Here is a 56,966-nt window from a genome sequence, read left to right as displayed (position 1 = left end):
GCGCCGGTGCCGTGGCCGTCGGGCGCACGGTCCCGCGGTGCCCGGCGCGCCGCCGGCACCGCGCCGGACGGCGTCCGGCCCGGAGCCTCGGGCGGGCGCGCGCCGGGCGTCGCGGCGGGGCGGGCGCCGCCCCGCCGCGGCACCGGGGTGTTCCGCAGGTCCTGCGCGGTGCCGCGGGACCTGCGGAACACCCGGGTGCTGTGGCCGGAAGGGTCTGCCGGGCGTCGCGAACCGGTGAACCCTTCCGGCCGCAGCGCTAGCTCCCGGCGTCCTTGCGGCCGGTGGTGACGATCAGCGAGCCGGAGGCGGCGAGTTCGGTGCCCACGCTGGCCCGCACCGTGACCTGCCGCAGACCCCGCAGCCGCTGGCCGAGCTTGGCCTCCAGGCGGAGCTGGTCGCCCGGGACGACGAGCCGGGAGAACTTCATCGAGCTGATGGAACCGAGGTAGCCGACGCTCTGCGACGGGTCGCCCGCCGCCTCGGTCCCGCCGTCCTCCGGGGCGGGGGCCTCGATGATCTCGGCGACGTAGACGACCGCGACGAGCTGCGCCATCGCCTCGACGATCATCACGCCCGGCATGATCGAGTGGTCGGGGTAGTGCCCGGCGAAGAACGGCTCGTTCACCGAGACGCTCTTCACGCCGCGGCCGGAGACGCCGGGGACGACGTCGAAGGCGCGGTCGATCATCAGCATGGGCCAGCGGTGCGGCAGCATCCGCTTGATGTCGTCGGAGGAGTAGCTGAAGGTCCGCTTCGACCGGGCGGACGCCTCGGAGGTGACCGTCATGCTCAGGCCTCGCGCGCTTCGACGAAGTCGACCAGGGCGTTGATGGACCCGAAGGCCTCGAAGTCGTCGTCGCTGATCAGGACGTCGAACTCGTTGTTGACCATGACGACGATCTCCAGGGTGTCCAGCGAGTCCATCTCCAGACCGCGGCCGAACAGCGGCTGGTTGTCGGAGACGACGGCCGGCTCGACGTCCAGGCCGAGACGCTCGATGATCATCGTCTTGATCTTCGTGTTCTTCTCCAGGCGCGCCTCGGCCTGGCTGCGGATGTCCTCGAAGGTGGCGGCGGGCATGACGGGGTCCTCTCGTGCGTGGTGGTAGGGGAACGCGGGGCGAAGGCGCTAGCTGTGGATCATTCCGCCGTCGACGGTGAGCACCTTGCCGGTGACGTAGGAGGCGGCGGGGCTGGCCAGGAACGCGGCGACCTGGGCCACCTCTTCCGCGGTGCCCATCCGGCCCAGCGGGATGGCCTGCAGGGCCTCCTTCATGGCGGCCGGCGGGACCTTCTTGACCATGTCGGTGTCGATGAAGCCGGGCGCGACGACGTTGACGCGGATGCCGCGCGGGGCCGCCTCCTGGGACAGGGTCTTGGCCATCGAGATCACCCCGCCCTTGCTGGCGGCGTAGTTGGCCTGGCCGGCGCGGCCGGCGATGCCGCTGGTGGAGGCGATGAAGACGATCGAACCGCCGCTGGTGTACATCTGCTTGGTGGCCTCGCGGGCGGTGAGGAAGGCACCGGTGAGGTTGGTGCCGATGACCTCCTGCCACTTGCTGCTGCTCATCGCGGCCAGATGGCCGTCGGCGGTGACGCCGGAGTTGAGGACGGCGACGCCGACGCCGCCCCAGGTCGTCCTCAGTTCCCGGTACATGGCGGCGACCTGGGCCTCGTCGCCGACGTCCGCCCTGACCAGGAGCGCCTCGCGGCCCAGCCCGCGGATCCGCTCGGCGACCTCCTCCGCCTTCCCCGCGCTGGAGCGGTAGTTGAGGGCGACGTCGCAGCCGTGCTCGGCGAGGGCGAGCGCGATGGCCGCGCCGATGCCCCGGGAGGCGCCGGTGACGAGGGCCTTGGTGCCCTCCGGGAAGAGCGTGCTCATGCCTTCCCTCCGGTCATGGCCGCGGTGACCCGGTGGCTGCCGGGGTCGAAGCCCTCGGCCTCGGTGCCGAGACCCGCCTCGGTGGCGGCCCTCAGCACGGCCTGCGCGACCGCGAGGTCGAGGACGCCGAGTCCGAAGGGCGAGAAGACGATCGTGCGGTCGGTGGCGGGCGGCTCGGGGGAGGCGAGCACGGAGGCGATCTCGGCGTGCACGAACTCCCGGTGGCCCGTCTTCTGCTCCGCCCTGTGCAGGGAGGTCTGCTCGCGGACGGCGTGCTCGGTGTCGTCGGTGACGTTGTAGGCGTTCAGGATCGAGTCGGTGGCGAGGTCGCGCAGCGACAGGTGCAGGATCACCTGGCCGGCCGGGCGGTCCGGGTGGTCGGCCAGGTCGAGCCAGTACGTCGAGTCGGTGGTCGCGATGCTCACGGTCTCCGCGCCGAGCGCCTCGGCGACGTCGCCGGTGCGGAAGGCGATCCCCGGGTGCTCGGACTCCAGTTCGCCGGCGAAGACCTCCGCGCGGCCCGGGACGACGTCCTGGAGCACGACGGACTCGAGGTCCGGGTGGGTCAGCCGCAGGAAGGACAGGACGCGCTGGTTGATGGTCCCGCAGCCGATGAGGCCGACCTCGCGGACCCGGCGGGTGCCGTGCAGGGCGCCGGCCGCGAGGGCCGCGCTCGCCGCGGTGCGCGACGAGGAGATCTGGCTGCCCTCCAGCACTGCCGTGGGGTAGCCCGTGTCGAGGTCGTTGAGCACCTGCACGGAGGAGGCCCGCTGGAGGCCCTTCTCGACGTTCGCCGGGAACGACGAGATCCACTTCAGGCCCATCACCGGCTCCGGACCGCCGAGGTAGGCGGGAAGCGAGATGATGCGGGACCCGGCGGGCCGGGGCGGGCGCAGGAAGCTGGAGAACGGCAGGTGCGAGTCGCCCCGGCCGTGCAGCAGGTAGGCGTCGCGGACCGCGTCGAGGACTGCGGGTTCCAGTCCCGTCAGGGCGGTCCTCACGTCGTCCCGTCCGAGGATCTTCAAGACTCACTCCTGTCGTGGTCGGTGGGGGTGGGCTCATGGCCCGGCTCCGGCTCGCCGTCGGCGGCGACCGGCCGCTCGGCGTGCGGGACGTCCGGCGCGGACGGGAGCTCCTGGAGGTTCGTCTCGACCCAGGTGTCGGAGTAGATCGTGTCGAGGTAGCGGTCACCGCCGTCCGGGAGCACGGCCACGCAGACGGCGCCCGTCTCCAGCCAGTCGGCGGCGTGCTGGAGCGCGGCGATCACCGCGCCGGACGAGCCGCCGGCGAGGATCGACTCCCGGGCGAGCAGCTGCCGGCAGCCGCGCACGCAGTCGAAGTCGGTGACCTTGACGACCCGGTCGGCGAGGCCCGGCCGCAGCAGCGGCGGGACGACCGCGGCACCGTGCCCGGGGATCGTGCGCCGGTGCCCGCGCTCCCACGGCTCGGGAGGTCCGAAGATCACGCTGTTCACCGCGTCCACGGCGACGACCCGGGTGGCCAGGCCGTTGTCCTGGATGTACTCGGCGCAGCCGCGCAGCGTGCCGGTGGTGCCGGCCGCGACGAACAGGTAGTCGGGGTCGTCCGCCAGGGCCTCGCTGATCTCGCGCATGGTGTGGTGGTGCGCGCGGGCGTTGTACTCGTTGGCGTACTGGTTGGGCCAGTAGGCGTCCGGGACGGTCTCCAGCAGGGTGCGGACCCGGCTGATCCGGGCCGGCAGGTACTCGCCGGTGGCCGGGTCCCGGTCGACGGTCTCGACCTTGGCGCCGTACGCCCGCATGATGGCGGCGTTCTGCGCGGTGGTGCGGGGGTCGACGACGCAGATCAGGGCGAGCCCGTAGAAGTTGCAGAGCTGGGCGAGGGCGATGGCGAGGTTGCCCGAGGAGGACTCCACGACGGTGGAGACCCCGGGGACGAGCTGGCCGGTGCGGATGCCGTGCTCGATCATCGACTTGGCGGCGCGGTCCTTGATGCTGCCGCCCGGGTTGAAGCGCTCGCACTTGGCGTACACCTGGAACCGGGCGGGTGGGAAGAGACGGTCGAGGGCGACGAGCGGGGTCGAGCCGATCGTCGCGACGATGTCGGGATCCCGGGAGCGGAGGGGACGGACCGCGGAGTCCGCGCCGTCGGAGGCGAGGACGGTCATTCCGGCACCTTTCTGCTGATCTGGATCCGCAGTTCGCTGACGTGGCGCTCGCCGTCCGCGTCCGCCACCCAGGAGTCGTCCGGGGCCGGCAGCGGCTCGCTGAGGGTGACGAGGGCGTCCGGGTCGAGGCGACGCGCGGTGCGGACGAGGTTGGCGAAGGACAGCACCAGCGTCGGACTGGTGAGGTCGACGAGGGACGGCTTGGTCTCCTGCGGGAACTTGACGAAGAGCAGGTCCGGCAGGGCGTGTTCGGTGACCCAGCGCCGCACCGCGAGGTAGTCCCGCTCCCGGTCGGCCCGCTCCGGCAGCGGGACCGACGCGACGGGCAGCCGCCAGGTCTCCCGGAACAGCACCAGGTCGTCCAGGGTCACCCGCGGGGCGTGCGTCCGGTCGAGCCCGATCTTGAAGGCGTCCGCGGCGATGATCGCGACGGGCACCGCGAGCAGTTCCTGGATGCTCCACGTCCGCCCGTCGGGGGTGGTCGCGGTGACCGTCCCGTCCGACTCGGCGAGCGGGATCGACGCGGCGGGGTCGACGCGGCCCCGGTCGTCCCAGGGGGCCCTGGTGAAGCCGATCAGCCGGTCCCCGGCGCCGATCGGCGCGGGCACCATGCGGCCGCTGTTGCGCTTCCACTCCACGGGGAGCAGCGGCACCAGGCGCGGCGCGCCGATCGCCGCGTTGACCTTGTCGCGCAGCGAGCCGGCGTCGGTGGTCCAGTCGAGGAAGGGCAGGTCCAGCGTGGCGAGGCAGGCGTGCAGTTCGCCGAGGACGGCGGTGTACCGCCCGGCGTTGACCGCGTCCGCGGACGGGGCCGCCACCTGCAGGTCGGGGCTGTGCACCGCGAGGTGGGGCGAGCGGACCGGGCCGGTCGCGAAGACGGCGCGGGCGCGCTCCTCGACCTCGGCCGTCGACAGCCGGATCCGCTGGGGCACCTCGGCGGCGGGATCGACGTCGAGCACCTCGCGCCACTTCTCGGCGAGTTCACGGGTCGCGGTGTGCACCGGGGTGGCGCCCGCTCCCCAGAACAGCCCCAGCACCTGGGTCCACACGTCGGCGAGCGTGACGTCCGGCCGGCGGGCGGCCGCCTTGCGCACCAGGGCGGCGACCTCCGCCTCCACCAGCTCGGCGAGCCGGTTGCCGAACCAGTCCGCCGCGTCCGCGACCAGGGCCAGCGGGCGCGCGATCCCGTCGAGGAAGTCGCGGCCCAGGTCCATCCGCACGTCCCGCAGGCAGTCCTGGTAGCACAGGGTGCGGCCGGCGTAGGCCCTGCCCTCCTCGCGGGAGGCCGCCTGTCCCGTGATGCCGACGAAGAAGTCGTCCAGCCGGTCCAGTGCCGCGGCGAGTTCCTCGGCGCTGTCCGCGCGTTCCATGCCGTCGCGGAGCCGGTCGAGTTCGCCGAGGACGCCGGTGAAACGGGCGAACAGCTCCGGGTCGCCGACCCGGGCCACCCGCCGGCGCAGGATCTCCTCGGCACGCACGTCCACGGGGATGTTCGTGTCCCAGGTCAGCACCCGCTGCCGGACCAGCCGCTTGAGGGTCTTCTCCACCCGCTCCCGGGCCGTCGCCGGGTCCCAGCCGGAGGCTTCGGCGATGTCCTCGGCGCTCCGGTCGCCGTCGGCCAGTCGCAGCACCCGGACGTCGTCCTCGCGCAGCCGTACGGTGCGGCCGCCCTGCATGACGAGCCGGTCGCCCGCGAGGTGCACGTCGGGCCGCAGCATCGGCGGGAACCACCAGCGGGCCCCCGGCACGGCGATCATCCAGTCGGCCAGCGCGGCCACGGTCCACCGTTCGAGGAAGACGCGTCCGCGGGACGTCAGGGCGGGCCCGTGCTCGATGTCGACGGCCTGCCGGCCCCGGCCGACCGACATCCAGGCCGCCGGGCCGAAGAAGCCGATCGTCTCCGCCTTGGCGCAGTAGCGGAGCCAGTACATGGCCAGGGTGCGCTCACGGCGGCGGCGCTTGGACTCGGGGCCCCTGCCCGCCGCGACGGAGTCGAGCTGGCGGTAGACGGCGCGGTTCTGCCAGGCGATGGCCCGGCGCACCCGGTCGTCGGCGGCGAGGCCGGCCAGCCGAGCGGACTCGGCCTCGGTGTCGGCCCGGTAGGCCGCGGTGAACGCCTCCCGGTCCCCGGTCCCGGCGAGGCGCGCGGCGCGGGCTCCGCCGAGCAGGCCGATCCCGGAGACCGGGAAGCCGGCGCTGCGCAGCAGTCCCACGCCCCACACCCGCCATTCGCTGTCGCCGAGGCGGTACGACGGCCCGAACTCCGCCCAGTCGAACGCCTCGCGGGGCCGGGTCGCCTCCGGCACGCTGGTCATGCCGCCCCTTCCCGGAAAGCGGCCGCGAGCCGGGAGATCCCCTCGGCGATCCGCTTCCTGGGTACGTTGCTGAAGCACAGCCGCAGCGCGTCCGCGTGCTCGCCGTCGATCCCGAAGTGGCTGCCGGGCACGTAGGAGACCCCGTGCTCGGCGGCCGCCTCGGCGAAGCGGCCCGTGTCGGCGCCGTCGCGGTGGCGCAGCCAGATGTAGAACCCGCCGTCGGGCCGCTCCCACGTCCAGGGGCCGTCGGTGCCGAGTTCGTGCTCCAGGGCGTCGGCCATCAGCGCGGCGCGCTCCCGGTAGCTGGTCCGGTAGGCGTCGACCAGGTCTCCCCAGCCGGCGCGGGTGTGGAACGCGGCGAGCGCGGCCTGCGCGAGCGCGGACGGCGACAGGGCCATGACCTCGGTGGTGCGGCGCAGGGTGGCCGCGAGGGGGTCCGGGGCCGCGATCCAGCCGCAGCGCAGGCCGGGTGCGAACACCTTCGAGAAGGTCCCCAGGTACACCACCCGGTCGGGGTCGAGCCCCTGGAGGGTCTGCGTGGTGCGCCCGTCGAAGCCGAGCAGGCCGTAGGGGTTGTCCTCGACCACCAGCAGGTCCAGTTCCCGTGCGGCGGTGAGGAGTTCCTTGCGGCGTTCGACGCCGAGGGTCGCGCCGGTCGGGTTCTGGAACGTGGGGTTGCAGTACAGGATGCGGACGGTGCTGCCGGCGGCGCGCAGCCGTGCCACGGTCTCGCGCAGCGCCGCCGGGTCGAGGCCGTCGCGGTCCGCCGGGGCGGGGTGCAGCGCGAGCCCCGCGGTGCGGAACGCGGCCGTGGCGCCCGGGTAGGCGGGCGTCTGGACCAGGACGGTCTCGCCGGGGGCGGCGATTCCGAGGGCGACGGCCAGCAGGCCCATCTGGGAGCCGTTGGTGGGGACGAGGTTCTCGGCGGTGGCGCCGGCTCCCTCGCGGGCCATCAGGTCGGTGATCGCCGGCACCAGGGCCCCCGCGATGTGCGGGGTCGAGTACTGGAGGGCGACCCGGCCGCCCAGCCTGATGAGCCGGGAGAGCTGGGTGGAGATCGTCTCCAGGGGGAGGACCTCCAGGTCGGGGAGGCCTCCGGAGAAGGAGACCAGGTCCCCGCCCCGCTCGAACAGCTGCGGCATCTCCACCGCGGGTCGGATGTCGGTCCACATGGCGGTCAGTTCCCGGCCTTCGTGGGCGCCGCCCCGGACAGCTTCTCCTGCACCGAGCGCCACAGGCCGGCCGGGGAGGTGAGCGCGGGTTCCGCGAGCACCTCGGGGTCGATCTCGACGTCGAACCGCTCCTCGACGGCCATCAACAGCGCGACCGTGTGGAGGGAGTCCACGCCGAGGTCGACGAGCGGCGCCTCCGGATCGGTGACCGTGACGGCGCAGATCTCCTCGACGAGCTGGTCAAACTGAGACTGATTCATGGGTGGTGGTCCTCGTCTGTGTCGTCGCCTGTCCGGGGGAAGGCTGGGGAGTCCGGGCGGTACGGGAAGCGCTCAGCAGGCGTTCCACGGCCTTGCGGTCGGGCTTGCCGTTCGCGGTCAGGGGCACCTCGTCGATCGGGACGATCAGGTCGGGCAGCCGGGCCGGGTCCAGCAGCCGGGCCAGCCGGGCGCGGAGCTCCTCGGGGGTGAGGGAGGCTTGGACCGCGAGCCGGAGCTGCTCGTCCTCGGTCGCGGGCTTCAGTGCGACGGCGGCCGTCACGCCGGGCACGCTCTCGGCGGCGTCCTCGATCTCGGTGAGGCCGAGGCGGATCCCGCGCCGCTTGATCATGTCGTCGTCGCGGCCGACGAAGTAGAGCCGGCCGTCCTCGTCGAGGCGGCCCTGGTCGCCGGTGTGCAGTTCGAGAGAGCCGTCCGCGCGGCGGACGTACCGGTCCTGCTCCTCGACCGGGATGCCCCAGTAGCCGGCCATCACCGTCTCCCCCCACACCACGATCTCGCCGGTCTCGCCGGGAGGGAGCGTGGCGCCGTCCGCGCCGGCGATGCGGACGTGGTCGCCGGGGATGGGCGGGCCGACCGAGCCGGGGTGGGTCGCGTACTCGGCGGGGTCGAGGATCGAGATGCGCTTGCACTCGGTCATGCCGTACATCGAGGCGAACACCGATCCGGGGAACACTTCCAGCAGTTCGTTCATGACGAGCCGGCCCGGCCGGGCACCGGTGTTGGTGAACAGCCGCACCTTCGTCGGCCGCTTCTTCTTGCGCTGGAGCATCGCCAGTATCTGGGCCAGCGACGGCACGAGGGGCACGACCGTCACGCCGTACCGCTCGATGGTCCTCAGCAGGACGATGTCCGAGCTCCGGTCGGTGAGCACGAGCGTGCCACCGGTCAGGGCGGTGAAGAGCGCCTGGTAGAGGCCGTAGTCGAAGGAGAGCGGGAGCCGGCACAGCACCACGTCGTCGGCGCGGTAGCCGAGGCGGGCGTTGATCGCCTCGACTGCGGCGGACATCTGGCGGTGGGGGCAGACGACGCCCTTCGGGCGGCCCGTGGTGCCGGAGGTGTAGATCAGCAGTGCCACGTCGTCGTCGAGGACCCGGGCGGCGCGGCCGTCGGCGGGCGTCCGCTGGATCTCCTGCCAGGCCTGCGCCACCGGCACGGTGTCGCCGGCCCGCTCCCCCGCCGCGGGCGCGCTGATCGCGAGGTCCGCCGAGCAGTCGTCGACGATGTGGCCGACCTGGTGGTCCGTCAGTTCCGGGTGGACCGGCACGAAGACCGCGCCGATGCGGAGCGTCGCGTAGAAGAGGGCGAGGAAGGCCCGGTCGTTGCCGCCGGTGTGGACGACCCGCGCCCCGGCGGTGACGCCCCGGCCGCGCAGCCAGGCGGCCGCACGGTCGACGGCGGTGCCCAACTCGGCGTAGGTGAGGGCGCCGTCGGAGTCGATCACCGCGGGGTGGTCGGGGCGCTCCGCGCGGCACCGTTCGAAGTGGTCATGCACCGGCATGGGCGGGTTCTCCCTTCCCGGCGGCCGCGTCGATCCGGGCGAGGGCCTTCCCGACGTCGCGCGGCGAGTTGAGCGGGACCACGCCGAGTCCGGGGTGCTGCCGCTTGAGCAGGTTGGCGAGGGTGCGGGCCGGCGGCAGCGACACCGCCACCCCGGGCGCGAGCCGGACCAGGGTGGCCAGGCACCTGTCCCAGCGCACCGGCCGCACGACCTGGTCGACGAACCGCTGCCGGATCAGCTCGGGGTCGGCGACCGCCTCGCCGTCGGCGTTGGAGAGCAGGAGCCCGCGCGGCGGAGTGAAGGGGGTCGCGGCCGCCGCGGCGGCCACCGCCCGCCGCGCGGACTCCATGTACGGGGTGTGGAACGCGCCGGCGACCGGGAGCCGCTTGACCGTCGCGGAGGCGGGCGGCGCGGCGGCGAGTTCGTCGAGCCGCTCGACCAGGCCGGCGGCCACGACCTGGCCGGGACCGTTGAACGTGGCTGCGGTCAGGCCGAGTTCGGATATCCGGGCCAGCACCTCCGGTTCGTCGCCGCCGACGACGGCCGCCATCGAGGTGGGTGCCTCGGCGCAGGCCGCGGCCATCGCACGACCGCGGACCGCGGCCAGCCGCACCGCGTCGACGGGCTCGACGACGCCGGCGTAGGCCGCCGCGGTGAGCTCTCCGACGGAGTGCCCGGCCGCCACCGCGGCCGCTGCGGCCCCGGCCAGCTCCCGGTGGGCCAGCAGGCCCGCGGCGACCAGCAGCGGCTGGGTGTTCTCGGTCCGGGCGATCTCCGCGGCCGAGGCCCTGGTGCCCAGGTGGACGAGGTCGCAGTCCGCTGCCTCGGACCAGGCCCGTACGCGCTCGGCGTGGGCCGGGTCGCGAAGCCACCCGGCCAGCATGCCGGGGGCCTGGGAGCCCTGGCCCGGCGCCATGATTGCGAACATTCGTACAACCCCCTTTTCGGGTTCGCCCCTCGCGTCGGCGCGGGGCACCGGCGGGCGGAGTGTTGAGGTGGGGTGTCGGTGGGGTGTGGTGCCTTGCGGGAAGCGGGCCCGCGCTGCTGCCGGCCCTGCCGGCCCCAGTTCTGCCGGCCCGAGTGCTGCCGGCCTGCGGTACCGCCGGCCGCGGCTACTGCCGGCCGGTGCTCTTGGCGAACCGGCGGACCGCCGCGAAGCCGAAGCCGAGGAACCAGGCCACGATGTTGAAGACGGCCCCGGCGAGACTGGAGTGCTCCCCGCTGAAGCTGTAGCCGTCGGTGAGGGTGTAGCGGGCGAGCGTCGACACCCCCCACATCGGCGTGTAGCGCGAGATCTCCAGCATGGTGCCGCTCAGCGGGATGAACAGGTTGCCGAGGAAGGCGAGCGCGGTCATGGTCAGGCCCGGCATGTGCATCACCACGTCGGGCTTGAGGGCGAGGCCGAGCAGGATGCCGAGCGCGGCGAAGACCGCGGCGCCGAGCCAGGCGACCAGCAGCGAGGTCACCCACACCTGCGCACTGGCCTCCGCGCCGGTGACGTAGCCGAGAACCCCGACGATGGCGACCGGCACCGCGGCCATGACCACCGAGCACACGACCTTGACGAGCAGGTATCCGGGCGGGGCGAGGGGGCTCAGCGCGATCGTGCGCATCCAGCCCGCCGACTTCTCCACCGAGATGGTGGCCGCCGAGCTGGTCGCCGCCATGGCGGCGCCGTACACCGCGATGCCGATCATCATCCAGGCGGCGAAGTTGCCGTGCGGCAGCGTGCCCTCGGACGGGGCGGTGCGGAACAGGGCGAGATACAGGACGGCCGGGAGGAGGAGGGTGAAGATCGTGGTCTGGCGGTTGAAGCGGCGGCGCAGCTCGTAGCGGACGAACGTCGGGTTGACCCCGGCGAACGGCGAGGTGCGGGCGGTGGGAGGCGCGGTCAGGGTGCTCATCGCAGGCCCTCCTGGGCGGTGCGTCCGTCGCTGGTGATGGCCACGAAGGCCTCCTCCAGGCTGCGGGGGGCCACCTCGATCTCGGCGGCCGAGGTCCGGGTGACCACGACGCGCAGCAGGGCGTCGGAATCGGTCGTGTCGAAGAAGTAGCGGTCGCCGCGGGCCACGCAGGACCGCACGCCCGGGGAGGCGGCCACGACCGCGGCGTCGGCCGCGCTGATCAGCGCGGAGACGGTACGGCCGGCGAACGCGGAGCGGATCGACGAGGCCGAGCCGTCGGCGACGACGCGCCCCTGGTCCACCATCACCACACGGTCGGCGAACTGGTCGGCCTCCTCCATGTAGTGCGTGGCGAACAGGACGGTCATGCCCCGCGCGACGTCCTCCCGGACGGTGGCCCAGAACTCGCGGCGGGCCGCGACGTCCATGCCGGCCGTCGGCTCGTCCAGGACCAGGAACTCCGGGTTCGACAGCAGCGCGAGGGCGAACCGCAGCCGCTGCTGCTCGCCCCCGGAGCACTCCGAGACCCGGCGGTGCCGCAGCCGGGTGATACCGGCCCGGCTCATCACGGCCTCCGCGTCGGTGCCCGGGTGCAGCGAACCGAGCATGCGCACCGTGGCCTCGACGGTCAGGTCCGGCAGCAGCCCCCCGCTCTGCAGGACCGCCGCCACACGGCCGGCGCGCACCGCCTGCTGCGGCGGCCCACCGAACAGCTCCACGTGCCCCGAGTCGGGTCGCGCCAACCCCAGCAGCATGTCGATCGCGGTCGTCTTGCCGGCACCGTTCGGCCCGAGGAACGCCACGACCTCACCACGCCGGATCCGCAGATCCAGCCCGTTCACCGCGGCGAACTCCTCGCCCCTCGCGTTGGTGAACCGCTTGACGACCGCGCTGAGCACGGCCGCATCCGAGGACGTCACCTCCCTCGGCGCCGAGCGGGGTTGGGTTTCGGTCATCTTCAGTCCTCGCGATTCGGTGGGGGGCTGCCTTGGCGGAAACCACTCTTGCGCGATCCGCTATCCGCCCGAACCGATGCCGCTATCGGGGCCCTATCCGGGTCTCGGCCCGACCTCCGAACTGCGGCGACGTCCCCCACGCAGGCCGGAACCGGCCACCCGCGGCGGCCTCCCCGGCCAAACACGCACCCACCGAACGACCGGAAACCCCGGTGTGCCCGGTACGAGGGGTTCCCGCCGGATCACCGTGAGCGCCCGCCGGGCCCCCTCCGGTCGTCGACCCGCCACACGCCAGCGGGACGCCGCCGAACGCGAGCGGGACGCCGCCGCACCGGCCTCCGCCCGGCCGCCCGCCCCCCGGGTCGAGGCCACCTGCCGCGACCGCTCCGGTATCCGAGCCGGGGTTGCGCCGCACCCGCGTGCGAGCACGCCGGCCGCCCCGGAGTCGTCGGCGCCGGGTTCCGGCCGGGGGTACGGGACTGCCGCCGGGCGGATCCGGGCGGCAGTACGACGGCGCCCCCGGAGGAACCTGCGTTCCTCCGGGGGCGCCGTCGGGGGGCGGGCCGGGTCGCTCAGCCGGTGTTGCGCAGTCCGGCGGCCACGCCGTTGACGGTCAGCAGCAGGGCGCGGGACAGCAGCGGGTCGGGCTCGACGCCCTCGGCGGCCTCGTCGCGCTGCCGCTTGAGCAGGGCGACCTGGAGGTAGGAGATCGGGTCCAGGTAGGCGTCGCGGATGGTGAAGGTCTGCTTCAGGACCGGCTGGTGGTCCAGGAGCGCCTTCTCACCGGTGATCCGCAGCACCTCGCGCACGGTCAGCTCGTGCTCGGCGCGGATGGTGTCGAAGACGTGCTTGAGCCCGTCGGGCACCAGCGTGTCGACGTAGTGCTGGGCGATCCGCAGGTCGGTCTTGGACAGGGTCATCTCGACGTTGGAGATGAAGTTGCGGAAGAAGTGCCACTGCTCGTGCATCTCGTCGAGCACGCTGTCCAGGCCGGCCTCGCGCAGCGCCTTCAGTCCGGAGCCGACGCCGAACCAGCCGGGGACGATCTGCCGGGACTGGGTCCAGCCGAACACCCACGGGATGGCGCGCAGCCCGTCCAGTCCGGCACCGGAGTCCGGCCGCCGCGACGGCCGGGAGCCCAGGTGCAGCTCGGCGAGCTGGTCCACCGGGGTGGAGGCGAAGAAGTAGGCGGGCAGGTCCGGGTCCTCGACCAGGCGCCGGTATGCGGAGTGGGCGGCCTCGCTGGCGACGTCCATGGCGGCGTCCCAGCGGGTGAGCGCCTCCACCGACTGGCGGGGCGCGGTGTGCAGCGCGGAGGCCTGGAGGGTGGCCGCCACGGTGAGCTCGAGGTTCTCCCGGGCCAGGGACGGGATGAGGTACTTGTCGGAGATGACCTCGCCCTGCTCGGTGACCTTGATCTCGCCTTCCAGGGTGCCCCACGGCTGGGCGAGGATCGCGTCGTGCGAGGGGCCGCCGCCGCGGCCGACGGTGCCGCCGCGGCCGTGGAAGAGGCGTAGCCGGACCCCGTAGCGGTGGGCGACGTCGCGCAGCCTGCGCTGGGCGCGGTGGATCTCCCACTGGGAGGTGGTGATGCCGCCGAACTTCGAGGAGTCGGAGTAGCCGAGCATGACCTCCTGCACGTCGCCGCGGAGTGCGACCAGGCGCCGGTAGGAGGGGTCGGAGAGCATGTCCTCCAGGATGGTGTCGGCGGCCTTGAGCTCGTCGGTGGTCTCCAGCAGCGGCACGATGCCGATCTCGGCCCAGCCGGCGTGCAGGTCGATCAGTCCGGCCTCGCGGGCGAGGACGGCGGCGGCGAAGACGTCGTCGGCGCCCTGGCACATGGAGATGATGTAGGACTCGATGACCTCGGGTCCGAAGATCTCCAGGGCCCGCTTGACGGTGCGGAAGACCCCGAGGGTCTTGGCGCCCGCCGCGTCGACCGGGGCGGGCGAGGGGGCCAGCGGCCGGCGCGACCTGAGCTCCTTGGCGAGCAGCTTGCCGCGGTACTCGCGGGGCATGTCGGCGTAGCGCCAGGACTCCTCGCCGAGCCGGTCGAAGAGCTGGCCGAGGGCGTGGTGGTGGGCGTCGGCGTGCTCGCGGACGTCCATGGTGGCGAGCTGGAGGCCGAAGGCGGCCAGGGTGCGGATGGTGCGGTTGAGCCGGCCGTCCGCGAAGAGGGCGCCGCGGTGCTCGCGCAGCGAGGTCTGGATGATCCGCAGGTCGGCGAGGAGTTCGCTGGTGCCCAGGTAGTCGCGGCCCGCCTCGTGCGGGGTGCCCTTGGCGAGGCGCTGCTTGGTGTTCTCCAGCTTCTGCCGGATGCAGGTGGCCTTGAGCCGGTAGGGCTCCTCGGCGTTGAGCCGCTTGTAGCGGGGGCTGATCTCCGGCAGTACGTCCAGGTCGGCCTGGAGGGAGGCGAGGAGTTCCTCGGTGGCGCCGGTGTAGCGGATGGAGTTCGACAGGAAGCCGCGCAGCTCGTCGACGGTCTCCAGGGCGTCGTTGATGCCGTGCTCGTGCTGGAGGATGAGCACGTCCCAGGTGACCTCGGGGGTCACGTTGGGGTTGCCGTCGCGGTCGCCGCCGATCCAGGTGCCGAAGGTGACGGGGCGGGTGCCCTCGGGGAGGGTGACGCCGACCCGCTCCAGTTCGGCGGTCAGGTCCTCCAGCACGTCGCCGACGGCGCCGGCGTGGAGTTCGTCCAGGTAGTAGATGGCGTTGCGGGCCTCGTCGGCCGGCTCCGGGCGGACGACCCGCAGCTCGTCGGTCTGCCACACGAGGTCGATGTTCTCGGCGAGGCGGACGTCGTGGCGCCTGCGGTCGGATTCGAGGACCGGCTCGTCCAGCAGCGCGGCGACGCGGCGGAGCTTGTTGAGCACGGACCGGCGCGCGGCCTCGGTCGGGTGGGCCGTGAAGACCGGGCGGACGTTGAGGTGGGCGACGGTGCTGCGCAGGTGGTCGGGGTCGGCGTCCTTGAGGCGGTCGGCCGTGCGGGCGATGAGCCCGCCCTCCGCGGCGCGCCGGGCGCGCAGCTCGCGGCCGCGGTGGACCTGCTCGGTGACGTTGGCGAGGTGGAAGTACGTGGAGAAGGCGCGGACCAGCTTGGCCGCGGTCTCCAGTTCGGTGCCGCGCAGCAGCTCGGCGGCGGCCTCGCCGTCCTCGCGGGTGAGGCGGCGGACCTTCTCCACCAGTTCCAGCAGCTCCGGCCCTTCCTGCCGGACCAGGGTCTCGCCGAGGAGATCGCCCAGCCGGCGAATGTCGGCACGCAGCGCACTGTTCGTCGTCGTGGTGCGCGTGGTCAGATCGTCGGCACTGCTCACAGGTGCGGCTCCTTGCAGTGTTGAGCTCGTCTGGGAGGGGGAACCCGGACGGCGTCCCGCGCGGCGGCTGCCGCATACGGTCCGGGCATCCGGGAAGAAATCAGAGCGGACCGCGCTGTCCGACCGACTCCAAGAATAGGTCTCGGGCGGGACGCGCTGACTGACGGGCCATTGCCGCCGGCCGATGCGCTGCCATACTTACGATGCCGTAGGTTACGGAACCGTAGGAAAATGGAACACCCGCACGGTTCCCGCTACCCCCCGGCGACCTCCTCAACCCTCGACCCTCGACCCCACAGGGGACGCCCATGACCACAAGCTCCGACGTGATCGAAGACGCCCCGAAGGCGCCCGGCGACGCTCCCGCGCCCCTGGCGACGCTGGGGGGCGAGAAGAAGCGCTCGATCGAGCAGCTCGCGCTGCTGATGTTCATCATCGTTCCGTTCCTGGCACTGCTGGCGGCGGTGCCGCTGGCCTGGGGCTGGGGAGTCAGCTGGCTGGACCTCGGCCTGCTCGTCTTCTTCTACTACCTGGGCTGCCACGGCATCACGATCGGCTTCCACCGGCACTTCACCCACGGCTCCTTCAAGGCGAAGCGCCCGCTGAAGATCGCCCTGGCGGTCATGGGCTCGATGGCGGTCGAAGGTCCGCTGGTCCGCTGGGTGGCGGATCACCGCAGGCACCACAAGTTCTCCGACGCGGAGGGCGACCCGCACTCCCCGTGGCGGTACGGGGAGACGGTACCGGCGCTGCTGAAGGGCCTGTGGTGGGCGCACGTCGGCTGGATGTTCGACGAGGAGCAGACCTCGCAGGACAAGTACGCACCCGACCTGATCAAGGACCCGGCGCTGCGGGCGGTGTCCCGGCAGTTCGTGCTGTGGACGGCGCTGTCCCTGCTGCTGCCCCCGCTGATCGGCGGGCTGGCCACCATGTCCTGGTGGGGGGCGTTCACCGCGTTCTTCTGGGGTTCACTCGTCCGGGTGGCGCTGTTGCACCATGTGACGTGGTCGATCAACTCGATCTGCCATGCGGTGGGCAAACGCCCGTTCAAGTCGCGGGACCGTTCGGGCAACGTCTGGTGGCTGGCGGTGCTGTCGTGCGGCGAGTCCTGGCACAACTTGCACCACGCCGACCCGACCTCGGCCAGGCACGGTGTGGAGCGCGGCCAGCTGGACTCCTCGGCGCGGCTGATCCGCTGGTTCGAGCAGCTCGGCTGGGCGTACGACGTGCGCTGGCCGTCCCGTTCCCGGATCGACTCCCGCCGCAGTGACGGCGAGGACGGCGCCCGGCGCCGGAAGGTGAGTGCCGAGGCGGCATGATTGACGCCGTGGCCTCCGACTCCAGCAGCACCCCGAGCAACGACAAACCGCGGCGTGCCCGGCGCACCCGTATGACCGGTGCGGAGCGGCGCCAGCAACTTCTGGAGATCGGCCGCACCCTGTTCGCGGCGCGGGGGTTCGAGGGCACGTCGGTGGAGGAGATCGCGGCGAAGGCCGGGGTCTCCAAGCCGGTGGTCTACGAGCACTTCGGCGGCAAGGAGGGCCTGTACGCGGTGGTGGTCGACCGTGAGATGCGGCGGCTGCTGGACATGGTGACCGGTTCGCTCACCGCGGGTCACCCCCGTGAGCTCCTGGAGCAGGCAGCCTTCGCACTGCTGGACTACATCGAGGAGTACACCGACGGCTTCCGCATCCTGGTCCGGGACTCCCCCATCCCGCAGTCGACGGGCTCGTTCGCCTCGCTGATCTCCGACATCGCCACGCAGGTGGAGGACATCCTCGGCAAGGAGTTCAAGTCCCGCGGCTTCGACGCCAAGCTGGCCCCCCTGTACGCGCAGGCGCTGGTGGGCATGGTGGCGCTGACCGGCCAGTGGTGGCTGGACGTGCGCCGGCCGAAGAAGGCCGAGGTCGCGGCACATCTGGTGAACCTGGCGTGGCACGGGCTGGACGGGCTGGAGCCGAAGCCGCGGCTGATAGGGCACCGCAAGAGCTAGGGCGACACTCGCCCCGTCACGACGCCGCCCGCCGGACACGGGGTCTTGGCTGGACCCCGCCGGTCCGGCAGCCTCATGGCGCCTTCAGCGCAGGGGGCGCCCCTTGACGACGACCCCGATGATGCCCAGCACGATCGCCGCGATGACCAGGAGCAGGAAGAGCGTCACGGGATACCTCCTGGCGGGTTACCGGCGGGCGAGCTGCCGCTCACCGCTCGCGCCGGGCTGGTAGGGCAGGCCGTGGTGCGCGAACACGGCCGCCTCGTGCTCGGCGGGCAGAACGTCGTCCGTGCCGATCGGCGGGGACTTCTTCACCAGCGACCGATCGTGGTCGACCTCCACGTAGCCCGGACCGACGGTCGCGCCGTTCAGCGGGACGAAGACCAGGTAGCGGCCGGTGGGCAGCCCGACCTGGACGGTGGCCATGGCCGGCTCGTCGCTGCTGGTGTCCATTTAGCCGGCCTCCAGCGTGCCGATCTTGTGGCCGCCGGCGTCGAGGACGTCGTCGGTCCACCACTCACGTATCCGCGGTTCTGATCATCCCGGGCTCCTTTCGCACGGCGGCGCGCACGCCGGTCACTTCCCAACCTGCCCGCTACAGCCCGCCCGCACCAGTCACCGCCCCGCGGCGGACCGACGGCCGGTCACGACCGTGAGACCTGCCGAGGCACGGGCGAGGACGAACCCGGACAGCGCGTCGGTCTCGAACCTCCAGTTCGTCTGCTGACGCGGGCGCCCAGCGCTCACGCAGGTCCCGTACGACTCCCGAAGCCGCCCACCCGAGCCTCGCCGTCTTCGGCCCGACTGCAGATCGGTCGGACGCGGTGAGCACGCTTCAAGAATCCCGACGTCACGTCACAAGGCAGCAGGGCACACGACGGAAGATGAACCCACTGGTCATGAGGCCGGGGACGTATCAGCGCCCAGGGGAACCCGCGGGATGTCGCACCGTCGGCAACTCCGGCACTCCGCCTGTTTCTGTCTGTTTACCTGCCCGTATCTGTTTACTTCTCGATGACGGGCGCGTACCATCCCCGAAAACCACAGACTCGGTCATGGAAACGGATGTAAAACCACATGTTCGCAGCGGAGCGTCAGCAGGAGATCATGCGCCTGGCCCGCGACAGCGGTCGGGTGGATGTGCTGTCCCTCGCCGAGGAGTTCCAAGTCACCGCGGAAACCGTACGGCGCGACCTCAAGGCCCTCGACCGCGCGGGCCTGGTACGACGTGTGCACGGCGGCGCCATTCCGGTCGGCCGCCTCGACTTCGAGCCCGACCTGGCGGAGCGTGACGCGGTCGCCGCCGACGAGAAGGAGCGCATCGCGCACGCCGCGCTCGCCGAGCTCCCCGCCGACGGCAGCGTCATCCTGGACGCCGGCACCACGGCCGCCCGGCTGGCCGCAGCCCTCCCGGTGGATTCCGCGCTGACGGTCGTGACACATGCGCTGCCCGTCGCCGCCCGGCTCGCCGACCACCCGGGCATCGCCCTCCACCTCGTCGGAGGCCGGGTGAGGCACCGTACGCGTGCCGCCGTCGACGCCTGGGCCCTGCGGGCGTACGCGGAGATCAAGGCCGACGTCGTCTTCCTCGCCACCAACGGATTCACCTCCGACGGCGGCCTGACCACTCCCGACCTGGCGGAGGCGGCGGTCAAACGGGCCGTCATCGGCGCCGCCCGCAGGGTCGTCCTGCTGGCCGACTCTGCCAAGTTCGGGCAGCAGCACTTCGCCCGCTTCGGCGATCTCGCGGACGTGGACCTGCTGATCACCGACACGGGCCTCGCGCCCGACGACGCCCGCGCCATCGAGGCGCGGGGCACGGAGGTCGTCCGCGCATGATCCTCACCATCACCCCGAATCCGAGCCTGGACCGCACCTACGAACTGCCGTCCCTGGACCGCGGAGCGGTACTGCGCGCCGCCAGGGATCGCGTCGATCCCGGCGGCAAGGGCGTCAACGTGTCCCGTGCGGTCGCGGCCGCCGGCCACCGCACCGTGGCCGTCGTACCGCTCGGCGGCCCCGAGGGCGCCCTGCTCGACCGGCTGCTCGGGGAACACGGCATCGAGGCCGCCGGCGTCCCCGTGGCCGGCTCCACCCGCGTCAACATCACACTCGTCGAACCCGACGGCACCCTCACCAAGGTGAACGCGGCCGGCCCCGACCTCACGGCCGCGGAGGCCGAGGCGCTGCTGGAGGCGGTACGGACCCGCTCCGCGGACGCGGACTGGATCGCCTGCTGCGGCAGCCTGCCGCGCGGCCTTCGCCCCGAGTGGTACGCCGAACTGGTGGCACGCCTCCACCGGGCCGGCGCCCGGGTCGCCCTCGACACCTCGGGCGCAGCCCTGACCGCCGCGCTGCGGCAACGACCCGATGTGGTCAAACCCAACGCGGAGGAACTCGCCGAAGCCGTCGGACGCCCCCTCGCCACCGTCGGCGACGCCGTCAAGGCGGCTGAGGAACTGCGCGAACGGGGCGCCTCGGCGGTCCTGGCCAGTCTGGGAGCCGACGGGCAACTACTCGTCGACGACACCGGCACCTGGTTCGGCCACGCGCCCGCCGAGACGGTCCGCAGCAACGTCGGCGCCGGGGACGCCTCCCTGGCGGGTTTCCTCACCGCCGGCGGAAGCGGCCCCGCCGCTCTCGCCGCCGCCGTCGCCCATGGAACCGCCGCCGTCCAAATGCCGGGGAGCGTGATGCCGTCACCTGCCCAGCTGGCCCCGGAGGCGGTGACGGTCACCCGGTCTGCCCCTCTGGACCACGTACTCGGGGGAGCAGACGTCATGACCTCCCTGTGAGGCCGGGCCAACCGTCCCCCTGGTAGCGGAGCGCGGCAGCACCGCACCGACTCGGGCAGGGCCTGCCCGGCGGATGCCGCACCACCATGTCCCCCCACCGCCCCCGCGGTGGTTCGCGAGCAAGGAGCCGCGTGATGAGTGAGTTGATCACCTCAGGACTGGTCGACGTCGACCTGTCCGCCGAGACCAAGCAGGCCGCCGCACGGTCCCTCGCCGAGCGGATGGTGGCCGCAGGGCGCGTCACCGACATCGACGGTTTCCTCGCCGACGTGTCGGCGCGCGAGGCCCGGATGCCCACCGGACTCGACGGCGGCATCGGCATTCCGCACTGCCGCAGTGAGTACGTCACCGCTCCGACCCTCGCCTTCGGCCGCAGCGCCTCCGGCATCGACTTCGGTGCCCCGGACGGGCCGGCCGACCTGATCTTCCTGATAGCCGCGCCGGCCTGCGCGGACGACGACCACCTGACGATCCTGTCGTCGCTGGCCCGGCGGCTCATGGACCCCGAGTTCACCGCCGCACTCCGCGCGGAGCACGACCCGGCGGCGGTCGCGGCCCTGATCCGCGGGGACGAGGCTCCGGCCCCGCCGGCGGACGACCCGGCGCCCGACGAGTCCCGGGCGGGCACCCCTGCGCCCCCGGCCGCGCCGTTCCGGATCGTGGCCGTCACCTCCTGCCCCACCGGGATCGCACACACCTACATGGCCGCCGAGTCGCTCCAGAAGGCCGGCGAGGCAGCGGGAGTCGAACTCGTCGTCGAGACACAGGGCTCGGCCGGATTCACCCGCCTCGACGCCGGTGCGATCGCGGCAGCCGACGGCGTGATCCTGGCCCACGACGTCGGGGTGAGGGAGAAGGAACGATTCGCCGGCAAGCCCACCGTCGACGTCGGGGTCAAGGCCGCGATCAACCGGCCCGCCGAACTCATCGCGGACGTACGGGCCAGAGCCGAACGCGGCGAGACCACCGCCGCGGCAACCGGCCCTGCACCCATGGACACCGGCTCCGCCGGCGACCACTTCGGCACCCGGCTGCGCAAGTGGCTGATGACCGGCGTCAGCTACATGGTCCCGTTCGTCGCCGCGGGCGGCCTGCTCATCGCCCTCGCCTTCGCCGTCGGCGGCTACGAGATCAACAGCGCCCCGTCCGTCACCGAGCACTTCGTGTGGACGGAGGCAGCGAGCTGGGCCGCGCTGATGTTCCAGATCGGCGGCGCCGCGTTCGGCTTCCTGGTCCCCGTACTCGCCGGATACATCGCCTACGGCATGGCCGACCGGCCCGGCCTCGTACCGGGCTTCGTCGGCGGTGCGCTCGCGGTCACCATCGGGGCTGGCTTCCTCGGCGGACTCGCCGCCGGTCTCCTCGCGGGCGCTGTGGTGAAGGCCATTCAGCGCGTCCACGTCCCGCCCGTGCTGCGCGGCGTGATGCCTGTGGTCGTGATGCCGCTGCTCTCGTCCGCCGTCGTCGGATTCCTGATGTTCGTCGTCGTCGGCAAGCCCATCACCTCCCTGCAGCAGGCCATGACCGACTGGCTGAGCGGCCTGTCCGGCGGCAATGCCGTCCTGCTCGGGGTCCTGCTCGGACTCATGATGTGCTTCGACCTCGGTGGCCCGGTCAACAAGGTGGCCTATGCCTTCGCCGTCGGCGGCCTCGCCGACCCCACCGACGGCAGCCTCAAGGTCATGGCCGCGGTCATGGCGGCGGGCATGGTCCCGCCGCTGGGCATGGCCCTGGCGACGACCGTGCGCGGGAAGCTGTTCACGAAGACGGAGAGGAACAACGGCAAGGCGGCCTGGGTCCTCGGCGCCTCCTTCATCAGCGAGGGCGCCATCCCGTTCGCGGCGGCGGACCCGCTGCGCGTGATCCCGTCGGCGATGGCCGGCGGAGCTGTCACCGGCGCCCTGGCGATGGCGTTCAACACCACGCTGCGCGCTCCGCACGGCGGCATCTTCGTCGTCCCGCTGATCGGGGAGCCTCTGCGCTTCCTGCTGGCCGTCGCGGCCGGCACGGCGGTCACCGCCGCGCTGGTGGTGCTCTTCAAGAGCCGACGCAAGCCGGAGCCCGCGGCCGGGACCACCACCCCGGCCACCGACGCGGCCGCGGACGCCAAGGTCTCCGCCGCCGCATGACCGTGTGGCGCCCGGGGCCGGTCCCGCCCCGGGTACCTCCCGGGTGCCGTCCGGGAGGTACCCGGCAGGCCGGGCCACGTGGCGCCCACCCGTCGCCGTGCCACCAGCGGCGGACCCACCTCCCCACCAGCAGCCCTCGCCCCATCCCCGAAGGAGTGTCATCCCCATGCCCCAGCGCACTGTCGTCGTCGGTTCCCGTTCCGGACTGCACGCCCGGCCCGCCGCCGTCTTCGTCCAGGCCGCGGCCCGCCAGCCGGTCAGGGTCACCGTAGCCCGCGACGGAGGGACCCCGGTCGACGCCCGGAGCCTGCTGTCCGTGCTCGCCCTCGGCGCCAAGCACGGCGACCCGCTGGTGCTGTCCGCCGAGGGCGACGGCGCGGAGACCGCCCTCGAGGAACTGGCCACGCTGGCCGCCACCGACCTCGACGCCCAGGAGCAGCGGTGACGACCGGCACGACCACGACAGCAGGGAGCGCTCCCGTGCTGCACGGCATCGGCACCGGGGGCGGCAGCGCCGCCGGGCCCGTCGCCCGTATGGCGCCCCCGGCCGCCCTGCCGCCGTCGCGCACTGTGGCTCCGGCCGACGTGCCCGCGGAGGAGGCGGCGGCGCGCGGGGCGCTGGCACACGTCGCCGCCGATCTCGGGGAACGCGCGGCAGCCGCCGACGGTGAAGCGGCCGCGGTCCTGTCCGCCCAGGCCATGATGGCCGCCGACCCGGCCCTCGCCGACGAGGTCGGAGAGCTCGTGCTCGGCGGAGCCGACGCGGCCCACGCCCTGGACGCGGCGTTCCGCGGCTTCCGCTCGTCCCTCATCGCCGCCGGCGGTTACTTCGCCGAGCGCGTCGCCGACCTCGACGACCTTCGCAACCGCGCCGTGGCGTGTGTCCTCGGCCTCCCGACGCCCGGACTGCCCGACCCCGGCCGGCCGTACGTCCTCGTCGCGGACGACCTCGCGCCCGCGGACACCGCACTCCTCGCCCCGGCCAAGGTCCTCGCCCTGATCACCGAGCGCGGCGGACCTACCAGCCACACCGCGATCCTCGCGAAGATCCTCGGCCTACCCGCCGTCGTCGGCTGCGCCGGTGCGGCCGCGCTCACGGACGGCACGCCGGTCCTCGTCGACGGCGCCGCCGGTACGGTCGTTCCCGAACCCGAGCCCGAGACCGTGGCGGCCGCCGCCGCACGCGAAGAACAGCGGCGCCGGCTCTCGGCGCAGGCCGTCGGCCCGGGGCGGACGGCCGACGGGCATCCGGTCAAACTGCTGGTCAACCTGGGCGCGCTGCAGGAGCTGCCCGCCGCGGCGGCAGCCGACAGCGAGGGCGTCGGGCTGTTCCGTACGGAGTTTCTCTACCTCGACCGTGAACAGGCACCCACGCGCGACGAGCAGACGGCCGCCTACCGCGAGGTGTTCACCGCCTTCGCGGGCCGCCGGGTCGTCGTACGCACCCTGGATGCCGGAGCCGACAAGCCCCTGCCGTTCGCCACCGCGGCCGACGAGCAGAACCCCGCGCTCGGTGTGCGCGGCCTGCGCACGGCGCGCCGGGACCCGCAGCTTCTCGAGACGCAGCTGGCCGCCATCGCCGCGGCGGCGCGGGGTGGTGACGCCGACGTATGGGTCATGGCGCCGATGGTCTCGGTACCCGCCGAGGCGGCCGACTTCGCCGAACGGGCGAAGGCCCACGGGCTGCGGACCGTGGGCGCCATGGTGGAGGTGCCCGCCGCGGCACTGCGCGCCGGGGAACTCGCGCCGCGGTGTGACTTCCTCAGCGTCGGGACCAACGATCTGGCCCAGTACGCGTTCGCAGCCGACCGCACCCTGGGAGCTCTGGCCGGACTCCTCGACCCGTGGCAGCCGGCCCTCCTCGAACTCGTGCGGACGACCGCGGAGGCGGGAGCCGACCAGGGCAGGCCGGTCGGTGTGTGCGGCGAGGCCGCGGCGGACGCTCTGCTCGCTCTGGTACTCGTCGGCCTGGGCGTCACCAGCCTGTCGGTCGCGCCCGGATGTCTCGGCGACGTCCGGGCGTCGCTGGCCTCGCACACGCTGGACCACTGCCACCGGGTCGCCGACCTGGCACTCGCCGCCCCGGACGCGGCGACGGCCCGCGAGGCCGTACACGGGGCGTCGGCCTGAGCGCCGACGAGCTGCTGCCCGGAGCCTGGGCGGTGCGAGGGAGTGCGGTCCAGCGCGACGATCACCGTGCCTCCTTCCGGGCCACGGCGAACAGGCGGCGGAACGGCAGGACGGTGCCGTGCGGGGTGCGGGGGTAGGCGGCGCGGAGCAGGGTCCGGTACTCGTCGAGGAAGGCGTCGCGGGCGGCGGGGTCGTCGCCGAGGACGGTGAGGACGGGGCGCAGGCCCGTGCCCCTGACCCAGTCGAGCACGGCATCCTCGCCGTGGAGGACGTGCTGGTACGTGGTCTGCCACACGTCGGTCGTGCAGCCGAGCGCGGTGAGCGCGCCGAGGTAGGCGCCGGGGGCGTGCACGGAGTCGGGGCGGCGCGGGACGTCGCCGAGCCGGTCCCGCCAGCGGGCGCTCCGGGCCAGTTCGCGCAGCAGGGTGTGCAGGGGCGCGTCCGCGTTGTCGGGGACCTGGAAGGCGAGGGTGCCGCCGGGCGCGAGGGCGGCGATCCAGCCGGGGAGGAGGCCGAGGTGCCCGTCGACCCACTGCAGCGCCGCGTTGCTGACGATGAGGTCGTGGGTCTCCGCGGGTTCCCAGGTCCGGGCGTCGGCGAGGACGAAGTCGAGGCGGCCGCCGCCGGGCGTGGGCCCCTCCTGTTCGGTGGCGGCCCGGTCGAGCATCGCGGGCGCGTTGTCGTAGCCGGTGATGTGCGCCTCGGGCCAGCGGTCGGCGAGGGTGGCGGTGGCGTTGCCGGGGCCGCAGCCGATGTCGGCGATGCGCGGCGGGCTGCCGGGGAGCGCGGGCACACGGGCGAGGAGGTCGGCGAAGGGGCGGGCTCGGTGGTCGGCGTGGCGGAGGTACTGGACGGGGTCCCAGGTGGGTGCGGGCATGGGGGCTCCTCGGCTGCGGGGCCGACGGCGGGCGGCGTCGGGCCTGCCGGTCCCGCCGGGTCGGGCGGTCGTTTCCAGGCTGCCCCCGAAGATATCTCGATGTCAAGAGACTTCATGTCGACACAACCACTACACTGATCTCCATGGAGGACGAGGTCGATCGGCTGGTCGCGGCGTGGCGCCGGGAGCGCCCGGACCTCGACGTGGAACCGCTCGAGGTGCTCAGCCGGGTGAGCAGGCTGGCCAGGCACCTGGACCGGGCACGCCGGCTGGCGTTCGCCGAGCACAGCCTGGAGCCGTGGGAGTTCGACGTGCTGACGGCGCTGCGGCGCGCGGGAGCCCCGTACCAGCTCTCACCCGGGCAACTCCTCACCCAGACCCTGGTGACATCCGGCACGATGACCAACCGCATCGACCGCCTCGCCAAGAAGGGGCTGGTGGAGCGGCTGCCCGATCCCAGCGACCGGCGCGGGGTGCTGGTGCGGCTCACCGGGGAGGGCCGCGACCGGGCCGACCAGGCGCTGGCGGGGCTGCTGCAGCAGGAGCGCGCCATCCTGGCCGAGCTGTCCCGGGCGCAGCGCGCCGAGCTGGCCGGGCTGCTACGCCAGCTGACCGCCCCGTTCGACAACATCCCCGGCTAGGTCGACCGGGCCGACCCCGGCCCGGCGGGCCAGGGCGACGGCCGCGAGCGTGGAGTGCACCCCGAGCTTCCCGAGCACGTTCTGCATATGGGTGCGCACGGTGTGCGGGGAGAGGTAGAGCCGCTCGGCCACCGCCTTGCGGCCCAGGCCGGCGACCATGCAGCGCAGCACCTCGCGCTCCCGCGGGGTCAGCGACTCCACCAGCCGCTCGCTCTCGCTGCGGTGCCTGCGGGCGGCCGTCAGCTCCCGCAGCACGCCGGTGAGCAGCGCCGGCGGCAGATGCGTCTCGTCGCGCAGCACCCCGCGTACGACGGTCAGCAGCCGGGACAGCGAGCAGTCCTTGGCGACCCAGCCGCAGGCGCCCGCCTGCAGGGCGAGCGCCGCCCGGCGCGGGTCGTCCCGCTCGGCCAGCACCACGGTGCGCACCCCGGGCTGCGCCGCGCGCACACCGCCGACGAGGGAGATGCCGTCGACGAGGCCGTCCTCGTCGCCCACCCGCACGGGCACGGCGGGCCGGCCTCCGGGCACGTTGCCGCCGAGGTCGGCGTCGACGAGCAGCACGTCGAACCGGCGGCCGTCCGCCGCCGCCCGCTCCAGGCAGCGCAGGGCCGCCGGGCCGCTGCCGGCCGCGGACACCTCCACGTCCGGCTCGGCGGCCAGCGCCGCGGCCAGCGACTCGGCGAAGATGCGGTGGTCGTCGACGACCAGGACTCGGATGCGAACCACTGAACTACCCCCACTGGTTCGGAGAACGACAGGCGCGGGTACGACGCCCGGGGCCGAACGCCCGAACGGCCGCCGCCGTACCGGAACTGCTACCCCCGCTTCGGGTGTCGTACCCGACCGACCGGCCCCCTGATCAGCACCGGCCCCCACCGGCACTGCTCACAGAGTAGGGCTGCGGGCGGACAGCGGAAGGCTATTTGCAGAACTGCCCGTCCAGCGCGTTTATGGTGTGCCGCATGTTTCGTATCGAGGCTGAAGTGGACAACGAACGGCGCGATCACCTCCGTTCACGCCTCCGCGACACCAACTCCGCCGCCTCCCCGGTGCTGAGCGCGCTGCGCGGCACCCCCGCCGAGCGCAACCTGCCGCTGCACGTCTGGGCCCTGGACGAGTCCGGCGGCCTCGCGGCCGGACTGGTCGGGCACACCTGGGCGACCTGGCTGCACGTCACCTACCTGTGGGTCGACGCCCCCCACCGGGGAGCCGGCCTCGGCTCCCGCCTGCTGGCCCGGGCCGAGCGGTTGGCCCGCGAGGACCGCGGCTGCGCCGCCGCCCGGCTGGAGACCTGGGACTTCCAGGCACCCGGCTTCTACCGGAAACAGGGGTACGAGGTGGTGGGGACGGTGCCGGGCTACCCACCGGGCGTCACGGAGTACACGCTCACCAAGCGGCTGGGGTGACCGCGTTCTCAGCGCAGCCGGACCGCCCCCGCCGAGGGGACCGCTTCGCACACCCGCGGCGCTCGGAAGGAGGCGGCCGTGAAGGCCTCCTCGACCGCCCGCGTGACGGCGGCGACGTCGCCGACCTCGACCAGCACGATCGCCGAGCCGCCGAAGCCGCCGCCGGTCATGCGGGCGCCGAGCGCCCCGGCCGCCAGGGCCGTGTCGACGACCAGGTCCAACTCCGCGCAGGAGATGCGGAAGTCGTCCCGCAGGGAGGCGTGCCCCTCGACCAGGACGGGACCGATCGCACGGGTGCCGCCGGAGTCCAGCAGCTCGGCGACCTGCTCCACCCGGTGGTTCTCGGTGACCACGTGGCGCACCAGGCGGCGCAGCTCCTCCTCCCCGCCCAACCGGTCCAGGGCCACGTCCAGTTCACCGTGGGCGACGTCGCGGAGCGCGTCGACGCCGAGCAGCGCCGCGGCCCGCTCGCAGCCCGCCCGGCGCTTGCCGTACTCACCGCCGCTGTGGGAGTGCTGGACCCGGGTGTCGACGACCAGCAGGCGCAGGCCCTCGGCGGCGAGATCGAACGGGATCTGCTGCCGGGACAGGTCGCGGGTGTCGAGGAACAGGGCGTGCCCGGCCCGGCAGCAGGCGGACGCCGTCTGGTCCATGATGCCGACGGGCGCGCCGACGTAGGCGTTCTCGGCGTGCCGGCAGAGCCGGGCGAGCCCGCTGCCGGACAGGCCCAGGCCGAACAGGTCGTTCAGGGCCAGGGCCACGACGACCTCCAGCGCCGCGGAGGACGACAGGCCCGCGCCCGCCGGGACGGTGGACTCCAGGTGGACGTCGGCGCCGGTCACGTCGTGGCCGGCCGCGCGCAGCGCCCAGGCCACTCCCGCCGGGTAGGCCGTCCAGTCGCGGTCGGACTCCGGTACCGCCTCGTCCAGGCGGATCCGGGCCACACCGCCCTCGACGTCGGCCGAGTGCAGCCGCAGCAGGCCGTCCTTCCGCCGGGAGACCGCGGCGACCGCGGTGTGCGGCAGCGCGAACGGCATGACGAAGCCGTCGTTGTAGTCGGTGTGCTCCCCGATCAGGTTCACCCGGCCGGGCGCCGCCCAGACTCCCTCGGGCCCGGACCCGTACAGTTCCCCGAACCGTTCGGCCACTGCGCCGGCGACGGTCTCGCTCATGCCCTGCCCCTCACCTTCGTTCCTCTGCCGGCCCTGCCGGATCCGTCTCGTTCCTCTGCCGGCCCTGCCGGATCCGTCTCGTTCCTCTGCCGGCCCTGCCGGATCCGTCTCGTTCCTCTGCCGGCCCTGCCGGATCCGTCCGCTCCGTTGGCGCCGCCGACGGCCCGCCGGGGCGCACGTGGCCCCGCCGGGGCGCCCGCGGCCTGCCGCGGCCCTAGCCGCGGTCCCGCACGAAGTCCCACGCGTCCGCGACGATTCCGGCGAGGTCCGTCCGCGACGGCTTCCAGCCCAGCTTCTCGCGGGCGGTGGCGGCCGACGCGACCAGGACCGCCGGGTCGCCGTCCCGGCGCCGGGCGACGACCTCGGGGATCGGGTGCCCGGTGACCTGCCGTGCCGTCTCGACGACCTCGCGGACGGAGAAGCCGTTGCCGTTGCCGAGGTTGCAGATCAGGTGCTCCCCGGACCGGGCTGCGGCCAGCGCCAGCAGGTGGGCCTCGGCCAGGTCCGCGACGTGGATGTAGTCGCGGACGCAGGTGCCGTCCGGGGTCGGGTAGTCGTCCCCGAAGACCGAGATGGACTCGCGCCTGCCCTGCGCGACCTGGAGGACCAGCGGGATCAGGTGGGACTCGGGGTCGTGGCGTTCGCCGCAGGTCCCGTAGGCGCCGGCGACGTTGAAGTAGCGCAGGGACACCGCGCCCAGTCCGTGCGCCGCCGCCTCCCCGGTGATCATGTGGTCGACGGCGAGTTTCGAGGCACCGTACGGCGAGGTCGGCGCCGTCGGGTCGGTCTCGGTGATCGGCGTGCCCGCCGGCTCGCCGTAGGTCGCGGCGGTGGAGGAGAACACCAGGGTGCGCACGTCGGCCTGGCGCATGGCGCCGAGCAGGGCCATGGTCCCGCCGACGTTGTTGTCCCAGTACTTCTCCGGCTTCCGTACGGACTCGCCGACCTGGGAGAAGGCGGCGAAGTGCAGCACGGCGTCGTAGGACGGGTCGAGCCAGTCGGCGGCGTCGCGGATGTCGCCCTCGACGAACGCGGCGCCCGCCGGCACGCCCTCGCGGAAGCCGGTCGACAGGTTGTCGAGGACGACGACCTCGTGGCCCGCCTCCAGCAGGTGCTGGGCCACCACGCTGCCGACGTAACCGGCTCCGCCGGTCACCAGGTACTTACCGCTCATGAACTCGCTACCTCTCGCAGTCGCCGGGCCGCGCGCTCCGGCGGCACGTCGTTGATGAACACGCCCATGCCGGACTCGGAGCCCGCGAGGTACTTCAGCTTGCCGGATGTCCTGCGGATGGTGAAAAGCTCCAGGTGGACGGCGAAGTCGTCGCGGCTCACGCCCTCGGACGCCGCCCTCGGGCCGAACGGTGCCTGGTGCCAGGCGGAGATGTACGGCGTGGGCGACTCCCCGGCGCCGCTCCCTCCGTCCTCCTCCTCGAAGATCCGGTCGAAGCGCCTCAAGAGTTCCAGGTAAACCTTGGGAAACTCTGAGCGCGCCGCCTCGTCGAGCCCGAGCAGGTCCGGCACCCGGCGGCGCGGGTACAGGTGCACCTCGTACGGCCAGTGCGCCGCGTACGGCACGAACGCCACCCAGTGATCGGCTTCCAGGACCACCCGCTCACCGGCGAGTTCCCGTTCCAGCACGTCGTCGAAGAGGTTCCGGCCGCCGGTGGCCTGCTTGTGTGCCGACAGTTGGCGCAGCATCGCGGCGGTGCGGGGCGTGGTGAAGGGGTACGCGTAGATCTGCCCGTGCGGGTGCTGGAGCGTCACACCGATCTCGGCGCCCCGGTTCTCGAAGCAGAAGACCTGCTCGACGGAGGCCAGATGGGACAGTTCGGAGGTGCGGTCGGTCCAGGCGTCCAGCACCAGGCGCGCCTGCTGCTCGCCCAGGTCGGCGAAGGAGGCGCCGTGGTCGGAGGTGAAGCAGACCACCTCGCACCGTCCGGAGACCCCGGCCAGCGAGGGGAAACGATTCTCGAAGACCACGACGTCGTAGGAGGAGTCCGGGACCTCGCTCAGCCGCTCCCCCGCGGAGGGGCACAGCGGGCACTCGTCGGCGGGCGGATGGTAGGTGCGCCCCTGCCGGTGCGAGGCGATCGCCACCCGGTCGCCGAGGAGGTCGTCGCGGCGCACCTCGGAGGTGGTGACGGTCCGCTCCAGGGGACGGCGGTCCACCGCCTCGCGCACGCTGTCGTCCCGCAGGTCGTAGTAGATCAGCTCACGACCGTCGGCCAGCCGGGTGGAGGTCTTCTTCACATCGGACTCCTCGTCGCCCGCGCCCAATCACTCAACACAATCGAACATAACACACCACAATCAAACCCGCACACGGCCCCCCGCAACCGAACAGGAGAGGGCAAGGAAATTGTTCATTTTCTGAACACCGAGGCGCGCTTTCCCTTCCAGAACGCTTCACGCGACGAAGCGAATTCTCTGCGCATACCCTCATGAAAGCCGCATACCCGGTAGTGGAGGTGCGGCCGCCCACGCACCGGCCCGGCTCGACTACGCGATCCCCGGCATCTGCTTCGCGGCGGTCCCGGGCATCGGGCTCGCCGCCGGCCGCCCGGTCGGGGCCAGCCGGGACTCCTTCCCGTCCGGGCGCTCACCGCCCGCCCGGGCGCTCACCGCCCGTCCGGGTCACGGGCCCGGCCTTCGTCGCCGCCGACCCGGATGCCACCGGCCACCCGCCACCGGCCACCGGCCACCGGCCACCGGCCACCGGGATCCTGGGCACGGCCGCCGACAGCGCCCGGCATGGCGGGTGCACGACCCACCGGTACCGGATCGGGCCTGTCCCGGCGACGGTCTTCCCCGGCCTGGTGACGGTGCCGTTTCACGACGGCTCCGGGTCAGTTCGGTGCCCGAATCGGTGCCGCTGCGATACGGCAGGTGGGCACATCTGCCGAGTTCGATCCTGTTCGGCTTTGCTTCGATCGTGATCGCCGACGTCAGGCTCCACGCCCTCGCCACCGTCGTCCGGGCGCTGCCGGGCCGGCCCCGGTGGGTGGCCGTCGCGGTGGCCGGCTCCCTCGTGCCGGCATGCATCACCCCGGGCGGGCCGTCCGCCGCGCCCGGCGGACCCTCCGGACGGCCCGCTCCGCTCGGGCGGGGGCCGGCCGAACTCCGCCGGGCGGCGGACCGCGCCTCAGTCGGCCGGCGGCACCGCCGGTGCCACCGGGCCCGCCCGGTCCAGCAGTCCCGTCCGGGCGGCCAGGGCCGCCGCCTCCAGACGGGACCCCACCCCCAACTTCATCAGGACCCGCTGGACATGGGTCCGGGCGGTGGACGGCGCGATACCCATACCGGCCGCGATCAGCCGGGTGTCCTCGCCCTCGGCGACCCTGACCAGTACCTCCACCTCGCGCGGCGTGAGCATCTCCAGCAGCCGCTGCCCCTCGTCGTCGGGCTGGGCCGCAGGATCCAGCAGCTCGCCGAACGCCCCCTGCAGCAACTGGGGCGCCACCGCGGCGTCCCCCGCACGCGCCTTCATGATCGCCCGCTCGACGCCCTCGATGCGTTCGTCGTGCCGCACGTAACCGGAGGCTCCCGCGGCGAACGCCGCCGCGATACCGCGCGGGCTGGGCACCGGGCCCAGCACCAGCACCGCCACCTGCGGCCGTTCCCGCTTGATCCGCACCACCGGGTCGAAGATGCCCGGCTCGGCCGGTACCGACGTGCCCAGCAGGCACACCTCCGGCGCGCGGGCGATCACCAGTTCCGCCGCCCCGGCGGCGGGCGCCGCCGCGGCGAGGACCCGGTGCCCCCGCAGCTTCAGCGCCGAGGCCAGCGCCTCGGCGAGCAGTCGGTGGTCGTCGACCACCATCAGCCGCACTCCCACAGAGAACCCCCCAGTCCCCCCATCGGATGTCCACTATGGATGTCCACGGGCCTCGTGCACAGAGGGCCACCGGCGCCTCCGTCCTTCATGCCCGGAAGCTACACGCTCGCTCGACCTCGCGCTCCCCCTAACACCGAGAACCGCCCCGGATCGACGGAGACTTCCGGCATTCCCCGCATCCGGCGACGGGGAGCGCTATAGGCGCACCGCACGGGCGCGGCTCTCCGCTCCCCGAACCGGAACGTCCGGGAACCGGAGCCGCGAGTCCGCCGGCCGGCCCGCCGGCCCCAGGCGGCCGGCCCCGGGCGGCCGGCCCCGGGCGGCCGGCCCCGGGCGGCTACTCCGCGCCGAAGCCGAGGGCCGTGTACTCCTTCTCGTCCGCCGAGTAGGGCTTGCTGACCAGGTCCTGGCTCATGAACAGCCGACCGCCCGCGTACCACAGCTGGGCCCGGTCGGGTCCGATCGCGCTCACGGCGTCCTGCACGGACTCGTCGGCCGGCAGTTCCAGCAGCGTGGTCTCCTCGCCGGTCGCGCCGTCCGCGGAGACGATCCGGTCGCCCTTGCCGTACGGGGCCTCCTTGTAGGCGATGACGTTCCCGCCGTCCATGCGCACCGGGAAGATCGTCCAGTCGTCGCCCGCGTCGATGCGCACACCGGTCGTCTTGCCGGTGGTCAGGGAGAAGGCCACGATCTCGTTGGTGCGGCCGCCGTCGCCCGAGCCGTCGTGCTCGCTGGTCGGAACGTACAGGCTGCCGTTGCCCACGACGACGCCCCGGCAGCCGTCGTACTGCGCGATCTCGCAGCGGTGGGCGTAGCGGCCGTCCTCCAGACCGATCTTGTAGAGCAGCTTGCCCCGGTCGTCCAGGGAGAAGATGTCCGTGGCACCCGAGGAGGTGACGTCGGCGGAGTCGACGCCCACGACGACCGGGTCGGTGGAGATCACCTTGGCGTTGTCGATACCCGCCGGCAGGCGGTACTTCCAGCGCACGGCGCCGGTCTCGGCGTTCAGCAGCTGGATCTCGTACCGTCCGTCGTAGCCGCCGCACCTGCGGACCGCGACGAGCTGCGCCCCGCCCGCGTACCCGGCGTCCTCGCACCGGCCGGGCTCGGGCTGCCAGAGGCTCTTCCCCGAGGTCAGGTCGAAGGCCGCGCCGCCGTCCAAGCCGCCGCCGACGGCGACCGTGGTGCCGGAGATGCTGACCTCGCCGAAGGCGAGCTTGTTGCCGCTGCCGGTGACGCTCCTGGTCCACAGCTTCCTGCCGGTGTTCACGTCGAAAGCGGTGATCTCCGTGCAGGGCTCGTGTTCGCCCTCGCCGTTGCGCTCGGCCTGCTCCGCCAGGACGACGGCGATCCCGTCGGAGGTGACCTGGTCGGAGCCGGCGCAGGTCTGGCCGCTGAGCGGCAGCGTCCACTTCTCGGCGCCGCTGCCGGAGTCGTAGCCGACGATCTCGTCGACGCCGCTCTTGGCGTACACCCGGCCGGTCAGCCAGGAGCCTTCAACGCTGTCCACCTGCCGGTCCTTGACCGCCGGCGCGGGGATCTCGAGGAACATCCGGGCGGAGGTGTCGGAGGGCACCTTCTCGGAGCCCTGCGTCCCGCCGTCGTCCTTGCCGTCCCCGCCGCCGCCCGTACCGCCGCTGGAACCGGCGGTGTCGTCCTTGCCGCCGCCGGCCGAGGAGTGCGCGTACCAGACACCGCCGACGACGATCAGCGCGATCGCCACCACCGCCGCGATGATGATCGCCGCCTGGGCGTTGATCCGCCGTCCGCCGCGGTCCGGCGTTCCCGACTGCGGCCGGGGCGGCCGGCCCGGCTGCGGGTAGCCGTAGCCGGGCCCGGACGGCTGACCGGGATAGCCGTAACCGGACGGCTGGCCCGGATAGCCGGGCCCGGGCGGCCGGCCCGGATAGCCGTAACCGGCCTGCGGTTGCTGCGCGGGCTGGGGCGTGCTGTACGGGCCGGGCTGCTGTGCCGGGGACGGTGCCGAGGGCTGCTGCTCCGGCGGGCCGAAGCCCCCTTGCTGCGGGGGCTGGTTCGGCGGCGGGGGCGGTGGCTGGGTCATCGCGGGGTACCTCGGGGACGGGCGGGAGGAGGCGGGCGTTCGGGTCGGGCGGCGGGCGGCGGGCCCGGGGCAGCGGGCTCGCGCCCCGGCTCAGTTGCCGAACGCGAGCATCAGCTTCTCCTTCGCGTCGTCGCTTCCACCGAGCCGGGTGCTGGAGAGGTAGAAGCGGCCGTCGACCCAGTCGGCCGTCCAGCGGTAGAAGCCGTCCTCGATCCTCGCGGTGCCCTCGGGGTTCTGCAGCAGCTTCGCCGGGGTGTGGGTGGTTCCGGACGTCGGGATCGCCACGACCTGGCCGCCGGCGTCGTAGGAGGGCTGGACGTAGGCGATGAGCTTCCCGCCCTCGACCTTCAGCGGCAGCATCGACTCGTCGGCGGGCGACTTCACCCGCCACTTCTCCTTGCCCGTGGCCAGGCTGATCGCGACGATCTCGTTCGGGCCGCCGGTCGCGTCGGTCGGCAGGTACAGCGTGTCGGCGTCGGCGGCCGTGCCCAGGCAGCCCTCCAGATCGCGTTCGAAGATCGCCCAGGTGCACAGCGGGGCGAAGTCGCCGTCGGCGGAGACCTGGGAGCGCACGCTACCGTCCGACTTGACGGTGGAGATGTTCCACTGCTTCTTGTCCTTGTTGACGCTGTAGACCACCAGCGGATCGATGGAGTACGTCCGCTGGACCGACCAGCCCTTGCCGAGCTTGCGGGTCCACCGCACCTTGCCGGTCCCCGGGTCGAGCCCCTGGATCTCCTCGTGCTCGGTGGCGCGGCCGGCGTCGCAGCTCGCGACGGAGACCAGGAGGTGCTCGTCTCCGGTGAACGCGGAGGGGAAGCAGGCGGTGCCGTACTTCTTCTTCTCGTACAGCTTCTTGCCGCTGTGCACGTCGTACGCCGTGCCGGACTGCGAGCGGCCGACCATCAGCGTGTCGCCGGCCAGGGAGAGTTCGACGTTGAGCGCGCTGTCGAAGAGCCCGCCGTCGTCCGCCTTGGCACTCCAGCCCTTCTTCCCGGTGGCGAGGTCGATCTGCTGGAGCCGGTTGCACTTGGCGCGGTCGGTTGTCCCGCTCATGTACGCCACGACGACCTTGCCGTCGGACGACTGCCGCCGGGTGACCGAGCAGATCTTCTCCGGGAAGGTGACGGGGGCCCAGGTGGGCCGGCCGTCGGCCGCGTCGTAGGCGACGACCTCCTTGTAGGCGGCCTTCGCGACCGTACTGCCGTTGATCCACATGCCGGGGGCGTCGGCGCCGGACTTGGGCACGTCGGGTGCCGTCTTGTACCAGAGCACCTTCGCCTCGCCCGGCTTGCGGCCCGCGTTGAGGTCTTCCGGGTCGCCGCCGCCGTCGCCGCTGCCGTCGCCGGGGTCGACGGGGGCGGTGGGCGAGCCGGACGCCTTGGCGTCGTCGCTCTGCCCGGCCACGGGCCCGGTGTTCGGCGCGTCGCCGCCCCCGCCCCGGGTGACGGCGAACACGGTGGCTCCGACGACCGCCAGTGCCACCACCGCGCCGCCGACGGCGAGCGCGGGCCTGCCCTTGAACGGGTTGCGGGAACCGGAACCACCGCCCGCGGGCGTACCTGGGGCACCGGGAGCACCGGGCGTACCGGGAGCACCGGGGAACTGCGGCTGCTGCGGGTAGCCGTAGCCCGGCTGCGGTCCGTAGGGACCCGGCGCTTGCGGATACCCGTAGCCGGGCTGCGGTCCGTAGGGGCCCGCCTGCTGCGGCTGACCGTAGGGGCCGCCGGGAGCGGTGTACGGGCCCGGGGCGCCCGGGGTTCCCGCGGTGCCGTACGGGCCCGGGGTCCCCGGGGCGCCGTACGGCCCGGCGGCGCCCGGGGTTCCCCGGGTGCCGTACGGGCCGGCGGCGTGCGGCGGGGCGGCGGTACCGGGTTGCTGCGGGTGGCCGTAGCCGGGCTGCGGAGATCCCGCGGGCGGCGCCTGCGGGGGCGGCGGAGCCTCCGGCGAGCCCGCCGGCGGCGGCGCCTGCGGGGGCGGGCCCTGCGGGGGCGGCGGGGCCGTCCGGGCCGCGTCGGAGGACGCGGGCGGACCGAAGCCACCGCCCTGCTCCGGCTGCTCCGGCTGCTCCGGTTGCCCCGACGGCTTCGGTTGCCCCGACGGCTTCGGCGGCTGCTCCGGATTCGCTCCGGGTTCGCTCCGCTGCTGCGGCTGGTCGGGCGGCTGAGTCATCAGCGGCTCCCCCTCGTTCACTGATTCTTAGCCATGCCCTGAGGTACCGGGTGCCCCCGGAGTCGTCTCTCGCGGTGGCGACGGTTCTCGGACGGCTCTTTCTATCACCGGGCACCGGCAGACCGACGGGCCGCTCTCTCCCCTGTTCCCAAGGGAGGACCGGCCCGTGATGGTGCCGTTACGCGCCCTCACGCCCCCTCCGCGCCACCTGCGCCGGACGCGTCCGCGGCCCGTTCCGCCGACGGACGGTCAGGCGTCCTCGGCGAGTTCCAGCCAGCGCATCTCCAACTCCTCGCGTCGGCCGACGAGTTCGCGCAGTTCGGCGTCGAGTTCGGCGACCTTGGCGAAGTCGGTGGCGTGCTCCGCGATCCGTGTGTGCAGCTTGGCCTCCGTCTCCGAGACCTTGTCCAACTGCCGCTCGATCTTCTGGAGTTCCTTCTTGGCGGCCCGCTGGTCGGCGGCGCTCCGCTCGGCGGCCGGGCGCTCCTCCTGCTTCCGGGCCGCGGGCGCGGCTGCCGCCGCCTCCTCCATCCGCTGCCGCCGCTCCAGGTACTCGTCGATGCCGCGCGGCAGCATCCGCAGGGTGCCGTCGCCCAGCAGCGCCTGGACGCGGTCGGTGGTGCGCTCGACGAAGAACCGGTCGTGCGAGATGACGATCATCGAGCCGGGCCAGCCGTCCAGCACGTCCTCGAGCTGGGTCAGCGTCTCGATGTCGAGGTCGTTGGTGGGCTCGTCGAGGAAGAGCACGTTGGGCTCGTCCATGAGCAGGCGCAGCAGTTGCAGCCGGCGCCGCTCACCGCCGGACAGGTCGCCCACGGGCGTCCACTGCTTCTCCTTGGAGAAGCCGAACGTCTCGCAGAGCTGACCGGCCGTCATCTCGCGCCCCTTGCCGAGGTCGACGCGTTCCCGAACCTGCTGCACGGCCTCCAGCACCCGCCAGCCGGGGTCGAGTTCGGCGACCTCCTGCGAGAGGTAGGCCAGCCTGACGGTCCTGCCGACGGTGATCCGGCCGCCGGCGGGCTGCACCTCGCCCTGGGTGCGCGCCGCCTCGGCCATCGCGCGCAGGAGCGAGGTCTTGCCGGCGCCGTTGACCCCCACGAGGCCGATGCGGTCGCCCGGACCGAGCTGCCAGGTGACGTGTTCCAGCAGCACCTTGGGGCCGGCCTGGACGGTGACGTCCTCCAGGTCGAACACGGTCTTGCCGAGCCGGGTCGAGGCGAACTTCATCAGCTCGCCGCTGTCCCGGGGCGGCGGCACGTCCTTGATCAGCTCGTTGGCCGCCTCCACCCGGAAACGCGGCTTCGACGTGCGGGCGGGGGCGCCGCGCCGCAGCCAGGCCAGCTCCTTGCGGACCAGGTTCTGCCGCTTGGCCTCCTCGGAGGCGGCGATCCGCTCCCGCTCGGCACGGGCGAAGACGTAGTCCGAGTAGCCGCCCTCGTACTCGTGGACGGTGCCGCGCTGCACGTCCCACATGCGGGTGCAGACCTGGTCGAGGAACCAGCGGTCGTGGGTGACGCAGACCAGCGCGGACCGCCGCGCCCGCAGGTGCCGGGCCAGCCAGGCGATGCCCTCCACGTCGAGGTGGTTGGTGGGCTCGTCCAGCACGACCAGGTCCTGCTCGGCGATGAGCAGTTTGGCGAGCGCGATGCGGCGCCGCTCACCGCCGGACAGCGGCCCGATGACGGTGTCCAGGCCCTTCGGGAAACCCGGCAGGTCCAGGCCGCCGAACAGCCCGGTCAGCACGTCCCTGATCCTGGCGTCGCCCGCCCACTCGTGGTCGGCCATGTCGCGGATGACCTCGTGCCGGACGGTGGCCTCGGGGTCCAGGGAGTCGTGCTGGGTGAGCACCTCCATGCGCAGGCCGCCGGAGTGGGTGACCCGCCCGGAGTCGGCCTCCTCCAGCTTGGCCAGCATCCGGATCAGGGTGGTCTTGCCGTCGCCGTTGCGGCCCACGACACCGATCCGGTCCCCTTCGGACACGCCGAGCGACACGCCGTCGAGGAGGGCACGGGTGCCGTACACCTTGCTGACGTTCTCGACATTGACCAGGTTGACGGCCATCTCACTCCTGCCCGGGGGATCGATCAGCCTTCAAGGGTAGGCCCTTCCGGGTGTACGCCGGCCCGGGAGGGGCGGGCAGCCGCCGGGCCGGTCGGCCCTCAGACCACCGTCGCCCCCGGCACCGGCCCCGCCGCCACCCGCACCGAACGGCAGGTGCCCGAGGCGCGCAGCCCCTCCGCCACCTCCCGCGCGGACGCCGCGTCGCGGGCGAGGAACGCCGTGGTCGGGCCCGAGCCGGAGACCAGCGCGGCCAGGGCCCCCGCGCCGCGGCCGGCGGCGAGGGTGCCGGCGAGCTCGGGGAAGAGCGACAGCGCGGCCGGCTGGAGATCGTTGGAGAGAGCGGCGGCGAGGCCGTCCGGGTCGCCCTTGGCGAGCGCGTCCAGGACGTCCTGGGAGGCGGCGGGCTCCGGCACGGCCCTGCCCTCGGCCAGCCGGTCGAACTCCCGGAAGACGGCCGGTGTGGACAGCCCGCGCGACGCCCTCGCGAACACCCAGTGGAAGGTGCCGCCCACGTCCAGCGGGGTCAGCACCTCGCCCCGCCCGGTGCCCAACGCCGCCCCGCCGACCAGGCTGAACGGCACGTCGCTGCCCAGCTCGGCGCAGATGCCGAGCAGTTCGTCGCGTCCGGCGCCGGTGCCCCACAGCGCGTCGCACGCCAGCAGGGCGGCGGCGCCGTCCGCGCTGCCGCCCGCCATCCCGCCGGCGACCGGGATGTCCTTGGCGATGTGCAGGTGCACGGCGGGCTCCCGGCCGTACCGCGCGGCCAGTGCCTCGGCCGCGCGGGCGGCCAGGTTCGTCCGGTCCAGCGGAACCTGGTCGGCGTCCGGTCCGGCGCAGGTGACGCGGAGTTCCGCGGCCAGGGCGGCGGTGACCTCGTCGTGGAGGCCGACCGCCAGGAAGACGTTGGCCAGGTCGTGGAAGCCGTCGGGGCGGGCGGCGCCGACCGCGAGCTGGACGTTGACCTTGGCGGGCACCCGTACGGTGACGCTCACTCGGCCTCCCCGTGCACGGCGTTCTCGGCGATCCGGGCGAACTCCTCGACGGTGAGCGCCTCCCCGCGCGCCTGCGGGGAGACCCCGGCGGCGACCAGGGCGGCCTCGGCGGCCGCCGCGGAGCCCGCCCACCCGGCGAGCGCGGCGCGCAGCGTCTTGCGGCGCTGGGCGAACGCCGCGTCGACGACGGCGAACACCTCCTTCTTCGACGCCGTGGTCCGCAGCGGTTCGGTCCGGCGGACCAGTGACACCAGCCCGCTGTCGACGTTCGGTGCGGGCCAGAAGACGCTGCGGCCGATGGCGCCGGCGCGGCTGACCTCGGCGTACCAGTTGGCCTTCACGGACGGGACTCCGTACACCTTGGAGCCGGGCGCGGCGGCCAGCCGGTCGGCGACCTCTGCCTGCACCATCACGAGGGTGCGTTCGATGCTCGGGAAGGTGTCGAGCATGTGCAGCAGCACCGGGACGGCGACGTTGTACGGCAGGTTCGCGACCAGCGCGGTGGGCGCCGGGCCGGGCAGCTCGGTGACGTGCATCGCGTCGGAGTGGACCAGCGCGAACCGGTCGGCCCGGTGCGGCATCCGGGCGGCGATCGTCGCGGGCAGGGCGGCGGCCAGCACGTCGTCGATCTCGACGGCCGTGACCCGGTCGGCGGCCTGGAGCAGGGCGAGGGTGAGGGATCCGAGCCCCGGGCCGACCTCGACGACCGCGTCGTCGGGGCGTACCTCGGCGGTGCGGACGATACGGCGGACCGTGTTCGCGTCGATGACGAAGTTCTGGCCGCGCTGCTTGGTGGGGCGCACGCCGAGCGCGGCCGCCATCTCTCGGACGTCGGCGGGGCCGAGCAGGGCGTCGGGGGCGGGGCTGGTGCTCACGGGACAAGACTACGGGGGTGCACGGGCCGCACCGGACCGCGCCCGACGGCGCCGGGACCCGCTGGACCGGCCGCACGGCGGGGCGCCCGGGCCGGTCACCCCCGCCGGGGTGCGGCCGCGGAGCCGCGCCGACCGGGGAGCCGCGCAGCCGGGTCCCCTGGGTCAGCCACCCAGCCGCCCAGCAGCCGAGCCACCCAGCCGCCCAGCCGCTCAGGCGCTCAGTCGGGCACCTGGAGTCAGCCGCTCAGGTGGGCACCCGGGGTCAGCGCTCAGGTGGACTGCCGGGGTCAGCCGCTCAGGCGGGCGCCGCAGTGCGGCCACGGGCTCGCGCCGCGGCGGACGTAGAGCTTCTTCGCACGGTAGGTCTGCTCCGCCGCCGGCGCGTCCTGCGGTCGCCCGCGCCCGCCGAGGGCGTGCCAGGTGCGTGTGTCGAGCTGGTACAGCCCGCCGTAGGTTCCCGACGGGTCGACCGCGCGGGGCCGCCCGCCCGACTCGCATTCCGCCAGCCCCCGCCAGTCCAGGTGGTCGGCCCCCCGAACGGTGGTCGGCAGCGGCTTGGTGCCCACCCTGACCACCTGCGGCCGCGGCTCGCGCACCAGCTCGCTGCGGACCCGGCGCGGCTTCTGCCGGACCCCGTTGACGGTCCTGAGGTGGTACGTCACCTTCCGCAGCCCCTCTCGCCCCGCCTGGTCGACGACTTCGGTGCCCCGGAACAGGGTGGGGTCGGTGCTGCGCCGCACGGCGAACGGGATGGTCTCCTCCCGCACCTCCCTGCTGCCGGTGATGCGCAGGACCGTGACGGTCTGCCCGTCGCGGGGGAAGCCGCCGAGCGGTACGGACGTGGTGTCCTGGCCGTGCAGCTCGACACCGGCCTGCTCCACCGCCTCGCGCACGGTGGCGGCGTTGGTGCGCAGCGTGCGGGCGCGGCCGTCGGCGAGGACCGTCACCGAGCGCTCGGTGCGCACGTCGAGGGAGAGCCCGGCGCGGCCGATCGGCTGGGAGCGCGCCGCGGAGAGATACGCGCCCTGGGCGCGCACCCCGAGCTCTTCGAGGGCCTCCTCGACGGTGCGTGCCGTGGTCCACACCTCGTGCCGGTGCCCGTCGATGGTGAGCCGAAGCGGGCGGCCGTGGCGCACCTCGACCTCCTCGCCGCTGGTGAGGGGCGTGCCGGGGGCGGGCGTCACCACGCCGTGCGCTCCGAGGTGGACGCCTTCCCGCTCCAGCAGCTCCGACACGTCGCCGGCGAAGGTGTGCAGGGTGCGCGGGGCGCCACCGTCGACGCTCAGTTCCACCGCCTTGTCGTTGGCGGCGAAGGCGGTGGTGCCGCCGGCGAGGAAGGCGACGACCAGTGCACGGGGCAGCAGGCGGCGCACGGAGTCGTCCGCACGTGCGATGTACCGCGCCCTGCGTCGGCGTGCGGAACGGCGGTTCACACCGGAGCGCGCAACGGGCGTGGGCGCGGACGGTCGGGCCTGCGCGGCTTCGGTGTGGTGCGCCCCGCCGGCGACCGCCGCGCCGCCCGCCTGGCGCGGCAGCGCCGCCCCGTCCACCACGGGCTGCGGGTACCCCTCGTAGGCGGCCCGGTGGGCGTCCCGGGGTGCGGGCTGCGCGGCCGGGACGTAGGCCTGGCCCGCGCCCACCGTGGGCGCGGAGTGCGGGTCGAACGCGGAGTGCGGGTCGAACGCGGAGTGCGGGTCGAACGCGGGGTGCGGCGACCGGTGGGCGCCGACGGGGTGCGGGGAGTGCGGGTGCGGCGGGCCGTCCGGGTACAGGGGGACGTCCGGGGCATGCGTGCGCTGCGCCTCGCGCGGGTTCGGAGGATGGCTCACGGCGACGTGCTCCAGGTCGTCCAGGGGTCCGGAGGGTCCAGGGGTCCGGATCGGGCCCACAGAACCTAGCCGAGCCGCGGTGACTCTCCAAAGCGGCACGACCACGGAACGTGGCGCCGGATGCCCGGCGATCCGTCACGGACGCGCACCGGTCGGATCCGGGCGCGGTCCGGTCAGTAACCGAACGCGCGGGCCGTGTTGGCCGCGAGGGCCGACGCCAGGGTGTCCTCGTCGACACCGCGTACGGCGGCCATGGCGCGCACCGTGACCGGGACGAGGTACGGGGCGTTGGGCCGCCCCCGGTACGGCACCGGCGTCAGGAAGGGGGCGTCGGTCTCCACCAGGACCAGCTCGGCGGGCGCCACGGCGAGGGCGTCGCGCAGGTTCCCGGCGTTCTTGAAGGTGACGTTGCCGGCGAAGGACATGAAGTAGCCGGCGCGGGCGCACGCCTCGGCCATCGCCGCGTCGCCGGAGTAGCAGTGGAAGACGGTGCGCTCCGGCGCCCCCTCCTCCTTGAGGATGCGCAGCACGTCGGCGTGGGCGTCGCGGTCGTGGATGACGAGTGCCTTGCCGTGCCGTTTGGCGATCTCGATGTGGGCGCGGAAGGAGCGCTCCTGCGCCGCCTTGCCGTCCTCGCCGGTGCGGAAGTAGTCGAGGCCGGTCTCGCCGACGCCCTTCACCCGGGGAAGCGCGGCCAGCCGGTCGATCTCGGCGAGCGCCTCGTCGAGTGCGGTGTCGCCGCCGGCCTCGCGGGCGCCCTGCCGGGACCAGCCGTCGGGGTCGCCGTGCACGATGCGCGGCGCCTCGTTCGGGTGCAGGGCGACGGCCGCGTGGACGCTGTCGAAGGCGGCGGCCGTCTCGGCGGCCCACCGCGAGCCCGCGACGTCGCAGCCGACCTGCACGACCGTCGACACTCCCACGGAAGCGGCCTTCGCCAGGGCCTCCTCGACGGTCGAGGACTGCATGTCGAGGTGGGTGTGGGAGTCGGCCACCGGCACCCGGAGAGGTTCCGGCAGGGGCGGCGCCGCGTTCTTGTCGGAGGGGCCGGAGGCTTTCGAAGGCATGCCCCGATCCTACGTAGGGGGTCCGACACTCCCCGACGGCGCTCGACCGTCGACCAGACGGCGACCGGACGGGGCGGGACCGTCGACCGGACGGGGCGGGACCGCGCGGGGTCCGCACACCGGCCGGAGCGGCCTGCCGCGGACGGACGGGCCCGCCTCGCCGTGGCGAGGCGGGCCCGAAGCGCGGTGGAGGTGTCAGCCCGCCTTGCGGTGGAAGGGGTGCAGGAGATCGGAGAGGTGCCAGTGGTGGCGGTCGCCGTCCTGTCCGGGCAGCTCACCCTCCGGTGCCGGGGCCTCGGCCGGCCCGGCGGGAGGCGCGTCCCGGTGGCTGTGCGCCGCGCTGTGCGCCGACGACACCCGTCCCGGCCGCATGATGCGGATCACCTGGCTGTCGCAGTTGCGGCACGCGGGCCGCTGCAACGGGGACGGCACGAACTCCCCGTCGGCCACGTACCTCACGTACTCGTGGCCCTCGGCGTCGGTGTGGTGCTCTATCTTGTACGACTGCTCCCAGCCGTGCCCGCAGCGCATGCAGGCGAAGGAGTAGGACTCGTGCACGACGGCCATCGCTGCGCTGCGAAGCTCGTGCTGCTCTGCGATCTCGCTCATGCCAGCTCCCGTTGTCCGCTGGACAAGCGCCCCCGGCGCGTCGGGTCCCCCCGAGGAACCCCGGTGGAGGCGCAGGGGCGTGTGCCCCTGCAACAAGTGGACGCCTCTTCGGGCGAGGATGCGACGGTCCTGCCGAGTATTGGACCCGATTTGGGCGTTCCTTGCCGAAACGGTCCGGGTGACCGGTACGGGCTTTGCTTTCCGCCACGCCGCTTTGCCCACCCATGGGGCGCCCGCTCGACAGAGATGCGACCTGCTCAGAAGGGGTTTTCCGCCCCACTACGGGGCGTGCACGGCGGGCTCGGGCGCCTCACTGCGCAGCCCCCGCGCCCGTGTCGCACCCCGGCGCAGGAGGCGTGCAGCCACGCCCCGCGCCCCTCCCCCGGAGCCTCCCCGGAGCCTTCCCCCGAGGCAGGCCTCACCCCGCGTCCCGCACCCGCGTCCCGCGCCTGCGCCCGCGCCCGTCGTCCGGCGCCGTCATCCGGCGTTCCCGGCCTTCTTCGCCGCCACCACCGCGTCGAACACCTCCCGCTTCGGCACCCCCGCCGCCACGGCCACCGCCGCGATCGCCTCCTTGCGGCGCTCCCCCGCTTCCTCACGCACCCGCACCCGGCGGACGAGCTCCTCGGCGTCGAGCTCCTCCGGGCCCGGCTCCGGGGCACCCTCGACCACCACCGTGATCTCCCCGCGCACCCCCTCGGCGGCCCAGTCGGCCAGCTCCCGCAGGGGGCCGCGCCGCACCTCCTCGTACGTCTTGGTCAGCTCGCGGCACACCGCGGCGCGCCGCTCCGCGCCGAACACCTCGGCCATCGCGGCGAGGGTGTCGTCCAGCCGGTGCGGGGCCTCGAAGTAGACCAGGGTGCGGCGTTCCCCGGAGACCTCCCGCAGCCTGGACCGCCGCTCGCCGGCCTTCCTCGGCAGGAACCCCTCGAAGCAGAAGCGGTCGACGGGCAGTCCGGACAGGGCGAGCGCGGTGAGCACGGCGGACGGTCCGGGCACCGCGGTGACGCGGACGTCCTTCTCGACGGCCGCGGCGACCAGCCGGTAGCCGGGGTCGGACACCGACGGCATGCCCGCGTCGGTCACCAGCAGCACGCGCGCGCCGCCCAGCAGCTCCTCGACGAGTTCCGGCGTCCGGGCCGACTCGTTGCCCTCGAAGTAGGACACGACGCGCCCCCGGGTCGTCACGCCCAGCGCCTGGGTCAGCCGGCGCAGCCTGCGCGTGTCCTCGGCGGCGACCACGTCGGCACCGGCCAGTTCCTCGGCCAGCCGGGGCGGGGCGTCCTGGACGTCGCCGATCGGGGTGCCCGCCAAAACAAGGGTTCCAGTCACGCCGCCCATCCTCGCAGGGTGGTGCCAAAGCAGGCGCATCCGGACCAGTACCGCCCGGGCGCGGGACTCACACAGCACCGTTCCCTACGATGGCGCGGTGACCAGTACCGCGTCCTCCACGGACACCCGGCAGGGCCAGGCACCGCGCGACGCGCTGCCGCCGTGGCAGCAGCGGCTGCGCCGCTTCGGCCACCAGGCGCAGCCCGAGAGCGATCTCCGGGACCGGCTCGTGCCGCCGTACACCGAGCCGTCCGCACGCCTGTGGCAGACGCTGGGCTTCCCGCCCGCGCTGTCCGAGCTGATCCGGCGCTGGTCCGGCTGGGGCGGCCCGCTGCTGGTGACGCTGATGGCGGGTGTGCTGCGGTTCTGGAACCTGGGCCGCCCGCACGCGGTCATATTCGACGAGACCTACTACGCCAAGGACGCCTGGGGCCTCGTCCACCGGGGCTACGAGGTCAGCTGGGGCAAGAACGCCGACGACCTGATCCTCAGCTCCGGCGGGCACATCCCCATCCCCACCGACGCCTCGTACGTCGTGCACCCGCCGGTCGGCAAGTACGTGATCGGGCTCGGCGAGCTGCTGTTCGGCTTCGACCCGTTCGGCTGGCGGTTCATGACCGCACTGCTCGGCACCCTGTCCGTACTGCTGCTGTGCCGCATCGGGCGCCGCATGTTCCGCTCGACCTTCCTGGGCTGCCTGGCCGGCGCGCTGATGGCGGTGGACGGCCTGCACTTCGTGATGAGCCGCACCTCGCTGCTCGACGGCGTGCTGATGTTCTTCGTGGTGGCCGCCTTCGGCTGCCTGGTGATCGACCGGGACCGGGCGCGCGAACGGCTGGCCGCCGCGCTGCCGGTGGACGCGGACGGCCGGCTGCGGCCGTCCGCCGAGGTCGCCGACCACACCTCGCTGGGCTGGCGGCCGTGGCGGTGGACGGCGGGCCTGATGCTGGGCCTGGCCATCGGGACCAAGTGGAACGGCCTGTACATCATGGCCGCGTTCCTCCTCATGACCGTGCTCTGGGACGTCGGTTCGCGCAGGCTCGCCGGCGCCCACCACCCCTACCAGGCCGTGCTGAAGCACGACCTGGGGCTGGCCTTCGTGGCCGTGGTCCCGGTGGCGATCGCCACCTACGTCGTCTCCTGGATCGGCTGGATCCTGTCCCCGGCCGACGGCACCGGCGGCTACTACCGCAACTGGGCCGCCACCGACGGCAGGGGCGGAAGCTGGACGTGGCTGTTCCCGGACTGGTGGCGCAGCCTGTGGCACTACGAGCACGAGGTGTACAAGTTCCACGTCGGCCTGTCCTCGCCGCACACCTACCAGTCGAACCCGTGGAGCTGGCTCGTCCTGGGCCGCCCGGTGTCGTACTACTACCAGTCGCCGGCGCCCGGCAAGGACGGCTGCCCGGCCGACGCGGGCGGCAAGTGCGCGCGCGAGGTCCTCGCGATCGGGACGCCGCTGCTGTGGTGGGTCGCCTGCTTCGCGCTGCTGTACGTGCTGTGGCGGTGGTTCTTCCGCCGCGACTGGCGGGCGGGCGCGATCGCCTGCGGAGTGGCGGCCGGCTACCTGCCGTGGTTCCACTACCAGGAGCGGACGATCTTCCTGTTCTACGCGGTCGTCTTCGTGCCGTTCCTGTGCCTGGCGGTGGCCATGCTGGTCGGCGCTCTCCTCGGCCCACCGGGTTCGAGCGACACCAGACGGGTCGCGGGGGCGACGGGCGCGGGTGTGCTGGTGCTGCTGATCGCCTGGAACTTCATCTACTTCTGGCCCCTCTACACCGGCACGTCCATCCCCCTGGACGACTGGAGATCCCGCATGTGGCTCGACACCTGGGTCTAGCTGCGCGGAAACCAAGAGGGGGGCGGCCTTCGTGCCGCCCCCCTCTTGGTCGTTGTCGGTCGTTGGCGGTTGCCGTCGGACGGCCCCGAGTCGGCCCGACGGGACCGTCGGCCGCCTCAACACGTCAGGAGCGCCGCGTACCGAAGTACTCCCGCAATGCGAGGACACCGACAGGAACGCCGGCGTAGAAGGCGCACCACGGCAGGCTCGGTGAGTGGATCGCAAATCGTCCTACCAGCCACCACAACAACGTCACGACAGCCCAACACACAATCCAGAATCCGATGCCCGCGCTCCGCCTACGCCTGTCATGCACAGCTTGAGCGTAGTTCGGACGGCGGCGTGTGACCGACCTGAGCCGTGGCTGTGGTGTGCCCGAGTCGAGACGGCACTCCGTCCGACATGCATCCGAGGGTCCGATGCCCGTGATCGTGCTGCGACTGAAGGGGCGTGCCGAGCCGGAGAACGCGGAGCGATCGAAGCGATTCTGTCGCTTTCCAGCGCTTTGTGGATTTTTCCGGCTTCCCACGATCTCTGTTCGGACACCATCCGGCCCCCTCCCCGGCAGTCGTCCCGCGAGCCACTTACAGTGCAAAGGACTGGCCAAGGGGGAGACACGGGGAACCGGGGAGGGATCCGCGCGATGCGCAAGGGGGCCAAGGCCGCGGTAGTCGGCACGGTGTTCGCGGTGATGGTGGGCGGTGCAGGCTACGGCGCCTACAACATCGTGTCCGCGCTGGACGGCAGCGGCGGCGGAAACGGGAGCAGCGGTACGGGGGTGAAGGCGGCGCCGGCCAGGACGGGGCCGCCGAGCAGCGACGAGGTGCAGGAGACCGCGAAGAAGTTCTTCGCGGCCTGGGAGCACGCACAGCCGCAGGAGGCGGCGTCGTACACGAACAACGCGGCGAAGGCCGAGCCGCTGCTGTCGTCGTACGGCGAGGACGCCCACATCACGGACGTGCACATCACACCGGACGCGGCGAACGGCGACATGGTGCCGTTCTCGGTGCGGGCCACGGTGTCGTTCGAGGGGAAGAGCAAGCCGCTCTCCTACCGTTCCAGCCTGCGCGTGGTGCGCGGGATCACCACCGGGCGGGCGCTGGTCGACTGGCAGCCCTCGCTGGTGCACCCGGCGCTGACCGGGATGGACGACACCCTCGTCACGGGTGAGTCGTCGGCGCCGGCGATCGAGGCCGTGGACCGCAACGGCAAGGTGCTGACCAAGGAGAAGTACCCCTCGCTCGGGCCGATCCTGGACCAGCTGCGGAAGAAGTACGGCCAGAGCGCGGGCGGTACGCCGGGGATCGAGCTGTCGATCCAGCACGCGGATCCCGACAGCGCCGACACCACGCTGCTCACCCTCGCCGCGGGCAAGGCGGGCAAGCTGCGCACGACGCTGAGCGCGGGCGTGCAGGCGGCGGCCGAGCGGGCGGTGCAGAAGTACGGCGAGTCCTCGGTGGTGGCCGTGAAGGCGAGCACCGGCGAGGTGCTGGCGGTCGCCAACCACCGTGCGGACGGCTTCAACGCGGCGTTCTCCGGCTCGGTGGCCCCGGGCTCCACGATGAAGATCATCAGCGCGGCCACGCTCATCGACAACGGGGTGACCAACGCGAACGGGCCCGCGCCGTGCACCGAGGACGCCCTGTGGGAGGGCCAGACCTTCCACAACTACCGGGAGATGACGGACGAGGGCGCCACGCTCGCGCAGAGCTTCGCCCGCTCCTGCAACACGGCCTTCATCAAGTACGTGGACGACCTGGACGACGACTCGCTGACCAGGGAGGCTCAGGACCGCTTCGGGCTGGGCCGGAACAACTGGCACACCGGTATCGCGTCCTTCGACGGCAAGGTTCCGGCCGTCAACGGGCCGGACAAGGCGGCCGCGCTGATCGGGCAGGGGCAGGTGCAGATGAGCCCGCTCAACATGGCCTCGGTGACGGCGACCGCGAAGACGGGCACGTTCCGGCAGCCGGTGATCGTGCCGCAGAGCCTCGACGGCCGGCAGCTCGCCCACGCGCGCGGGCTGTCCTCGGGCACCGCTCGGCAGTTGCGCACCATGATGCACCGGACCGCGACGAGCGGTACCGCGGCCGGCGTGATGTCCGGGATGAGCGGGGTCATCGGCGCGAAGACCGGCTCCGCGGAGGTCGGCGGTCAGGCGAAGACCGACAGCTGGTTCGCCGGATACCGCAACGACGTCGCCGCCGCGGCCATGGTCCAGCACGGCGGCCACGGCACCGACGCCGCCGGGCCGATCGTCGCGGCCGTGCTGCGGGCCGGGGGCTGATGTCGCGTCACCCGCCCAGGACACGACCACCGGTCGGTGGACGTCGTTGGGTGGGTGAGGGCGGGCGGGGACGGGCGGTGGCAGTCGGGCGCGCGGCGCCCTGGTGATCTCGGAGGATCGAGGGCAGTGGGCAAGAGAAGACGCGTCAAGGAACGGCGGCGGAGACCGGCCGTGCTCGGCGGGCTGCTCGCCGTGGCGGTCGCCGGGGCGGGCTTCGGCGCGTACGCGCTGTACGGCGGCGCGGCGGGCGGGGGCCGGACGGTGGCGACGGCCGCGTCCGCGGGGAAGGACAGGGCGCCGGCCAGGACCGGCCCGCTGTCCGCGGCGGAGGTCGCCACCGCCGCCCGGACGTTCCTGTCGGCCTGGCAGCAGGGCCGGGTGGCCGACGCTGCGGCCTCGACCGACGACGCGAGCGCGGCCCGGGCGCTGCTGACCGGGTACGCCGAGGACGCCCATGTCGGACAGCTCACCCTGACCGCGGGCGCCCCCGCGGGCGACTCGGTGCCGTTCGCCGTCGCCGGCACGGTGGCCTACCCGGGCGCGGGCAGCAAGCCGCTCGCCTACCGCAGCAGCCTGACCGTCGTGCGGCGCTCCGGCGACGGAGCGCCGGTGGTCGACTGGCACGCCTCCGTCGTCCACCCCGACCTCCGGGACGGCGACACCCTGGCGACCGGCGAGTCCGGCATCCCGCCCGTCAAGGCCCTGGACCGGCACGGCGGGGAGATCACGGCGGCGAAGTACCCGTCGCTGGGCACCGTCCTGGACGGGCTGCGCGAGAAGTACGGCAAGAAGGCGGGCGGCCGGGCCGGGGTGGAGCTGCGGGTGGTCCGCGGTCCGGCGTCGAAGGCGAAGAAGCTCTCCGACAAGACGCTGCTGGAACTGAGCAAGGGCACTCCGGGCACGGTGCGGACCACGCTGAGCCCGGTCTACCAGGCGGCCGCGGAGCAGCAGGTCGCCAAGTGGTCGAAGGCGTCGGTGGTGATGGTGCGCGCGTCGACGGGTGAGATCCTCGCCGTGGCGAACAGCGGCCACGGCTTCAACGTGGGCTTCCAGGGGATGCTGGCACCCGGCTCCACCATGAAGATCGTCACCTCGTCGATGCTGATCGAGAAGAACCTGGGGTCGGCGGACAGGCGGCATCCCTGCCCGAAGACGTTCACCTACGGCGGGTGGAAGTTCCACAACGACGACTACTTCGAGATCAGGCACGGCACGCTCAAGGCGAGCTTCGCACGCTCCTGCAACACGGCCTTCATCAGCCAGGCACCGAAGCTCGGCAACGGCGACCTGACGCGCCAGGCCCAGCAGGTGTTCGGCCTGTCGATGAACAACTGGTCGGTGGGCGTGCCCACCTTCGACGGCTCGGTGCCGGTGCAGTCGGCCGCCCAGATGGCGGCCTCGCTGATCGGCCAGGGCGGAGTGCGGATGAACCCGCTGAACATGGCGTCGGTCTCGGCGACGGTGCAGTCGGGCGTCTTCCACCAGCCGTACCTGGTCCCGCCGAGCGTGGACGGCCGCAAGCTGGCGACCGCCTCGCGCACCATGTCGGCGGCCACGGTGGGGCAGTTGCGCGAGATGATGCGGTTCACGGCGGCCTACGGCACGGCGGCCGTGGCGATGCGCGGGCTCGGGCCGCGTGCCGGCGCGAAGACCGGTTCGGCGGAGGTCGGCGGGCAGGAGAAGCCCGACGGCTGGTTCACGGCGTTCCGGGGCGACCTCGCGGCGGCGGGCGTGGTCCAGGCGGGCGGCCACGGCGGCGACACGGCGGGCCCGATCGTGGCCTCGCTGCTGCGGATGGGCGGCTGAGGCGGCCCACCCGGGACGGGCGGCTGAGGCGGCCCGCCCGCACTCGTGGAGAACCCCTGGCGGGCGCGGCCTGCCGACCCACCGGGGCCCGTGGGGAACGCCGGAGCCCGTGGGGCCCGTGGGGCCCGTGGGGAACGCGGGAGCCCGTGGGGCCCGTGGGGCCACCGGGGCCCGTGGGGCCCGTGGGAGCCCGTGGGGCCCGCCGGGGCGCCGGCGGTGGGCCGGCTATGCCGTCAGGTGGGTGCGGCGCAGGAAGCTCGTCAGCGCCTTCGACTCGAACTCCACGACGGAGACGCCCTGCGCGGAGTGGAACTCGACGACCGCCTGGACGCGCCCGCACGGCCACACGCGCACCTGGCCGGTCCCGGCCGGGGTGCGCAGGCCCTGTTCCAGCAGGGTGCGGGAGACGGTCCACTCGTGCGTGCCGGGCAGTCCGACGCGGACCGAGCGCGGGTCGTCGGGATCGAATCTCAGGACGACCGGGACCGCTCCCGCGTCCTCCTCCGGGTCCGCGTCGGTGACGATGCGGGCTCGTGCGTACTGCTCGACCACAGACATCGGCAAACCCCTTACGCTGAGTGACCGACAGGGAAGCCGTGCATCCGCTTCCTTCCCAATGTCGCACATTTTCCGCAGTACGCCTCCCGGACCGGCACGCCTCGCAGCGCCCCCGCAGCGACCCTCCGCAGCCGCCCCCCGCCGTCGCCGCACCACCTACGTGACGACCTGCTCGCTCTTGCAAGTCGTTCGCATTAAGGCACTATCATCGTCCCGTGCACGTACCCGACGGATTCATCAACGCCCCCGTGTCCGCGGCGACCGGAGTCCTCGCCGCGGGCGCCGTAGCCGTGAGCCTGCGCGGCGCCCGCCGCGAACTGGACGAGCGGACGGCGCCGCTGGCCGGGCTGGTGGCGGCGTTCATCTTCGCCGTCCAGATGCTCAACTTCCCGGTCGCCGCCGGAACCAGCGGACATCTCCTCGGCGGCGCGTTGGCAGCGATCCTCGTCGGCCCGTTCACCGGGGTGCTCTGCGTGTCCGTGGTCCTGCTCATGCAGGGCATCCTCTTCGCCGACGGCGGTCTGACCGCGCTCGGCGTGAACATCACCGACATGGCGCTCACCACGACGGTCGTCTCGTACGCCGTCTTCCGCCTGCTGGTGAAGGTGCTGCCGCGCCGCCGGCGCTCGGTCACCCTGGCGTCCTTCGCCGCCGCTCTGGTCTCCGTCCCGGCAGCCGCCGTCACCTTCACGCTGATCTACGCCGTCGGCGGCACCACGGACGTGTCCCCCGGCAAGGTGGCCACCGCGATGATCGGCGTGCACGTGCTGATCGGCATCGGTGAGGCCGCGATCACCGGCCTGACGGTGAGCGCCGTGATCGCGGTACGCCCCGACCTCGTGTACGGGGCACGCGACCTGCAGCAGCGCCTGAAACTCCGGGTGAACGGCACCCTGGTCGACGCACCGGCGCCCGAGGCGGCGCGCCCGGCCCCCGCCACCGCGCGCACCTCCCGGCGCCGGCTGTGGCTCGGCGGCCTCGCCGCCTCCCTCGTCCTCGCCGGCTTCGTCAGCTTCTACGCCTCGTCCAGCCCCGACGGCCTGGAGAAGGTCGCCCACGACCAGGGCATCGACCAGAAGGCCCGGCAGCACGCGGCCGCCGACTCCCCGCTCGCCGGCTACGGCGTCAAGGACGTGTCGGACGCCCGCCTGTCCGGCGGGCTGGCGGGCGTGATCGGCGTCGGCGCCACGATCACCGCGGGCAGCGGCGTGTTCTGGGTGGTACGCCGACGGCGCACCCGGGACGTGTCCCCCGCGTCCACGACCCCTGCCACGGAGAACATCTGACATGGGCGCCGGACACGCGCACAAGCTCTACCGGCACGGCCACTCCCCCGTGCACGCCCTGCCGCCGCACACCAAGCTGGCCGCCGCCTTCGCCTTCGTGGTCGTCGTGGTGTCCACCCCCCGGGAGGCGATGTGGGCGTTCGCGCTGTACGCCGTCCTGCTGGGCGCCGTCGCCCGCCGCGCCCGGGTACCGGCCGGCTTCCTGCTCAAGCGGCTGCTGATCGAGGTGCCGTTCGTCGCGTTCGCGGTGCTGATGCCCTTCGTGGCGGAGGGCGAGCGGGTGGACGTCCTGGGGCTGTCGCTGAGCGTCAACGGACTGTGGGGGGCCTGGAACGTGCTCGCCAAGGGCACGCTGGGCGTCGCCGCCTCCGTGCTGCTGGCCGCGACCACGGAGCTGCGCGAACTCCTGCTGGGCCTGCAGCGGCTGAAACTGCCGCCGCTGCTCGTGCAGATAGCCTCCTTCATGATCCGCTACGGCGACGTCATCACCGACGAGATGCGGCGGATGCGGATCGCCCGCGAGGCGCGCGGTTTCGAGGCGCGGGGCGTGCGGCACTGGGGGGTGCTCGCCAAGAGCGCGGGTGCCCTGTTCATCCGCTCCTACGAGCGCGGGGAGCGCGTGCACCTGGCCATGGTCAGCCGCGGTTACGCCGGCACGATGCCGGTGATCGACGAGGTGACCGCCACCCGCGCCCAGTGGTCGTCCGCGCTGACCCTCCCGTTCACGGCCCTGCTCGTCTGTCTGCTGGGATGGACCCTGTGACCTCTTCTGCACACCCCTCACTGGACGTGGCCGGACTGGCCTTCGCCTACCCCGACGGCCACCAGGCCCTGTTCGGCGTGGACTTCACCCTCGCCCGCGGGGAGCGGGTCGCGCTGCTCGGACCGAACGGCGCCGGCAAGACGACGCTGGTGCTCCACCTCAACGGCATCCTGGCCGGCGGCGCGGGGACCGTGCGGGTGGCCGGGCTGCCCGTGGACAGGCGGCACATGGCCGAGATCCGGCGCAAGGTCGGCATCGTCTTCCAGGACCCCGACGACCAGCTGTTCATGCCGACCGTCCGCGAGGACGTCGCCTTCGGCCCGGCCGCGGCCGGGCTGCGGGGCGCCGAGCTGGAGGAGCGGGTGGACCGGGCGCTCGCCCGGGTCGGCATGGCGGAGTTCAAGGACCGCCCGCCGCACCACCTGTCCTTCGGCCAGCGGCGCCGGGTGGCGGTGGCGACGGTGCTCGCGATGGAACCCGAGATCCTCGTCCTGGACGAGCCGTCCTCGAACCTGGACCCGGCCTCCCGCCGCGAACTCGCCGACATCCTGCGCTCCCTGGACGTGACGGTTCTCATGGTCACCCACGATCTGCCCTACGCCCTGGAGCTGTGCCCCCGGTCGCTGATCCTGAGCGAGGGCGTGATCGCGGCGGACGGCCGGACCGCGGACCTGCTCGCCGACGAGGACCTGATGCGCGCCCACCGCCTGGAGCTGCCCTTCGGCTTCGATCCGCGTTCGGTGGCCACCGGCGCCTGACCGCGCCCGTCCGGACACCGGCGCCCGACCCCACCGTCCGGACACCGGCATCCCACCCCACCGTCCGGGCACCGGCATCCCACCCCACCGTCCTGGCACCGGCGCCTGACCTCGCCGTTCCGGGCGTCGGCGGCCGAGGAATCACAGGCGGCCCCCCGTTGTTGCACCCACTGTCGCAGGCGAACGAAAGAGAAGAGGGCGTGGACGTGGGTGCGGACGTGCACGGAACGGTGGCCGAGGGCTTCGAGCCGGTCAGGGACGCCTTCCTCCGCAACTTCGCGGCACTCGGCGAACGGGGCGCCGCCGTCGCCGTCTACCGGGACGGGCGCAGGGTCGTCGACCTGTGGGGCGGCACCAGGGACTTCGACGGTTCCGCTCCCTGGGAGCGCGGCACGGCCCAGGTCGTGCGGTCGGCCACGAAGGGCGTCGCCGCCGCCGTACCGCTGATGCTGCACCAGCGCGGCGCGCTCGACCTGGACGCCCCGGTCGGCTCGTACTGGCCGGAGTTCAAGGCGCACGGCAAGGAACGGCTGACCGTGCGGCACCTCCTGAACCACCGGGCGGGGCTGCCGGTCCTGGACCGCCCGCTCACCCCGGCCGAGGCCCTGGACCCCGCCCGCGGGGCGGAAGCCGTGGCCGCGCAGACCCCCGTCTGGGAACCGGGCACCGACCACGGCTACCACGCGCTGACCTACGGCTGGCTGCTGGACGAGACGGTGCGGCGGGTGACCGGCCGCGGTGCCGGCGAGTGGATCGCGGCGGAGATCGCCGGACCGCTGGACGCCGAACTGTGGCTGGGGCTGCCGGAGTCGGAGGCGGTCCGGGTCGGCCGTTCCGGGTCCGTGGAGGGACCGGAGCCGACCGGCGCCCTGCGCGCGCGCCCGAAGCGTTCCGTCACCGACGCCTACGCCGATCCGGCCTCGCTCACCCGCCGTGCCTTCGCCGCGATCACGCCGTTCCCCGACCACAACGACCCCGTGCAGCGTGCCGTGGCCCAGCCCGCCGCGAACGGCATCGCCACGGCGGACGGGCTCGCCCGCTTCTACGCCGCGCTCCTCGCCCCCGTGGACGGCACGCGGCTGTTCGCCCCGGACACGGTGGAGCGGGCACGCGCCGAGGAGTCCGCGGGCCCGGACCGGGTGCTGGTGGTGAACACCCGCTTCGGCCTCGGCTACATGCTGCACGGCCCCGCGTCCCCGCTGCTCGGCACGGGCTCCTTCGGGCACCCCGGGCGCGGCGGCTCCCTCGGGTTCGCCGACCCGGAGACCGGGGTGGCCTTCGGCTACGTCACCAACGGCTTCCGCAGGACCGTGACCGCCGACCCGCGTGCGCAGGCACTGGTCCGGGCGGTGCGCACCTCGCTCGGGGGCCTCACACGTTGATCGGGTGCGACCGGTGCCCGGAGGCCGTGTCGATCTCGTCGTGCGCCTTGGTCAGCAGTTGCATCGCGAGTTCGTTGAGCGCCCGGGCTCCCGCGATCTCCTCTCCCACCCGAGGCTGATTGCTGTCGGTGCGGTGCCGGGTGGCGTGCCCGTGCCCCCGTACCTCCGTGCCGTCGGGCAACCTCACGAGCGCCGCCGCGCGCGTGTGCTGCTCGTCCTCCTGGAACTCCAGCTCGACATGCCAACCCACAGTGGTGTGCATCATGACGATCACCTCCGGAACACCTTCCTCCAGGGTGCCCCCGGCCACGCGCGCCCGCACCACGCCGCACCACACCGGATCCCACCCCGCCGGCCCCCGCAGAACCCGCAGTCCCGCAGTCCCGCAGTCCCGCAGTCCCGCAGTCCCGCAGTCCCGCAGTCCGGCAGTCCGGCAGTCCGGCAGTCCGGCAGTCCGGCAGTCCGGCAGTCCGGCAGTCCGGACCACGGATATCGTGCCGTCCGGGTCCGGGTCCGGGTCCGGGTCCGGGCCCGGGTCCGGACGGCACGGTGCCGGTGAGGGCGCCCCGTCCCCACGGAGCCCTCACCGGCGGTCTGTGTCGAAGCGGTGCGTCAGGCGCGCACCAGCTCCTTGTCCTCGTCCCCGTCCCGGACGTGGCCGTCGGACACGGTCCGCAGGCCCTCTCCCTCGACGTCCACGTTGGGCAGCACGCGGTCCAGCCACTTCGGCAGCCACCAGGCCCGCTTGCCCAGCAGGGCGAGGACCGCGGGGACGATCGCCATCCGGACGACGAACGCGTCGAAGAAGACGGCGATCGCGAGACCGAAGCCGATCATCTTGA

At 73.4% G+C, this 56,966-nt stretch carries 47 protein-coding genes and 1 pseudogene (1 of these 48 running past the window's edge); 16 read left to right on the top strand and 32 right to left on the bottom strand.

What is annotated here, in order from left to right; translation table 11 throughout:
- Positions 1-256: 256 nt before the first annotated feature.
- The 13 genes from fabZ to ppc form a co-directional block, all read right to left on the bottom strand.
- Positions 257-787 carry a 3-hydroxyacyl-ACP dehydratase FabZ gene (gene fabZ, locus ACL02U_RS08760; RefSeq protein ID WP_412790098.1) on the bottom strand — a complete coding sequence of 177 codons (531 nt, stop codon included), beginning with the start codon at positions 785-787 and terminating at the stop codon, positions 257-259.
- Between the two features lie 2 nt (positions 788-789).
- Positions 790-1,080: an acyl carrier protein gene (locus ACL02U_RS08755; protein WP_240121612.1), complete on the bottom strand. Its 291-nt coding sequence runs from the start codon at positions 1,078-1,080 to the stop codon at positions 790-792.
- Positions 1,081-1,128: 48 nt separating this feature from the next.
- Complete coding sequence (gene fabG, locus ACL02U_RS08750) at positions 1,129-1,881, bottom strand: 3-oxoacyl-ACP reductase FabG (RefSeq protein WP_412790097.1); 753 nt, start codon at positions 1,879-1,881, stop codon at positions 1,129-1,131.
- Positions 1,878-2,906 carry a 2,3-diaminopropionate biosynthesis protein SbnB gene (gene sbnB / locus ACL02U_RS08745; RefSeq protein WP_412790096.1) on the bottom strand — a complete coding sequence of 343 codons (1,029 nt, stop codon included), beginning with the start codon at positions 2,904-2,906 and terminating at the stop codon, positions 1,878-1,880. The genes fabG and sbnB overlap by 4 nt, the downstream gene beginning before the upstream one ends.
- Positions 2,903-4,027, bottom strand: a complete 1,125-nt coding sequence (sbnA, locus tag ACL02U_RS08740) for a 2,3-diaminopropionate biosynthesis protein SbnA (RefSeq protein WP_412790095.1) — start codon at positions 4,025-4,027, stop codon at positions 2,903-2,905. The genes sbnB and sbnA overlap by 4 nt, the downstream gene beginning before the upstream one ends.
- Complete coding sequence (locus tag ACL02U_RS08735; RefSeq protein WP_412790094.1) at positions 4,024-6,342, bottom strand: lantibiotic dehydratase; 2,319 nt, start codon at positions 6,340-6,342, stop codon at positions 4,024-4,026. The genes sbnA and ACL02U_RS08735 overlap by 4 nt, the downstream gene beginning before the upstream one ends.
- Entirely contained in the window at positions 6,339-7,514 is a 1,176-nt protein-coding gene (locus ACL02U_RS08730) for a PLP-dependent aminotransferase family protein (RefSeq protein ID WP_412790093.1), read from the bottom strand. The genes ACL02U_RS08735 and ACL02U_RS08730 overlap by 4 nt, the downstream gene beginning before the upstream one ends.
- A 5-nt stretch (positions 7,515-7,519) precedes the next feature.
- A complete protein-coding gene (locus ACL02U_RS08725; RefSeq protein ID WP_412790092.1) occupies positions 7,520-7,774 on the bottom strand; it encodes an acyl carrier protein in 255 nt (84 codons plus the stop codon).
- The gene (locus tag ACL02U_RS08720; protein ID WP_412790091.1) at positions 7,755-9,293 is read right to left on the bottom strand and encodes a class I adenylate-forming enzyme family protein; all 1,539 of its coding nucleotides are present in this window, start codon (positions 9,291-9,293) and stop codon (positions 7,755-7,757) included. Before ACL02U_RS08720 ends, ACL02U_RS08725 begins: the two co-directional genes overlap by 20 nt.
- Positions 9,280-10,221 (bottom strand): ACP S-malonyltransferase, encoded by a 942-nt coding sequence (locus ACL02U_RS08715; protein WP_412790090.1) that lies wholly within the window; start codon positions 10,219-10,221, stop codon positions 9,280-9,282. Before ACL02U_RS08715 ends, ACL02U_RS08720 begins: the two co-directional genes overlap by 14 nt.
- A 184-nt stretch (positions 10,222-10,405) precedes the next feature.
- Positions 10,406-11,197, bottom strand: a complete 792-nt coding sequence (locus ACL02U_RS08710) for an ABC transporter permease (protein ID WP_412790089.1) — start codon at positions 11,195-11,197, stop codon at positions 10,406-10,408.
- Positions 11,194-12,153 (bottom strand): ABC transporter ATP-binding protein, encoded by a 960-nt coding sequence (locus tag ACL02U_RS08705; RefSeq protein WP_412790088.1) that lies wholly within the window; start codon positions 12,151-12,153, stop codon positions 11,194-11,196. Before ACL02U_RS08705 ends, ACL02U_RS08710 begins: the two co-directional genes overlap by 4 nt.
- 572 nt (positions 12,154-12,725) lie before the next feature.
- Positions 12,726-15,467, bottom strand: coding sequence for a phosphoenolpyruvate carboxylase (gene ppc, locus ACL02U_RS08700; protein ID WP_412790087.1), 2,742 nt, complete (start codon positions 15,465-15,467; stop codon positions 12,726-12,728).
- Positions 15,468-15,775: 308 nt separating this feature from the next.
- Between ppc and ACL02U_RS08695 the strand changes: the two genes are divergently transcribed.
- Both ACL02U_RS08695 and ACL02U_RS08690 read left to right on the top strand, forming a co-directional pair.
- Positions 15,776-16,786 (top strand): acyl-CoA desaturase, encoded by a 1,011-nt coding sequence (locus tag ACL02U_RS08695; RefSeq protein WP_412790086.1) that lies wholly within the window; start codon positions 15,776-15,778, stop codon positions 16,784-16,786.
- Entirely contained in the window at positions 16,783-17,460 is a 678-nt protein-coding gene (locus tag ACL02U_RS08690) for a TetR/AcrR family transcriptional regulator (RefSeq protein ID WP_412790085.1), read from the top strand. The genes ACL02U_RS08695 and ACL02U_RS08690 overlap by 4 nt, the downstream gene beginning before the upstream one ends.
- 186 nt (positions 17,461-17,646) lie before the next feature.
- Here ACL02U_RS08690 and ACL02U_RS08685 read toward each other — a convergent pair.
- Positions 17,647-17,985, bottom strand: a pseudogene (locus ACL02U_RS08685) (PRC-barrel domain containing protein).
- 552 nt (positions 17,986-18,537) lie between these two features.
- Here ACL02U_RS08685 and ACL02U_RS08680 point away from each other — a divergent pair.
- The 5 genes from ACL02U_RS08680 to ptsP all read left to right on the top strand — a co-directional run bounded on the left by ACL02U_RS08680 (position 18,538) and on the right by ptsP (position 24,514).
- Entirely contained in the window at positions 18,538-19,299 is a 762-nt protein-coding gene (locus tag ACL02U_RS08680; RefSeq protein WP_412790084.1) for a DeoR/GlpR family DNA-binding transcription regulator, read from the top strand.
- Positions 19,296-20,255, top strand: coding sequence for a 1-phosphofructokinase (pfkB, locus tag ACL02U_RS08675; protein ID WP_412790083.1), 960 nt, complete (start codon positions 19,296-19,298; stop codon positions 20,253-20,255). The genes ACL02U_RS08680 and pfkB overlap by 4 nt, the downstream gene beginning before the upstream one ends.
- 134 nt (positions 20,256-20,389) lie before the next feature.
- On the top strand, positions 20,390-22,384 hold the full coding sequence (locus ACL02U_RS08670; protein WP_412790082.1) for a fructose-specific PTS transporter subunit EIIC: 1,995 nt from the start codon (positions 20,390-20,392) through the stop codon (positions 22,382-22,384).
- 166 nt (positions 22,385-22,550) lie between these two features.
- Entirely contained in the window at positions 22,551-22,829 is a 279-nt protein-coding gene (locus ACL02U_RS08665; RefSeq protein ID WP_412790081.1) for an HPr family phosphocarrier protein, read from the top strand.
- Complete coding sequence (gene ptsP, locus ACL02U_RS08660) at positions 22,826-24,514, top strand: phosphoenolpyruvate--protein phosphotransferase (RefSeq protein ID WP_412790080.1); 1,689 nt, start codon at positions 22,826-22,828, stop codon at positions 24,512-24,514. The genes ACL02U_RS08665 and ptsP overlap by 4 nt, the downstream gene beginning before the upstream one ends.
- Before the next feature lie 61 nt (positions 24,515-24,575).
- Here ptsP and ACL02U_RS08655 read toward each other — a convergent pair whose 3' ends face one another.
- Positions 24,576-25,391, bottom strand: coding sequence for a trans-aconitate 2-methyltransferase (locus tag ACL02U_RS08655; protein ID WP_412790079.1), 816 nt, complete (start codon positions 25,389-25,391; stop codon positions 24,576-24,578).
- A 143-nt stretch (positions 25,392-25,534) separates the two neighbouring features.
- Here ACL02U_RS08655 and tamR point away from each other — a divergent pair, with 143 nt between their 5' ends.
- Positions 25,535-26,032, top strand: a complete 498-nt coding sequence (gene tamR, locus ACL02U_RS08650) for a MarR family transcriptional regulator TamR (RefSeq protein WP_412790078.1) — start codon at positions 25,535-25,537, stop codon at positions 26,030-26,032.
- Here tamR and ACL02U_RS08645 read toward each other — a convergent pair.
- Complete coding sequence (locus ACL02U_RS08645; RefSeq protein WP_412790077.1) at positions 25,991-26,758, bottom strand: LuxR C-terminal-related transcriptional regulator; 768 nt, start codon at positions 26,756-26,758, stop codon at positions 25,991-25,993. The two genes, tamR and ACL02U_RS08645, sit on opposite strands and share 42 nt — an antisense overlap.
- Positions 26,759-26,994: 236 nt before the next feature.
- Between ACL02U_RS08645 and ACL02U_RS08640 the strand changes: the two genes are divergently transcribed.
- Complete coding sequence (locus ACL02U_RS08640; protein WP_412790076.1) at positions 26,995-27,438, top strand: GNAT family N-acetyltransferase; 444 nt, start codon at positions 26,995-26,997, stop codon at positions 27,436-27,438.
- Positions 27,439-27,446: 8 nt separating this feature from the next.
- Here the strand turns inward: ACL02U_RS08640 and galK are convergent, their stop codons facing one another.
- From galK to rsmI, 13 genes are all read right to left on the bottom strand, one after another.
- Positions 27,447-28,610, bottom strand: a complete 1,164-nt coding sequence (gene galK / locus ACL02U_RS08635) for a galactokinase (RefSeq protein ID WP_412790075.1) — start codon at positions 28,608-28,610, stop codon at positions 27,447-27,449.
- A gap of 214 nt (positions 28,611-28,824) precedes the next feature.
- On the bottom strand, positions 28,825-29,784 hold the full coding sequence (gene galE, locus ACL02U_RS08630; protein ID WP_412790074.1) for a UDP-glucose 4-epimerase GalE: 960 nt from the start codon (positions 29,782-29,784) through the stop codon (positions 28,825-28,827).
- A complete protein-coding gene (galT, locus tag ACL02U_RS08625; RefSeq protein WP_412790073.1) occupies positions 29,781-30,863 on the bottom strand; it encodes a galactose-1-phosphate uridylyltransferase in 1,083 nt (360 codons plus the stop codon). Before galT ends, galE begins: the two co-directional genes overlap by 4 nt.
- A gap of 892 nt (positions 30,864-31,755) precedes the next feature.
- A complete protein-coding gene (locus ACL02U_RS08620; RefSeq protein ID WP_412790072.1) occupies positions 31,756-32,448 on the bottom strand; it encodes a helix-turn-helix transcriptional regulator in 693 nt (230 codons plus the stop codon).
- 337 nt (positions 32,449-32,785) lie between these two features.
- The gene (locus ACL02U_RS08615; RefSeq protein WP_412790071.1) at positions 32,786-34,510 is read right to left on the bottom strand and encodes a PQQ-binding-like beta-propeller repeat protein; all 1,725 of its coding nucleotides are present in this window, start codon (positions 34,508-34,510) and stop codon (positions 32,786-32,788) included.
- A gap of 90 nt (positions 34,511-34,600) precedes the next feature.
- Positions 34,601-36,682, bottom strand: coding sequence for a PQQ-binding-like beta-propeller repeat protein (locus ACL02U_RS08610; protein WP_412790070.1), 2,082 nt, complete (start codon positions 36,680-36,682; stop codon positions 34,601-34,603).
- 249 nt (positions 36,683-36,931) lie between these two features.
- Positions 36,932-38,743: an ABC-F family ATP-binding cassette domain-containing protein gene (locus ACL02U_RS08605; protein ID WP_412790069.1), complete on the bottom strand. Its 1,812-nt coding sequence runs from the start codon at positions 38,741-38,743 to the stop codon at positions 36,932-36,934.
- Between the two features lie 98 nt (positions 38,744-38,841).
- Positions 38,842-39,735 (bottom strand): 4-(cytidine 5'-diphospho)-2-C-methyl-D-erythritol kinase, encoded by an 894-nt coding sequence (locus ACL02U_RS08600; protein WP_412790068.1) that lies wholly within the window; start codon positions 39,733-39,735, stop codon positions 38,842-38,844.
- Positions 39,732-40,556, bottom strand: a complete 825-nt coding sequence (rsmA, locus tag ACL02U_RS08595; protein ID WP_412790126.1) for a 16S rRNA (adenine(1518)-N(6)/adenine(1519)-N(6))-dimethyltransferase RsmA — start codon at positions 40,554-40,556, stop codon at positions 39,732-39,734. The genes ACL02U_RS08600 and rsmA overlap by 4 nt, the downstream gene beginning before the upstream one ends.
- A 341-nt stretch (positions 40,557-40,897) precedes the next feature.
- Complete coding sequence (locus tag ACL02U_RS08590) at positions 40,898-42,439, bottom strand: ubiquitin-like domain-containing protein (RefSeq protein ID WP_412790067.1); 1,542 nt, start codon at positions 42,437-42,439, stop codon at positions 40,898-40,900.
- A gap of 173 nt (positions 42,440-42,612) precedes the next feature.
- Entirely contained in the window at positions 42,613-43,503 is an 891-nt protein-coding gene (locus ACL02U_RS08585; protein ID WP_412790066.1) for a TatD family hydrolase, read from the bottom strand.
- Between the two features lie 195 nt (positions 43,504-43,698).
- Positions 43,699-44,112 (bottom strand): hypothetical protein, encoded by a 414-nt coding sequence (locus tag ACL02U_RS08580; RefSeq protein ID WP_412790065.1) that lies wholly within the window; start codon positions 44,110-44,112, stop codon positions 43,699-43,701.
- Positions 44,113-44,589: 477 nt separating this feature from the next.
- The gene (gene rsmI / locus ACL02U_RS08575) at positions 44,590-45,444 is read right to left on the bottom strand and encodes a 16S rRNA (cytidine(1402)-2'-O)-methyltransferase (protein WP_412790064.1); all 855 of its coding nucleotides are present in this window, start codon (positions 45,442-45,444) and stop codon (positions 44,590-44,592) included.
- Positions 45,445-45,541: 97 nt separating this feature from the next.
- Here rsmI and ACL02U_RS08570 point away from each other — a divergent pair, with 97 nt between their 5' ends.
- The 3 genes from ACL02U_RS08570 to ACL02U_RS08560 all read left to right on the top strand — a co-directional run bounded on the left by ACL02U_RS08570 (position 45,542) and on the right by ACL02U_RS08560 (position 51,377).
- Positions 45,542-47,284, top strand: a complete 1,743-nt coding sequence (locus tag ACL02U_RS08570; RefSeq protein ID WP_412790063.1) for a dolichyl-phosphate-mannose--protein mannosyltransferase — start codon at positions 45,542-45,544, stop codon at positions 47,282-47,284.
- A 643-nt stretch (positions 47,285-47,927) separates the two neighbouring features.
- Entirely contained in the window at positions 47,928-49,571 is a 1,644-nt protein-coding gene (locus tag ACL02U_RS08565) for a penicillin-binding transpeptidase domain-containing protein (protein ID WP_412790062.1), read from the top strand.
- 126 nt (positions 49,572-49,697) lie between these two features.
- A complete protein-coding gene (locus tag ACL02U_RS08560; protein WP_412790061.1) occupies positions 49,698-51,377 on the top strand; it encodes a penicillin-binding transpeptidase domain-containing protein in 1,680 nt (559 codons plus the stop codon).
- Positions 51,378-51,602: 225 nt separating this feature from the next.
- On the opposite strand, the gene ACL02U_RS08555 is transcribed toward ACL02U_RS08560, so the two are convergent.
- A complete protein-coding gene (locus ACL02U_RS08555; RefSeq protein WP_412790060.1) occupies positions 51,603-51,935 on the bottom strand; it encodes an SsgA family sporulation/cell division regulator in 333 nt (110 codons plus the stop codon).
- Positions 51,936-52,150: 215 nt separating this feature from the next.
- On the opposite strand from ACL02U_RS08555, the gene ACL02U_RS08550 reads away from it, so the two are divergent.
- The 4 genes from ACL02U_RS08550 (at position 52,151) to ACL02U_RS08535 (ending at position 56,124) form a co-directional block, all read left to right on the top strand.
- Positions 52,151-53,221: an energy-coupling factor ABC transporter permease gene (locus ACL02U_RS08550; protein WP_412790059.1), complete on the top strand. Its 1,071-nt coding sequence runs from the start codon at positions 52,151-52,153 to the stop codon at positions 53,219-53,221.
- Position 53,222: 1 nt separating this feature from the next.
- The gene (cbiQ, locus tag ACL02U_RS08545) at positions 53,223-53,984 is read left to right on the top strand and encodes a cobalt ECF transporter T component CbiQ (RefSeq protein ID WP_412790058.1); all 762 of its coding nucleotides are present in this window, start codon (positions 53,223-53,225) and stop codon (positions 53,982-53,984) included.
- Positions 53,972-54,742 carry an energy-coupling factor ABC transporter ATP-binding protein gene (locus tag ACL02U_RS08540; protein ID WP_412790057.1) on the top strand — a complete coding sequence of 257 codons (771 nt, stop codon included), beginning with the start codon at positions 53,972-53,974 and terminating at the stop codon, positions 54,740-54,742. The genes cbiQ and ACL02U_RS08540 overlap by 13 nt, the downstream gene beginning before the upstream one ends.
- A gap of 200 nt (positions 54,743-54,942) precedes the next feature.
- The gene (locus ACL02U_RS08535) at positions 54,943-56,124 is read left to right on the top strand and encodes a serine hydrolase domain-containing protein (RefSeq protein WP_412790056.1); all 1,182 of its coding nucleotides are present in this window, start codon (positions 54,943-54,945) and stop codon (positions 56,122-56,124) included.
- On the opposite strand, the gene ACL02U_RS08530 is transcribed toward ACL02U_RS08535, so the two are convergent.
- Together ACL02U_RS08530 and ACL02U_RS08525 are read right to left on the bottom strand one after the other, a co-directional pair.
- Entirely contained in the window at positions 56,114-56,389 is a 276-nt protein-coding gene (locus tag ACL02U_RS08530) for a DUF1876 domain-containing protein (RefSeq protein ID WP_412790055.1), read from the bottom strand. The two genes, ACL02U_RS08535 and ACL02U_RS08530, sit on opposite strands and share 11 nt — an antisense overlap.
- A 347-nt stretch (positions 56,390-56,736) precedes the next feature.
- A protein-coding gene (locus ACL02U_RS08525) for an MMPL family transporter (RefSeq protein WP_412790054.1) crosses the window boundary here: on the bottom strand, positions 56,737-56,966 show its 3' portion. The gene runs 1,990 nt beyond the window's last position; the window shows 230 of its 2,220 coding nt (coding positions 1,991-2,220); its start codon lies beyond the right edge, outside the window — the gene reads right to left on this strand; the stop codon is at positions 56,737-56,739.

The organism is Streptomyces sp. MS06, assembly GCF_047200655.1.
Classification (GTDB): Bacteria; Actinomycetota; Actinomycetes; order Streptomycetales; family Streptomycetaceae; genus Streptomyces.
Note: the sequence above shows the minus strand (reverse complement) of the source record. Positions and strands in the feature narration are given on the sequence as shown.

Excerpts from the sequence above, each read along its gene's own strand:
- ACL02U_RS08705 (WP_412790088.1), bottom strand. The coding sequence starts at position 12,153 with ATGACCGAAACCCAACCCCGCTCGGCGCCGAGGGAGGTGACGTCCTCG.
- ACL02U_RS08755 (WP_240121612.1), bottom strand. The coding sequence starts at position 1,080 with ATGCCCGCCGCCACCTTCGAGGACATCCGCAGCCAGGCCGAGGCGCGC.
- ACL02U_RS08655 (WP_412790079.1), bottom strand. The coding sequence starts at position 25,391 with ATGCCCGCACCCACCTGGGACCCCGTCCAGTACCTCCGCCACGCCGAC.
- ACL02U_RS08730 (WP_412790093.1), bottom strand. The coding sequence starts at position 7,514 with ATGTGGACCGACATCCGACCCGCGGTGGAGATGCCGCAGCTGTTCGAG.
- ACL02U_RS08670 (WP_412790082.1), top strand. The coding sequence starts at position 20,390 with ATGAGTGAGTTGATCACCTCAGGACTGGTCGACGTCGACCTGTCCGCC.
- fabZ (WP_412790098.1), bottom strand. The coding sequence starts at position 787 with ATGACGGTCACCTCCGAGGCGTCCGCCCGGTCGAAGCGGACCTTCAGC.
- fabG (WP_412790097.1), bottom strand. The coding sequence starts at position 1,881 with ATGAGCACGCTCTTCCCGGAGGGCACCAAGGCCCTCGTCACCGGCGCC.
- tamR (WP_412790078.1), top strand. The coding sequence starts at position 25,535 with ATGGAGGACGAGGTCGATCGGCTGGTCGCGGCGTGGCGCCGGGAGCGC.
- pfkB (WP_412790083.1), top strand. The coding sequence starts at position 19,296 with ATGATCCTCACCATCACCCCGAATCCGAGCCTGGACCGCACCTACGAA.
- ACL02U_RS08720 (WP_412790091.1), bottom strand. The coding sequence starts at position 9,293 with ATGCCGGTGCATGACCACTTCGAACGGTGCCGCGCGGAGCGCCCCGAC.
- ACL02U_RS08530 (WP_412790055.1), bottom strand. The coding sequence starts at position 56,389 with ATGATGCACACCACTGTGGGTTGGCATGTCGAGCTGGAGTTCCAGGAG.
- ACL02U_RS08605 (WP_412790069.1), bottom strand. The coding sequence starts at position 38,743 with ATGGCCGTCAACCTGGTCAATGTCGAGAACGTCAGCAAGGTGTACGGC.
- ACL02U_RS08710 (WP_412790089.1), bottom strand. The coding sequence starts at position 11,197 with ATGAGCACCCTGACCGCGCCTCCCACCGCCCGCACCTCGCCGTTCGCC.
- galK (WP_412790075.1), bottom strand. The coding sequence starts at position 28,610 with ATGAGCGAGACCGTCGCCGGCGCAGTGGCCGAACGGTTCGGGGAACTG.
- ACL02U_RS08725 (WP_412790092.1), bottom strand. The coding sequence starts at position 7,774 with ATGAATCAGTCTCAGTTTGACCAGCTCGTCGAGGAGATCTGCGCCGTC.
- rsmA (WP_412790126.1), bottom strand. The coding sequence starts at position 40,556 with ATGGCGGCCGCGCTCGGCGTGCGCCCCACCAAGCAGCGCGGCCAGAAC.
- galE (WP_412790074.1), bottom strand. The coding sequence starts at position 29,784 with ATGAGCGGTAAGTACCTGGTGACCGGCGGAGCCGGTTACGTCGGCAGC.
- ACL02U_RS08695 (WP_412790086.1), top strand. The coding sequence starts at position 15,776 with ATGACCACAAGCTCCGACGTGATCGAAGACGCCCCGAAGGCGCCCGGC.
- ACL02U_RS08690 (WP_412790085.1), top strand. The coding sequence starts at position 16,783 with ATGATTGACGCCGTGGCCTCCGACTCCAGCAGCACCCCGAGCAACGAC.
- ACL02U_RS08565 (WP_412790062.1), top strand. The coding sequence starts at position 47,928 with ATGCGCAAGGGGGCCAAGGCCGCGGTAGTCGGCACGGTGTTCGCGGTG.
- ACL02U_RS08735 (WP_412790094.1), bottom strand. The coding sequence starts at position 6,342 with ATGACCAGCGTGCCGGAGGCGACCCGGCCCCGCGAGGCGTTCGACTGG.
- ACL02U_RS08615 (WP_412790071.1), bottom strand. The coding sequence starts at position 34,510 with ATGACCCAGCCACCGCCCCCGCCGCCGAACCAGCCCCCGCAGCAAGGG.
- ACL02U_RS08580 (WP_412790065.1), bottom strand. The coding sequence starts at position 44,112 with ATGAGCGAGATCGCAGAGCAGCACGAGCTTCGCAGCGCAGCGATGGCC.
- ACL02U_RS08555 (WP_412790060.1), bottom strand. The coding sequence starts at position 51,935 with ATGTCTGTGGTCGAGCAGTACGCACGAGCCCGCATCGTCACCGACGCG.
- ACL02U_RS08665 (WP_412790081.1), top strand. The coding sequence starts at position 22,551 with ATGCCCCAGCGCACTGTCGTCGTCGGTTCCCGTTCCGGACTGCACGCC.
- ACL02U_RS08680 (WP_412790084.1), top strand. The coding sequence starts at position 18,538 with ATGTTCGCAGCGGAGCGTCAGCAGGAGATCATGCGCCTGGCCCGCGAC.
- ACL02U_RS08585 (WP_412790066.1), bottom strand. The coding sequence starts at position 43,503 with ATGCCTTCGAAAGCCTCCGGCCCCTCCGACAAGAACGCGGCGCCGCCC.
- sbnA (WP_412790095.1), bottom strand. The coding sequence starts at position 4,027 with ATGACCGTCCTCGCCTCCGACGGCGCGGACTCCGCGGTCCGTCCCCTC.
- ACL02U_RS08610 (WP_412790070.1), bottom strand. The coding sequence starts at position 36,682 with ATGACTCAGCCGCCCGACCAGCCGCAGCAGCGGAGCGAACCCGGAGCG.
- ACL02U_RS08715 (WP_412790090.1), bottom strand. The coding sequence starts at position 10,221 with ATGTTCGCAATCATGGCGCCGGGCCAGGGCTCCCAGGCCCCCGGCATG.
- ACL02U_RS08540 (WP_412790057.1), top strand. The coding sequence starts at position 53,972 with ATGGACCCTGTGACCTCTTCTGCACACCCCTCACTGGACGTGGCCGGA.
- cbiQ (WP_412790058.1), top strand. The coding sequence starts at position 53,223 with ATGGGCGCCGGACACGCGCACAAGCTCTACCGGCACGGCCACTCCCCC.
- ACL02U_RS08640 (WP_412790076.1), top strand. The coding sequence starts at position 26,995 with ATGTTTCGTATCGAGGCTGAAGTGGACAACGAACGGCGCGATCACCTC.